This is a genomic window from Flavobacterium saccharophilum, assembly GCF_900142735.1.
Taxonomy (GTDB): Bacteria; Bacteroidota; Bacteroidia; order Flavobacteriales; family Flavobacteriaceae; genus Flavobacterium; species Flavobacterium saccharophilum.
Genome location: NZ_FRBY01000006.1, coordinates 288,358 through 346,028 on the forward strand (window position 1 = coordinate 288,358; position 57,671 = coordinate 346,028).

Consider the following 57,671-nt stretch of genomic DNA (forward strand, 5'->3'; position numbering starts at 1 on the left):
ATCAATAGCTTTAATGACATTATTATAGTTCATTAAAGGCTCTCCCATTCCCATAAAAACAATGTTCGAAAGCGGGTGATTGTGATACAAACGACTTTCTTTATCAATTGCCAAAATCTGATCGTAGATTTCTCCCGGCTCCAGATTACGCATTCTTTTTAATCTTGATGTCGCACAGAAATTACAATCTAAACTACAACCCACCTGACTAGAAACACAGGCTGTTGTTCTGGTATCTGTCGGAATCAAAACTGATTCGACTACCAAACCATCATGTAAACGAACTGCATTTTTTACTGTTCCGTCACTACTGCGCTGCATTGTATCAACCTTGATATGATTGATAACAAAATTATCTTCAAGCATAGAACGTGTTGTTTTGGCAACATTCGTCATATCCTCAAAGCTATGTGCCCCCTTGCTCCACAACCATTCATAGACTTGATTTCCACGAAAAGCTTTGTCATTATTTGCGACAAAAAAATCTCGTAATTGATCTTTTGATAAGGCTCTTATGTCTTTTTTCTCGATTTGCATGGTGCAAATTTAAGGATTTGTTCATTTCTAATGGTATAAACCGCCATACAATCTCAAAAATTGATAAAAAGAGGTATCCTAAAAAAGTAAAAACCACAAACTTTAACACTCAATAATGCAATTAAAACCTATGAAAAAATTACAGAAATCGATGTAGTTATAAATATCATTTTAATAAAATTTTAACAATGATTTTTATCAGTAAATTCTTCGGATATGAGAGATAAATTTGGTTCAAGTTAACAAAGGATGCTATTAGTACTAAGGCAGAATTGGCCCAACAGCCATAAACACTTCAATAAAATATTATCAAAATGAAATCAGGAAAAATAAAATTACTTGCAGTTGTAATTTCCATTTTTGGAATTACATCATTTGTCTCTGCACAAAAGAGTTACACTTTGGATAACAAAACTACATTTTCAGTTATAGGAACTTCCACTTTACATGATTGGGAAATGAAATCCAGCGCAGGAACCGGAACTGCCAATTTTACGATCGTTAATTCAAAACTAACTGAAATTGAATCATTATCCATAACGCTACTGGCAGAAAGCATTAAAAGTGAGAAAAAAAGTATGGACAAAGTTGCTTACGAAACTTTAAAAACAGACAAGCAAAAAAACATTAAATATGTTTTAAAATCTGCCGAAAAAGTAAATGAAACTACTTGGGAACTGACCGGAACCTACACCATTGCCGGAGTTAGTAAAATCTTAAAAACAACTGTTAAAACAGCTATCACTAAAGACGGGGTAAACATGCAGGGATCAAATAAAATCACTTTTAACGATTTTGGAATGAAATCTCCAACTGCTTTGCTTGGAACCATCAAAACTGGTCAGGATCTGACCTTAAAATTTAATTTAAACTTTAATTTATAATCGCCATGAAAAAAATCTATATTCTGTTTATAGCCTTAACAAGTACGTTTGCTGTAAATGCACAAGTCAGTTTTGGACACATTCAAAACCAGATTCCACGAAGTCAAAAAGGAATCAATCAATTTGATGTTAAAAAAGATACTGTCTCTTACAAAGGTTTAAGTGTTGATATGGGAGCTGCATTTGCTCTTCAATTTCAAGCCTTAAACTCATTTAATGATCAAAAAGATTTAGCAACCGCTCCGGGTTACAGATTAAATAATCTCGAAAATAATTTCAATTTACCCAATGCCAATTTCACCATTGGAGCCCAATTATATGATGGTGTGCGTGTAAACTTAGATGTATATCTGGCTTCAAGACATCATAATGAAACCTGGGTAAAAGGTGGCTATTTGCAAATTGACAAACTAGACTTCATTAAAAAAGATTTCTTAGCCGATTTCATGCAATATACTACGATCAAAATTGGTCAGATGGAAAATAATTATGGTGATGCTCATTTTAGGAGATCAGACAATGGAAATGCTTTTATGAATCCATTTGTTGGTAATAATATTATGGACGCATTTATTACCGAAATGGGTGCTGAACTTTACTATAACAGATCTGGGTTTGTCAGCATGATTGGAGTTACAAATTCTAAACTAAATCAAAATGTTGCCGAAATTGTTCCATCTCCGACAACACCTGCAAAACCAGATGCAAACACCACTATTAGTCCTTCTATCCTTGCAAAATTAGGTTGGGACAAACAAATCAATCCCGACTTGAGAATTAGACTTACAGGGTCTTATTATCACACAGCAAATTCTAGTGGAAATTTATATGCTTCAGACAGAGCAGGAAGCCGTTTTTATGGCGTAATGAGTCATGCTGATTATAATGTAATAAATCCTACTACAGGAAATATAATTACAGCTGTCATTAATAACTTTGATCCAACGGCAAATAAAGATACTGGAAGATTTAATCCCGCATACGGAAACTGGGCAACATCTTATATGGTTAATCCATTTATTAAATATAAAGGTCTTGAGTTTTTTGGAACTTTAGAATTTACCTCTGGCGGCGACTTCAAAGGCACTGATGACACCCGTAAAGTAAATCAATATGTTGGAGATTTGGTATATCGTTTTGGAGAAGGAGAACGATTTTATGTGGGTGGGAAATACAATTTAGTTGATGGAAAACTTTCAAATGCAAATGCAGAAGCTATCCAAATAAATAGGTTTGAAGCCGCTGCTGGCTGGTTTATGACAAAAAATGTTTTGGCAAAAATGGAATATGTTGATCAAAATTATAAGAATTTCTCTCAATTTAATGGTGTAACTCCAAATGATCTTTTCGGAGGCAGCTTTAAGGGAATAATGTTCGAAGCGGTTATTTCATTCTGATAAGATGAAAAGTTTGTTTTTAAATTTAATTTTGGGTTTAGTAATTTTCTTTTTCTTAGGAAGTGCTAAACCCACTTTTTTACCAGATGATTCTATCTTAGTAATTAATAAAATCAAAATTGAAATTACAGGAAACTCTACTGTTGGTAAGTATAACTGTTCCAATTTTTTCACTAAAAAAGATACAGTTTACATAAATTCAATCAAAAAAAACATTTTCAATACTGAAATCAAGATGTCGAATTTTGATTGTGGAAATAAAATAATGACAAAGGATCTACAAGGAACAGTAAAAATAAAACAGTTCCCAAATAGTACCGTTTGCATTAAAGATATCAGATCAGTTGGAAAAAATTACAAATGCAACCTAAATTTTTTGATAACCAATAAAACAATCCAATATAAAGATTTTATATTGTATGCTGATGATAATAAAATTCAAGGCTCTCTTAATCTAAAATTTTCTGACATTGAGTTAGAACCTCCAACAAAAATGGCAGGTTTAATTAAAGTTAAAGATGAAATTGTGATCAATTTCAGTTTGTACAAAAACTAAAAAAAAATAGAGTATCTTTCTTCATTAAAGAATATAAAAAACTTTAGAAGCAAACTTTCAAAATCAAAAAAATTGGCACGGGAATTGTCTTGCTCTTGACAGGAAAATAATCTTACAAAGAGCGCCTAATTTTAAAATTTGTACTTTTATTTTTTCAGCTTTATAACCTTTATATTTTATCAACTTTTAAAAAGAATTTAATCATGAAAAAACAAATTTTAAGCCTGGCTGTTGTAGCTTTATTAGCATTCGCTGTTCAATCTTGCGACAAGAAAGAAACTAAACCAGCAGAAGACGAATTAACTCTTGGAAACAAAGTAGATTCTCTTACAACAGATATTGAAGAAGTAAAAGACAGTGCCGTTACTAAAACTGAAAAAGCAGCTGAAGATGTTAAAGATGCTACCCAAAAAGCAGCCGATGATGTTAAAGAAGCCGCTAAAAAAGCTGCTGCAAAAGCAGAAGCTGCTGCAAAAGCTGCAAAAGACGGAACCGTAAAAACAGCTAAAGAAGTAAATGAAGAATTGAAAAAATAGTTTCTCTTTAAATTTGTAAAATTAAAACCATCCTCCTACGGCGGATGGTTTTTTTTATGCAAAAAAGCGAGCCAATTTTTTTTGTATTTTTGCTCTCAAATTTGAAGATACTACAAGATGCATTTTATTTCACAAGACTTAGAAGATTATATCGAACAACATTCTGAAAACGAACCAGAATTATTAGCAAAACTTAATAAAGAAACGTACCAGAAAATTCTTTTACCAAGAATGTTAAGCGGACATTTTCAGGGTCGTGTTTTGAGCATGCTATCTAAATTGATTCGTCCGGTAAATATTCTTGAAATCGGAACTTATACGGGTTATGCGGCTTTGTGTCTTTGTGAAGGAATGCAGGAGAAAGGTCAATTGCATACTATTGATATCAAAGAGGAATTAATTGATTTTCAACGTAAATATTTTGATGCCTCTCCTTGGGGGAAACAAATTTTTCAGCATTTAGGAGAAGCAATTGCTATTATTCCGACTTTGGATGTAAAGTTTGATCTGGTTTTTATTGATGCCGATAAAGAAAACTACCTGAATTATTGGGAAATGATTGTTCCGAAGATGAATAAAGGCGGAATTATTTTATCTGATAATGTTTTGTGGAGTGGAAAAATCCTTGAACCAGTTCATCCGAATGATGTTAGTACGAAAGTACTTTTAGAATATAATTTACTTTTAAAAAATGATCCGCGAGTGGAAACGGTTTTGTTGCCCATTCGTGATGGATTGACTGTTAGTCGCATTCTTTAAAAATAAGGTTCTAAGATACTGAGGCACTAAGGTTCTAAAATTTTTTTTTGAAAATCTGTAATTATATAAAATTTGATTTGAAAATGAATTCTCTAAACGAAATAAACACTGAAGGTTTTACAATTATAAATACTGTTTATACTGAAAGTGAAATCGAAAAATTGATTTCGTTGATTGAGAATAATACAGAAAACAGAGTGGATACAGCTACTTTTAGAAAATCTCAGGATTTATTTGCTATCAGACAATTTCACAAAGAAATACCTGAAACCTTACCTCATATCTTCAATCAAAATTTAAAAAATATTATTGCATCGAATTTTGGAGAAGATTACTTCATAACGAAATCGATCTATTTTGACAAACCGGAAAAATCAAATTGGTTTGTCGCTTATCATCAGGATTTAACAATTTCGGTTGATAAAAAAATTGAAATCGAAAACTTCGAAAATTGGACTATAAAACAAAATCAATTTGCGGTTCAGCCTCCAAAAGAAATTCTGGAAAATAATTTTACTATCAGAATCCATCTTGATAACACAACCAAAGATAACGGCGCTTTAAAAGTGATAAATGATTCACATTCAAAAGGAATTTTCAGAGTTGAAAACCTGGAAATTGAAATCGCAAAAGAAACTATTTGCGAAGTGGAAAAAGGTGGAATTATGATTATGAAACCTTTACTTTTTCACGCTTCGAACAAAACTACTAATAACGAAAGACGAAGAGTTATTCATATTGAATTTAGCAACCAAATTCTTCCAGATGGATTAGAATGGAGCGAGAAAACAATTCTTAAAGTCTAAACTTTCTTTTGAAAATGAGTCCCCTAGCCCGGATGGAAGCGGTATCCTTTTTCTGGCTCCTTTAGCCAGGAAAAGATATAGCGGACAGCCGGAAACAGCTCCTGAAAATTATCCCGGAAAATATTGTGGTTTTAATTTTCGATATACTAAATATATCAAAGATCCGAAAAGTGCTCCGAAGAAATATCCGGTAAGAATATCTACAGGATAATGCAATCCTAAATAAATTCGGCTGTAGGCGAAGATTAATGGCCATAAAAACAAAAATCCCAAATACTTGAATTTACTTCTTAGTACTAAGAATAAAAATGTTGCTACCGCCATGGTATTTGCCGCATGACCAGAGAAAAAACTATAGGAAGTTCTAACCTGCACAATACGAATAAATGACTTTATTTCGGGATTATTACACGGGCGTAAACGCTCGAAAGTGTGTTTGAATAAATTAGTCATCTGATCAGTAAAAGCGATTAATACCGCAATGAAAAGAAGTATATACAAGGTTTGCTTTATACCTACCTTTTTATAAATAAGATAAAACAGGAATAAAAAAAATGGTGTCCAATACAGTTGATTGGTGATAATTAGCCAAAGTTTATCATATGTTTCAGAACCTAATCCATTAAGATACACAAAGAGATTGGTATCTAATTCTTGTATTTTTTCAAGCATATTACATTTGGCGTTTTACAGGTCCGGAGATGGTGTCGATATCTTCTTTTACTTTGTCGATTTCTGTAGCTGTATCACCTAACAGATTACCAGTCAAGTTAGTGGTATCACCTAACAAATTAGTTTTTGCATCGTTAATTTGGGCATTAATATTACCTGTGATATCTGTGAGAGCTCTTGAATCAAGACCGTTAGCCTCTGCTCCTTTTTGAATTTCACTTTTAATATCGTTGGTCGCGTTTTTTAATTGCGCCATAGCTTTTCCCATTGTACGAGCGATTTCAGGCACTTTGTCAGAACCAAAAAGCATAAGTACTATAAACAGTATGAAAACTAATTCTCCTCCTCCTATACCAAACATATCTTATATTTTTATGTGCCACAAAGATATTAAATTTTGTAGCCGACTGTTTTAAAATTTACTTAAAAAAAAAGACTCTTTTCAGAGTCTTTTTAGTTTTGTTCTTAATCAAATTTTGACTTTTCTTCTACTTTTGGCCAAGAGTTGTTGGTTACATCAATGTCAGCTGTCATCAATTTTGGATCTATCTGTATGCTTTTGATTGCTTTTTCAGTTGCGTAAACTTTCTTAGCTGTATCATTGTTTTTTCTCCAGATTTGAGCAGGATACTGGAAGTTTTGTTTTGTACCATCTTCATAAGTAATCTCAACTAAAATTGGCATAATCATTCCGCCTGGCTTGTTAAACTCTACTTCATAGAAATATTTAGGAGATTTTAAACCTGCTTTTTCTTCAGCCGAAAAAGTTTGATTTACATAATCTGCCAATAATTTAACGTCATCTACTTTCAAAGCTTTTTTCTTTGAAGCATTAACTTCTGCATTATCACTTGCAACTAAATAAACGAATGGGCCTTTATCTAATCCAAAACGTCCTTTTCTAACCTTCACATCTTTTAAATCAGCTGTTGGAGTATCAGAAACATAATATTGTTTTACTTCTTTAATTCCGATATCTACAAAATCCGTTGAATAAAACCATCCTCTGAAAAACCAATCTAAATCTACTGCAGAAGCATCTTCCATTGTTCTGAAGAAATCTTCAGGCGTTGGATGTTTGAACTTCCATCTGTTTGAATAAGTTCTGAATGCATAATCAAATAATTCTCTTCCCATAACCACTTCTCTTAAGATATTAAGACCTGTAGCTGGTTTTCCGTAAGCATTATTTCCAAATTGTGCTATTGTTTCAGAGTTAGACATAATTGGCTCTAAAAACTTTTGATCTCCACTCATGTAAGGAACGATATTTTTTGCAGGTCCACGTCTTGATGGGAAATTTGTATCTAATTCCTGTTCTGCCAAATATTCTAAAAATGAATTTAAACCTTCATCCATCCAGGTCCATTGACGTTCATCAGAGTTTACGATCATCGGGAAGAAAGTGTGCCCCACTTCGTGAATTACAACACCAATCATTCCGTTTTTAACTTGTTCGCTAGTAACGCCATTTTCATCAGGACGGCCAAAATTCCAACAAATCATTGGGTATTCCATTCCCTGATCTTCAGCAGAAACTGAAACTGCTTTTGGATAAGGATAATCAAAAGTATGAGAAGAATAACTTTTTAATGTGTGAGCAACTGTCATTGTAGATGTTTCTCCCCAAAGCGGATTTGCTTCTTTAGGATAAACAGACTCTGCCATAACAATTTTACCACCCAATTTTACAGCCATTGCATCGTAAATGAATTTTCTTGAAGAAGCTATACCAAAATCACGTACGTTTTTAGCGCTAAATTTCCATGTTTTTTTCTTTTCAGAGAAACCTTTTTCTGCTGCTTCAGCCTCAGCCTGTGTAACAATTACAACAGGTTTATCGAATGATTTTTGAGCTTGTTCGTAACGTTTTACCTGTTCTGCAGTAAAAACTTCGCTTCTGTTTGTTAGTTCTCCTGTTGCATCAATAACGTGATCTGCAGGAACTGTAATGTTTACATCGAAATTTCCAAAAGGAAGAGCAAACTCTCCACTTCCCCAGAATTGCATATTTTGCCATCCTTCAACATCGTTGTAAACTGCCATTCTTGGGTAGAATTGAGCAATTACATATAATTTATTACCATCTTTTTCGAATAATTCATAACCAGAACGTCCGCCTTCTTTTCTATAATTATTGATGTTATACCACCATTTTATAGCCAAAGCAATTTTTTCACCCGGTTTTAAAGGAGTAGCCAAATTAATACGCATCATCGTTTCGTTGATCGTATATGACATTGGATTTCCTTTTGCATCTTTTACCTGCTCAATGTTGAAACCACGCTCCAAATCTTTTTTCAGATATTTATTAGAAAAACCATCTAATGCTAATACCTGATTGATTTTTTCGCTTTCAGCTAAAGGTGACTGAGTATTGGCTTTAGCTTGATTCTGATCCAACTGAATCCATAAATATTCTAAACTATCCGGAGAATTATTTGAATACGTAATAACCTCAGAACCTGTTAATTTTGAATTTTTATCATCCAATTCGATATCAATCTTATAATCTGCCTGTTGTTGGTAATATGCAGGACCTGGCGCTCCTGAAGCCGTACGAAACATGTTTGGTGTTGCCAGCAAATCATACATTTGACTGAATTTGTTGGTATCGTACTTACCTTGTTGTTTTGGGGCAACTGTGGTATTTTTTTCCTGAGCCATTAATAAGGCCGGAAAAATTAATAATAATGAAAGTTTTTTCATAAAATGTAATAGGTAATTTTATCAGGGTGTGAAAATAACAATTAAAATGATAATTTTACATATTCATTAATACTTTAACACTTCTTTCCTTGAAGATTCCGTAAATAGCACACTCTTTTTAGTGCCAAATGCTGAAATATGTGTAATGTTTTGCTGCTCAGCATTCCAATCTACTAAAATGCTGTTTAAAATCTCAAGTGTCTTAAATTTTTCAACATCCTTAATTCGCGAATAACAAACCAATACATCACCAGCCTCAATTTCTTTTGACAAAAAAGTAATTGGTTTTGACTGACCATTTACTTTTATTATAAAATTTTCCGAAAGATATTTCTTGAATAATTCTAAATCTTCCGGTGTTTCCTTTTCTGTTCCGATGAAGGTTTTTTTATGGTATTTTTTCTCCATTCCGTTATTCAAATCGTCAATAAAAATGCGGGATGTAACCTGAATCATCTTCTTTTCGGCTGCATAATTCACCTGAAAAACACCCATATAAAATTTATGAAAAGCAAATGAGGATAACGATAAAAATAATACCCCAATTAAGGGGTAGAGTACTTTATTTTTCATTTTTGGAAACAGTAATATTCTTAAAATCTTTATTCTTATTAATCATAAAATCGATTAACTGAAACTTATCGTCTGGTTTTAAATATCGCTTTGATTCAGGATCATTGGAGCAGTACATTAAAAACAATTCTATTTCATCATCTTTTAAATTCAATGTTTTGTTAAAAAAATCAGGAGTAAAATTATCTTTTGCATAGGCAGTGAAAGCTATATCGCTTATAACTTCTTCCTGAACGTCATCATTTTTACGCAAAAGCTTCTTAACATCCTTAAATATTCGAACAAAATCAGTTCCGTATTTAATTGTCTGATCAGAGTACATTACGGTATTTTTTGCTGTAGATTGCTGATCATCTTCAAACTGCATATCTACTATCTTCTGAGAACTACCTGCAAGTGTTTTATCTTGTAAATCTTTATGAACCAAAACTTCTTTAAGCTGATTATTTACTAAATCCAAAGGAATTGTAAACAGAATTTGAGCACAATCACTTTCTGTCAAAACAATCTTTTTAGACTGAAATGCCATTCCGGTAAATAGCAAAGTGTCTTTTGGCTTTGCCATAATATCAAACAATCCGCCAGAACCAATAAAAGTTCTAACATTGGCATTTATATTCATTACATATCCACTTTCTATAGCAAGCGATTTATTGGTCACTTGCCCGTGTAATGACTTCCTGGTCGAATTTTGTCCGAATGAGATTTGACAAAACAGGCACAAAACGAGTACTCTTAGGCTATTTTTCATTTTCAAGGATTTTAAGATATTTTCTGGCTAATTCAGTTATTAAAAACATACTCATTGTTTTGTTTTTACTATTCAAAGATACGGCAAATTCAGAATCCTCTACACAATATAATTGAAATCCTTTAATATCTTCCAACGAAATCCTTAATCTTTCTGTATAATAATTGTCATCAAAAAGATATTCCAGTTTTCTGAAAAGCATTTCCTTCTTCTCTACTTTCACTTCTTTTTTCAACATTGAACTGCGTCCTGAAATTCCGTTTAATATCTTATCTATAGAAGTAGATTTGGCAGTGTATAACTTTCTTTCGGCAGGCGTATATGTTTTTTGACCATGCGGCACAATTCCGAGATTTTCAGCCGTAATACCACCGTTGTCATTTACAACAACCTCTTTCAACTCGATTTGTTTTGCGGTCATCTTTATTTGAACTGAAGAAGAAGTCAAATCTTCTACTGTAATTCTACGTTTTAAAGGCTCCAGATTAACAGAAGAAAAGACCAAAACATCCCCTTCTTTCACTACAATAGAAAACATACCATTTTCATCTGTAACTGCAGTAATTTGGGTATTATTATTAATGATATTGACACCTTCAACCGAAGAAGATTCCTCAAATACCTGCCCAAGAATTTCTTTGGCACCCGAAGTTTGTCCAAACGAAATTTGAACAATCATTAAAAATAGAATTACTAAAATATTATTTGTTCTCATTAGCCAATATTTCCTTGTATTTAACTGCCAATTCAGCTAATAAGAATTCTGTCGAAGTTTTATTTTTAGAATTTAAAATGACCGTAAACTTATCATTTTCCACGGCATAATACTCAAATCCCTTCACGTACTCGTTCGGAATTTTCAATCGGTTCACAAAATGATCCAGACTAAACATATTCTCTAAAAGTTTCATGAAAAATTCCTTTTTTTCAACAGCCACTTCTTTCTTCAACATTGCAGAACGTCCAGAAAAAACATTCAATATAGGATCTAAAGAAATGGAACCACCTAATCCGACATGAGCATCTAAGTCTGTAGCAGTCCGTAATTTTCTTTCAGCTTCTGTATATGTTTTTTGATTTGAAGCAACAATTCCTAAATCTCTGGCATTAATATTATCGTAGCGTCTTACAATTACTTCTTGTAATTGATGCATTACCAAACTTAGTTTCACAGTAAAATTAAGATCTGTAAAGTTTGCACTGGTTAATAAAACCCGACTTTCCTTGAACTGAATAGAAGAGAAGACAAGCGTATCACCCGGTTTGGCCATTATCGAAAAAGATCCATCAGCACTAGTTGTCACCATAACCTCAGTTTGCGCATTTACTACATAAACACCTTCTAAATCATTTGTATTCGAAACGATTTTACCATTTACAGTAGCACGATCCTGATCTTGAGACCAGCCAGCCTGACTCAAAACAACAACCAAAACGCATAAAACTTTGTTGATCAAAATGAAAAAATTATAATTACCGTTAAAAATGTAAAAATATCTTAATGTGTTCCAAAATTAGTATTAACGGCTTGGTAAAAATATGTTAATTAAACGCTGTTTTTCTAGCCCCAAAAAGGAGTTTTTAATATCTTTAACCTAAACAATTTGAGTACAAACTTTATGAAAAGCATTATCATTGCCAGCACCTCTACCCTTCACGAAGGCAGTTATTTAGAATATTTATTACATACTTTACAAGTACATTTTAAAAATTGCAAAAGCATCTTATTTATTCCTTTCGCACGTCCCGGCGGAATTTCACATAACGAGTATACTGAAAAAGCAGCACAAGCATTTGCAACGATTAACATTTCAGTAAAAGGAATTCATGAATTTGAAAATCCTGCCGAAGCAATAAAAAATGCAGAAGGAATATTTACTGGCGGAGGAAATACTTTTTTATTGGTCACTCAACTATATAAACACAATATTATGCAGCTTCTTTCTGAAACTGTAAAAAACGGAACACCTTATTTAGGAACCAGTGCAGGAAGTAATATTTGCGGTTTATCAATGCAAACAACTAATGATATGCCCATTGTATATCCACCAAGTTTTCAAACTTTAGGATTAATTCCTTTTAATTTGAATCCACATTATTTAGATCCTGACTTACAATCGAAACATATGGGGGAGACACGCGAAACCAGAATTAAAGAATTTCACGCTTTTAATTCAATTCCAGTCTTAGGCTTGAGAGAAGGAAGCTGGCTTGAAGTAAAAGGCAATAAGATCATTTTGAAAGGAAGTTTAACCGCACGTTTGTTCAAACAAAACCAAAATCCAATAGAATTAGAAACAGAAAGTGATTTGAGCGATTTAAAATAAAAATTCCTAATTTTTAAATTCCAAATGCCAAATATTTACATTCATTTGTTTTAAACTTGGAATTTGCAATTTAAAAGGATCAATACAGATTGTTGTGGAGAAATATTAAAATGCTGATTTTATGTTTTTAAAATCAAATAGAAATGCAGGATCTTTTAGAATCAACGCTAGATGTTTTTGGGAAACATTGAAAATTTCATACATCTTAATTATTTTCTAACACAGAGAACACAAAGATTTTTCGCAGAGTTCACTAATTTTTAAGTTGTATTTACACAATCTAAGTCCGCAAAGCTTTGTGAACTTTGTGTTTTTACTAAATTTAGAATATTTTAAAAAACGCTGTGTTCTCTGTGGTAATTTTTTTTTCTCTCCACAGCTTTTCGTATTGACCCATTTAAAAATATTGGAGTTTACAGAACCATATAAAAGCAAAAATCCCCAAACAAATTGTTTGAGGATTTTGAAGAGCGAAAGACGAGGCTCGAACTCGCGACAACCAGCTTGGAAGGCTGGAGCTCTACCAACTGAGCTACTTTCGCATTAACAGGGTGCAAATATAAATAATTAAATCATTTAAAAAAATAAAAATCAATAATTATTTAACTTTGATAAAAAAACCGAAACACTGAAGTTCCGGTTTTTTAGAGCGAAAGACGAGGCTCGAACTCGCGACAACCAGCTTGGAAGGCTGGAGCTCTACCAACTGAGCTACTTTCGCATTACTGGTGCAAATATAAAAAATAAGTTCAGTTCAAAACAAGCTTTTTTTCAAAAAAAATGAATAAAAAACAACAATTTCCTATAACCTATTTAAAACTAAAAAGTTATACACTAAATTATTTTTCATAAATTATGATTCAAATTAAAGAAATAGCTTCAAAAGAAACTTATAGTGTTCGTCAACCGGTTCTCAGAAAAGAAAAACCTGCAGAAAGTTGTACCTTCGAAGGTGATGATTAAGAACAATACATAATTTTGCCATTTATAAAAGTAAAAAATTAACAAGAATTATTTCATAATTTATTAAGAGCAAGCCTATATTTGCGATGCAAAATCAAACGCAAATCTGAGAAATAGCCATTTTAGAAACACGCCAAAATAAAGATCAGCTTAAATTTTAATACAAGCCCTAGATTAAACCATTTGATATGAAAGATGTTAGCAAACACTATTTGATGTATAAAAAATACAAAATGAGGAATATTTACTTTCTTATCATCTTATCTATTTTTGTTTGTTGCAAAAAAGAGGAACCAAAAGTTATCCCTGTAAAAAAAGCAACGCCACCTCCTGCAATCATACTTACAGATGAAAGAACAGTTTCTATCGATACTACCCTTATTGGAATTTTTAAAAGCAAAACGCTTCAGGAATTTTACAATTCCTCCAATAATAAAACCGTATGGGGAAATCTCAAAAAAAGAACTTATGTTTTGTCGCAAATAAAAAATTGTGAAAAATTAGGTTTGAATCCGGATGATTATAAATCTTCAACGCTTGAAAAATACGAAAAAAGAATCAGCAAACTTAATGATAAGGAACTAGCAACTTATGACATTTTGCTCACTTATAATTTTGAATTGTATCTGAATCATTTACACAAAGGCAAACTAGATCCAAAAAAATTGTATACAGATTGGGATCTCACAGACAAAAACCTGGACGTTAATAGTGTTCTGATAAAAGCATTTAACAAAAACAAATTAGACAGCATTGTTGAAAATATCCAACCAAAATCAGAAACTTACAGAGAGCTTTTAAAAGCACTTGAAATTATTAATACTTATCCGGAGGACGATATCGGAATGATTACAGTTGACTCTTTGACAAAGAAAATATCATTAAATGATACCAATGTTGCTTTAATCAATATCAAAAAAAGACTTTTGTTTTGGGGAGATATGTCTGGGAAAGATAGTATAAGCAGTATCTACAATAAAAAGACGTTTGAATCAATAAAAAGATTTCAGGAGAGACACGGCTTAGCAGCTGATGGTATAATTGGAAAAGGAACAATAAGTGCCCTTAATTATTCGAAAGAAAAAAGAAAGCAACAAATTATTGCTAATTTAGAACGTTGGCGCTGGTATAACAATGATTTTACCGAGAACTATTTCATTATCAATATTCCGAATTACAGTCTGAATGTTGTCGAAAGTCAGGACACGACATTAGTACGTAATATTGTCGTTGGAACAATTAAGAGAAAAACCCCCATTATCACTTCGGTATTAAAAACAGTGGTTTTTAACCCCACGTGGACCGTTCCGCCAACTATTTTAAAAGAAGATGTGGTTCCGGCCATGAAACGCAATCGTAATTACTTAAAAAATAAAAACATTACTATATATGATACTATGGGCCATGAAGTTGATCCGAGTAAGTGGAATGAAAACAAACCTGGTAATTATAAATACGTACAAAGTCCGGGATATAATAATTCGTTAGGATTAATGAAAATACTATTCCCAAATCACCATAGCGTATATCTTCACGATACCAATCATCGTAATATATTTGGAAGAAATAATCGTTCGTTAAGTTCCGGTTGTGTTCGTATTGAAAATCCGTTAGAGCTTGCGGAACATATTTTGAATGATAGTATTTCGACTAATTGGCCGAAAGAAAAGATCGATTCGATTATTGAAACCGAAACCACAATCAACATTAGGATAACAAAAAAGTATGCTTTATATCAATGGTACTGGACGGCCTGGAGCAAAAAAAATCAGCTCATTTTCAGAGCTGATATTTATAATTTAGATTCGGATTTGTATGCTAAGTTAAGAGATTAGCTTTTCTTCCATCGCAAAACCTCTGGAAGGATGGTAGATGTACAAACACGATTTATCTTTAATAATCTGAATTATTTTTCCGGTCAATTCGACTGGTAACGCAGGACAACCCTGGCTTCTGCCTAGTCTTTTATGATTTCTGATAAAAGATTCAGAAACATAATCTGCTCCGTGCACAACAACTCCCCTTTCGCGGGCATTATTGTTATAACCTCTTTCTAAACCATCTAAACGCAATGAAGCCCCGTGTTTTCCCTGATAAATTTCGCCTGTAGCATAAAAACCAAGACTACTTTTAAAAGAGGAATTATTATTTGAAAAAGCCGATGCATATTCTTCACCAGTATTTCTACCGTGAGCAACCAAAGATTGGAACAAAACAGTGTTTGTAGCCAAATCAATTACCCAAAGACGTTTGGTATTTGATGACAAACTGAAATCAATCAATGTCAGGATATCTTTTTGAATAACACCTTTTTCCTTCAACAGATAAAATCCTTTTAAGGCTTCTGAGAAAGTTTTAAGTTCAGGCAACTGATAATTGTTAGGATTCAAAGCGTGATACACACCTTCAATTTTAGCTTCGACTGTAAGTTTTTCAACTCTAGCGATACTTTTAGTTGCTACTTTTTTAGTTTCGGGAGTGCTTTTTGAATCTTTACCAAAAGATAATAACAAAAACACTAGCAGTGGATAAATTTTGTAAATCATTGAATTTCTTTAGGTTAATAACAAATTTGGGTTTAGCAAAAATAGAAAAAATTTAAGGTTGAAAAAACAAAATACTGTAAATCAGGCCCTTTTTGTTTAAAATTTAACAGATCAAAAACAAAAAATTATGATATTGAAGTAAAAATCTTATTTTTGAGCGTTATTTTAACTTTTATTACGTAGCGATATACTTACAATATTAAAAAGATATAATTTTCAGCTTTTAAAGTGTAACATTTAGCAAAATTGAATGTCTATATTATTTCAAGAATCTCTCCCCATCCAAAATGAAAAAAGTAGTTTTCCTTTGTTTTCTCTTCTGTGTATCTTTCGGCTATAGCCAAAAGAAAACCCTGCAAGCACAATCTACCCCGCAGTCTATCACTATTGATGGAAAACTAGACGAGACAGCTTGGGAAAATGTACCAATTGCCTCAGATTTTATCATGTTTGAACCTGATAACGGAAAACCCATTCCTGAAGCCCAAAAAACAGAAATCAAGGTTATCTATAACAATGACGCTATTTACATTGGCGCCATGATGTATGATGCTGAGCCTAATAGAATTTTAAAAGAAATTTCACAACGTGACAATTTTGGAACTGCCGATATTTTTGGCGTTTTCATTAACGGCTTTAATGACGGACAACAAAACTTTGAATTTTTTGTTTCTGCGGCCGATGTCCAGGGCGATTGTATCATGACAGATGCCATTGGAGAAGACTACTCCTGGGATGCTGTCTGGATCAGCAAAGCAAGAATAACTGATAAAGGCTGGATTGTGGAGATTAAAATACCATATGCTGCTTTGCGTTTTTCTGCGGAGAATAAACAAACCTGGGGAATTAATTTTTTCAGGGAAGTAAAAAGAGAACGCAGAAAATATACCTGGTCCTTAATTAATACCAAAATTGGAACATTTACCCAACAAAATGGTGAATTAACCGGAATTGAAAACATTAAACCTCCTACCCGATTATTTTTCATGCCGTACGCATCGTACTATTTAAACGCTTCAGATAGCCAAAAAACGTACGGAACCATAAAAGGCGGAATGGATATTAAATATGGAATTAATGACGCCTTTACTCTTGATGCTATTCTGGTTCCTGACTTTGGTCAAACCAAATACGATGATCAGATTTTGAATTTAAGTCCGTTTGAACAGCAATTCAATGAAAACCGAGCCTTTTTTACCGAAGGAACCGACTTATTTAATAAAGGCAACATCTTTTATTCCAGACGGATTGGAGGCGCACCTTCCATAGATCCTGAATTAAATGATAATGAAGAAATACATGAAACTGTACAGAACGTCAATTTGATCAATGCTTTGAAAGTTTCAGGAAGGACCAAAAACGGTCTGGGAATTGGTATTTTAAATGCAGTTACCGAGAAAACTTTCGCCACAATAAAAGATACTATTTCAGGCGATACCAGAAAAGTCGTGATTGAGCCCCTAACTAATTACAATGTATTGGTTTTAGATCAGCGTTTCCGAAAAAATTCTTCGGTAACTTTTATAAACACAAACGTTACAAGAAACGGGCATTATAGAGACGCTAATGTATCAGGTCTGGCTTGGGATCTGAATACAAAAGCAAACACCTATAATTTATCCGGAAATGTAAAATACAGTACCATCAATCTGGACGAAGATAAAACCGGAGTTTTCTCCACAATTGGTTTTGCCGAAACTACTGGAAAATATCGCTACAGTGTAGGATCTGATTTTGTTACAAAAGGTTATGATCCAAACGATCTCGGAATCAACTTTTACACTAACTATTACAATTTCTATGGAAATGCCAATTATAGAATTCTAAACCCAACGAAGCTTTTTAATAGTTTTAGGATTAACTATAATATGTATACCGAATTCAACAAAGAATCTGGAAAAGTGCAAGACAATAATATTGATGTAAATGTAAACCTGAGTACGGTTAAAAATAATTATTACGGTGGCGGCATTACCGTTTTCCCTTTGGTATCGCATGATTATTATGAACCAAGAGCCGCAAATCGATATGTTCTTATTCCGCGAAGAATGGAGGCTTGGGGAAGCATTTCTACAAATTACAACCATAAATTTGCTATCGACATAAATCCATCAATCTCTATTGCTGACGAGCCGGGACGAATGGCATACGGTTTTGACATTGGACCGAGATATCGCTTTAGTGATAAACTTTTAATGGTTTATTCTTTTAGTTTTTTAAGAAAAAATAACAACAAAGGATACATTGATAGCGTTGATGATGACGACAACGAAAGTACCCCGAAGACTATTGTTTTTGCAAACCGAAATGTAATTACCTACTCCAATACAATTACAGGAAAATACGCCTTAAACAGCACCATGACATTGAATTTAGCACTTCGCCAATATTGGTCGTATGCTGAGAATAATGATATTCTTGAACTTCAGCAAGATGGAACTTTAACACCTTATCCTCAATATACTGATAACAAAAATTCAAGTTTTTATTCCTGGAATGCTGACTTGTCTTATTCATGGTGGTTTGCTCCAGGAAGTCAGGTTTCTGTTTTATACCGTAATAGTGCCGATAATTTTGAACGTATTATTGACAAGGATTACAAAGACAATGTAAATGCCTTACTTAATAATGAAGCCTTAAAACATGTTTTTTCAATAAGTGTTAAATATTTTATTGACTATAACGCTGTCAAAAATAAGCTCAGAAAGAGAGCTTAGCGTGAATTAATTTTAAAAAATAAGTCCTTCTTTAATTAAATTATTATTTTTTCACATACTTCATTTTATTAAACATAAATGTAACATTGCTTTCTTTGCACATTTTAGAAATGGCTTATCTTTGTACAAAACAAAAAGTAATGAACAAAAAAGTTATCCTTATGATTTTAGACGGTTGGGGAAAATCTCCTGACCCTAAAGTATCCGCAATAGACAATGCAAATGTTCCTTTTATAAATAGTCTTTACAAAAATTACCCAAGCGCTCAACTTCGTACCGATGGATTAAACGTAGGTTTACCGGAAGGCCAGATGGGAAATAGCGAAGTGGGACATATGAATCTTGGTGCCGGAAGAATTGTGTATCAGGATTTAGCCAAAATAAACTTAGCAGTAGCACATCAAACTTTAGCCAAAGAACAAGTTTTGGTTGATGCTTTTACATATGCTAAAGAGAACAACAAAAAAGTACACTTTCTAGGATTAGTTTCTGACGGAGGTGTTCACTCTCATACTTCTCATTTACGTGGACTAATCGATGCTTCTCAGGAATATGGTCTGGATCAGGTGTATGTTCACGCGTTTACAGACGGACGTGACGTTGATCCAAAATCTGGAGCAAAATACATCCATGATTTAGAGGAACATATTAAAGATACTCCGGTGAAAATAGCTTCGATCGTTGGTCGTTATTATGCAATGGACCGTGACAAACGTTGGGAACGTGTAAAATTAGCTTACGATTTAGTAGTTAACGGGACCGGAATTCCTTCTAAAAATGCTGTTGCGAGTATTCTTGACAGTTATGCACATGATGTTACTGACGAATTTATTGCACCGATTGTAATGGTTGACGAAGAACAAAAAACGCTAGCAACAATTGTTGAAGGTGATGTTGTAATCTTCTTTAACTTTAGAACCGATAGAGGTCGTGAGCTTACTGAAGCACTTTCGCAACATGATTTCCATGAGCAGAACATGCACAAATTAAACTTGTATTATGTTACTCTTACAAATTACGACGAAACGTACCAAAACGTAAAAGTTGTTTACAATAAAGATAATATTACCGAAACTCTTGGTGAAGTTTTAGAAAAAGCGGGTAAAACACAAATTCGTATTGCTGAAACAGAGAAATATCCACACGTTACCTTTTTCTTTTCTGGCGGAAGAGAAACTCCTTTTGAAGGTGAATCAAGAATTTTGAGAAATTCCCCAAAAGTTGCTACTTACGATTTACAGCCAGAAATGAGCGCCTATGAATTGACTGCCGCTCTTGTTCCTGAATTAAATAAAGGCGAAGTAGATTTCGTTTGTTTAAATTTTGCGAACGGAGACATGGTAGGTCATACCGGAATTATGAGTGCTGCAATCCTTGCCTGCGAAGCTGTTGATGCTTGTGTAAAACAAGTTATTGAAGCGGCTCTTGCCAATGATTACACTACAATTGTAATTGCCGATCACGGAAACTGCGAAACTATGATTAATCCTGACGGAAGCCCAAATACAGCACACACAACGAATCCTGTGCCGATTATTTTAGTTGACAAAGATCTTAAAAACATTCAAAATGGTGTTTTAGGAGATATTGCCCCAACAATTTTAGAATTAATGGGAGTTCCTCAGCCAAATGCAATGACTTGTCATTCCTTATTATAGAAAACCACTTTTTTTAATAAAAAAAGAGACAAGTCTTCGGATTTGTCTCTTTTTGCTTTTAAGACCTTTTATATCACATTATAAAATGATGATACGTCCATTCGACTGCATAAATTACAAGTCCAATTAGACCTCCTACTAAAGTTCCGTTAATCCTGATATATTGAAGATCCTTTCCTATTTCTAGTTCTAATTTTTCTGAAACTTCTTTTCCATCCCAGCTTTTAACGGTTGATGAGATCAAATCACCGATTACTTTTTTGTTGTTAAGAAGTACTGATAATAAATCATTTTTAATGAAATTATTGATTTTGTCAATCATTACATGATCTTCTTTTATTCCGTTTCCGAAGCCCTGTATTAAACTTGAAATATTCTTTTTGATAGAAGATTCATCACCTTTTTCTAAATCATTAGAAATGGATAATTTTATTTCGTCCCAAATTCCGTTGATGTAATCCTGGACTTCTTTTTTGCTGGCAAAACCAAGAATTAAATTATTTATTTTGATTCTCATTTCTTCAGAGTTTTTTACTTTTTCGAGAAAATCAGCGATATAATCGTCTATTTTAATTCTAACAGCACTTTCCGGATTTTTGGCTTCGTCTAAGAATTCAGCCAAACCATTAAAAACGCCTTCTGAAATACTTTTATCAGCTAAACCGAAACTCAAAAAAGGTGTTGATGCTTTTACTTTCTTCCGAATCAAATCTTTATTATTGGCCAATTCAGAACTCATTACTTCCAGAAGATTGGTCAGCAATTGATCTTTTACATTTCCTTTCTGCAAGGGTTCTAACGCCAGCGCGACCCAATCTCCAAAATTAATTGCTTCTAATTTTTCTTTGAACTGAACCTGAATAAAGCGCTTGATATCCTCGTCTTTTATTGTTTTTAAAACTCCTGGGATAATATTCATTGCAACTGCATCAGCAATCTTATTAGCATTCTCTTCTTGCGAAAGCCACTCTGAGGCTTTTGTAGCAAAGTTGAATTCTTCTAACTTTATTTCTAATTTTTCACGATTCAGAAATTCCTCAGAAACAAAATTTCCTAAGTTTTCTCCAATTTCATTTTTCTTAGTCGGAATAATTGCGGTATGCCAAATCGGAATTCCAAGTGGATGACGAAATAAGGCAACAACCGCAAACCAATCAGCAATTCCACCCACCATTGCGGCTTCACTAAAAGCCTGTAACATTGGAATCTTAAAATAAATCGCAATTATAAAAAGGAGCACCGCAACGCCTAAAAGCGACAAAGCATTGGCCTTCATTTTTTTTAAAGCTTTTACTTTAACTATATCCTGATCAGTAGAATTTTCCATAATTATAAACGTTTTCACTACTAATTTACGTTTTTTCTGTCAGATAATAAGCTGAAAAACTTTGAAATCAATAAGAACAAAAAAAGGTTTGCCTCGAATTTTACTAATTTTTTCTTTTCGCAAATTTTAAAAAAAATGAATTCTCAAAATTCAATTTTTATATTAATATTGAATTCGCGCTAATTCGTAAAATTCGTGACGAAAAATTTATATTAAAATTGTACTTTTGCGAACTGAAAATCTGAAAAATATGATTATCCAAAAAAGTAGAGAGGAAATCGAATTAATGCGCGAAAGTGCGTTGATCGTATCTAAAACATTAGGAATGATTGCTTCTGAAATTAAAGAAGGAGTTACCACTTTATATCTTGACAAATTAGCCGAGGAATTTATTCGTGATCATGGCGCAGTTCCAAGTTTTCTGGGATTGTATGATTTTCCGAATTCGCTTTGTATGAGCCCGAATGCTCAGGTTGTACACGGAATTCCAAACAATACACCTTTGAAAAGCGGAGACGTTATTTCAGTAGATTGTGGTGCGTTCAAAAACGGATATCATGGTGATCATGCTTATAGTTTCGAAATTGGAGAAGTTGCTCCTGAAGTTAAAAAACTTTTGCAGGTTACTAAAGAATCCCTTTATGTTGGAATCAGAGAATTTAAAGCTGGGAATCGCGTTGAAGACGTTGGAAATGCGATTCAAAAATATACTGAGGCACACGGTTATGGTGTTGTTCGTGAATTGGTAGGTCACGGTGTAGGACAAAAAATGCACGAAGAACCAGAAATGCCAAACTACGGAAAACGTGGTCGTGGAAAACTTTTTGTTGAAGGAATGGTGGTTGCCATTGAACCAATGATCAATATGGGAACGAGAAACATAAAACAATTAAAAGACGGCTGGACAATCTTAACCGCTGACGGAAAACCAAGCGCACATTTCGAACACGACGTGGCTTTAATTGATGGAAAACCAGAATTATTATCGACTTTTCAATACATCTACAAAGCGCTAGGAATCGAAAGCAACGAAGAAGACGAATTCAGAAAAGTGCCTTTAGTACTATAATTACAACCCGAATCTAGCCCTGTGAAAAAACTATTTAAATTAGTACTTAATACAATACCACGTCCCCTATTAATTCGTTTGAGTTATGTCGCGCGTCCCATTTTGGCTTTATCATTAAAAGGAGATAAATTTACTGATCCTATTGATGGGAAAAGTTTCAGATCATTTTTGCCTTACGGATACGGAAAGCAACGTAATAATGTGCTGTCACCAAGTACCCTTTCATTAGAAAGACACCGTTTACTTTGGTTGTATTTAAACGATCAGACTGATTTTTTTACAGCGCCAAAAAAAGTGCTTCACTTTGCTCCGGAACAAGCTTTTTATAAATTATTCCGCAAGCAAAAAAATCTGGATTATACCACAACCGATTTATTTTCGCCTTTGGCAGATGTAAAAGCAGATATCTGTAATTTACCATTTAAAGATAACGAATATGATGTGATTTTATGTAATCACGTTTTAGAACATATTCCGGATGACACAAAAGCAATGCAGGAATTATTCAGAGTTTTAAAACCAGGCGGAATGGCAGTTTTGCAAATTCCACAGGATTTATCGAGAGAAGTTACTTTTGCTGATGATACAATAACAGATCAAAAAGAACGTGCTAAAATATTTGGACAATACGATCACGTACGCATTTATGGCCGTGATTATTTTGATAAATTAAGAAGCATTGGTTTTATCGTAATCGAAGAAGATTACACCAATAAAATTGCACCAGAATTGGTAGAGAAATATTGTCTGGCAAAAGGAGAAATTATTCCGCTTTGCTTTAAACAGGAAAACTAGTTTTTTCCCACCCTATAAGTTCATTTAAAAAGTTTTCAAAATAGCAATAATTTGAAAACTTTTTAAGTTTTAGATCACTTCCCAAATTACAAAAAACCAAACCCTACTCTTGGAACCAAAATCATTTCAGTTTTGTTTTGACATCAGTTTTGAAAAAAACCTGAATACTTATATCCCAACAGCCTATATCGTTGAGAATACTACTGACATTAAATATTTAGACAAAAAAGCAAGTAAAGATGTTCTTGAAAGTTTTGGAATTGTCTATGAAAATTTAGAGTCCAATACAAAAAAAATACTGACCGCGTGCGAATCTTTAAAGCCTGACTTTATTTTCAAAAAATTCAGCGCCAAAATCAAATCGGCAAAAACAATTGCAGATTTACAAAAAGATTCTAAAATTGATTTCGCGATTCGTCAGCATTTAAAATTTAACCTGGAATCCTTTTACAATCTAATTGTAAAAGAACAATTCCCGTTATCTGCCAATATGAGTGCAGAAAAGGATTTTTATCGTTGGAGAGTTAACACAACTCCGTTAGATTTTGAACCTCAAATTCAATTTGATAAACATGAAGAAGGAATTACTTATACCTTATCTTTAAAAGAAAACGAAATTTCATTTTTACCAATGAATAAAAGTGTCGATATTCTTCTGGACGAACCGGGCTGGTTAGTTATCGATAAAAAATTAGGACAGTTAAAAGACCTTAATTCTAAAAAACTTCAGCCTTTTTTAAAGAAGAAATCAATCGAAATACCTTCAAAACTAGTTGATAATTATTTTAAGAATTTTATTCCTGAAATAGCCAAAAAAATCGACATCGACGCGACTGGTTTTGAAATTGAACTTCGGGACAAAATTGTTTCCTGTACCATTCAGCCTGTTTATGATTTCTTCAAAAACTGTTATTATCTTAATCTTTATTTTGATTATAATGGCTATTCATTTGACGCTAGTAAAACTAAAAAGACCCATTCATTTGTTGATTTTAGCATTATCAATGAGCCAAAAATAATTCAGTTTAAACGAAGTGCTGACGAGGCTTTGTATACAGACAAATTACTTGAACTTGGCTTAATAAAAATTAAAAATGATTTATTTGGATCGAATTCAGAGGCAGAAATTCTTGATCCTTATGCTAATATTCAATTTGTTATTGATCATAAGGAAGAACTTGAAAGTTTAGGTTTTATCATCCAAAATCTGAAATTAGAAAGCAAAGAAATCATTACTGATAGTCATACTGTTTTTGCTTCAAAAGAAGAAACAAAAGAAGATTGGTTTGACATCAAAATAATAATTAGTGTTGGAATTTTTACGATCAATTTCAGCGAAATTATTCCGAATATAAAAAGCAAGGAAAGACTCTTTTTATTGCCTGACGGAAACTACTTTCTGATTCCGCTGGAATGGCTCAGTAAATACAGTTCGCTGGCCAAATTAGCCAAAACAGAAAATGAAAATCTTCTTTTGCGTAAAAGTAATTTTACCGCTTTAGATACGATTTCGGAAATTGAAGATGATGTCATTCAAAAAGCAGAGTATACCACTTCTGACTTATTGAAAGCAACTTTAAGACCGTATCAAATTGAAGGTGTAAAATGGCTTTTGGGTCATTTCAACTCCAATTTAGGTGCTTGTCTTGCTGATGATATGGGACTTGGTAAAACATTACAAACCCTTGCCGTTTTGATTGCTGTACAAGAACAATTAGGTTTTACAACTAAAACCTCAAATTTTGATTTGTTTGCAAACGAAACTACCATTGAAAGAGAACCTTTAAAAACCCTGATTGTTTTACCTTCTTCCTTGGTTTTTAACTGGTATAACGAAGCTTCAAAATTTACACCGCATTTTTCAAAAATGCAATACATTGGTAACGACAGAAAACTGTTAGCAAATAGATTGGCCTCAACAGATTTAATTTTTACGAGTTACAGTATTGTACATCGTGATATTTCAATTTTAGAAAAATATGATTTTCGCTATTTAATTTTAGACGAAAGTCAATACATTAAAAATAAAAATTCTAAGATTTTTAAAGCCATCAATAAAATAAATACAGCTCATAAAATTGCTTTAAGTGGTACTCCTATTGAAAACTCATTGGACGATTTATGGTCGCAAATGCAGTTTATAAATCCTGATATTTTAGGAACTTATAATTTTTTCGCAGAAAATTTTAAAATTCCGATTGAGAAAAAGCAGGACGAGAATAGTTTAGCTGAATTGAAAAATTTGGTTCAGCCTTATATTTTGCGACGAACCAAAGAACAGGTTTTAAAAGATTTACCTAAATTGACAGAGCAGATCTATTATTGCGATATGGATCCTGAACAGGAAAAATTATACGAGCAGGAAAAATCAAAAGCTCGTAATTTTTTATTAAAAACAGACGGAACCAGTCCTGATAAAATTAGTATTATCAACACGCTGATGAAGTTAAGACAACTGAGTAATCATCCAAAAATGGTCGATCAGGATTCGGAAATTGATTCAGGGAAATATATTGCTGTCACTAATTATCTTGAAAATTTAGTTAAAGGAAAACAAAAGACTATTATTTTCAGTTCGTTTGTTACTAATTTGAATTTTTACACAGATTGGTGTAAGGAAAACAAAATACAGTATTGCGAAATTACAGGTGAAACTCCTGCCAGTAAAAGAGAACAACAGGTAAAACAATTTCAGGAAAAAGAAGAACCTTTATTATTTTTTATTTCACTTAAAGCCGGTGGCGTTGGTTTAAATATCACCAAAGCTTCTTATGTTTTGTTTTTAGATCCGTGGTGGAATCCTTTTGCAGAAAAACAAGGAGTTGGACGAGCGCACCGAATTGGACAATTAAACAAAGTAAATGTTATCCGCTTTATTTCGAAAAATACGGTAGAAGAAAAAATAATCAAACTGCAGGAAAATAAAAAACTGTTGTCTGACTCGCTTTTGGAGGAAAGTTATATCAACGATGAAATCGAAGTTAATTTGAAATACATACTTGGTTCATAACAAATCGTTCTTAAAACCAATAAAACGTCTTATTTTTCGTTGTATAAATTGTTATATTTACAATCTTACAAACACGTTGAGTATAATTTAAACACATAGATACCATAGGTTTTATTATGCGTTTAAAAGAATGCAAAAGAGAAATACATTTCTATCACATAACCAACTTTGTGTCTTTTAAATTAGTGAAACGCCTTTTTTGAGATTGCATCTATGTTTCTATGTGTTTAACAAATTATGCGTAACGAGTTCATACAATTTAATAAGATGCCAAAATTTTTGTTTCACAGTCTACTTTTACTTTTCATTTTTACTTCGGCGAAAGCCCAGGAAGTACAAACCGAAGTTACTCCTCCATACAATATCAAAACCGTTTCATTTATTCAGAACGGAAGTAATGTAGTGCCGATTTTCGAATTGGGATCTGTATTTGAATTGCAATTTGATGATTTGTTTGGGAATGAGGCTAATTATTATTTTGATGTAATTCACTGCGACTATAACTGGATTCCGAGCGATATTCCGAAAACGGATTATGTTCGTGGTTTCGACAATCAGCGAATAACGGACTACTCGAATTCTTTCAATACTTTACAGGCTTTTTCGCATTATCGTCTTTCTTTCCCCAACCAGTTTACCACACAATTGCAAATTTCAGGCAATTATGTGTTGAGGGTTTTGAATGAAGACAGAGAAGTTGTTTTCTCCAGAAAATTCATTTTATTCGAAAATCATTCAACAGTTGGAGCTGTAGTAAAACGCAGCCGAAACCTCAGCAATATTGATTACAAACAAAATCTGGAATTTACGGTACTCTCCAATGATATCGTTTTTCAGACCCCTTTGCAAAACGTAAAAGTATTGTTGATGCAAAATGGAGATTTTAATACGACTATTAAAAACATTGCTCCACAATACACGATCGGGAACCAGATGGTTTATAAATACGATAAGGAAACGCAATTTTGGGCAGGAAATGAATTTTTATATTTTGAGAATAAAGACATTCGTGCGGCAAGTAATAATGTTGCAAAAGTAGGTTCAGCAAATGACATATACAGTTCCTTTTTATACACCAATCAGGCAAGAGCAAACCAAATTTATACCTTATATGAAGATGTTGACGGAAATTTTGTTGTAAAAAACATAAATGGTTCCAACCAGGAAATCGAAGCAGATTATGCCTGGGTTTACTTTAGTCTTTCTGCTCCGGCATTTCGCTTAAATAAAGACATTTATATTGTTGGAATGTTCAATAATTACAGCTTATCTCCAGAATATAAAATGGACTACGATGAAAAAAAAGGAGTTTATGAAAAAGCCGTAATGATCAAGCAAGGCTTCACTAATTTTGAGTATCGCGTAGCCGATAAAAAGGGCGTGATTGATTATGAAAATGCGATCGACGGTAATTTCTATCAAACAGAAAACGAGTACACTATATTGGTTTATTACAAACATAGTTCCGACCGATACGAAAGAGTAATCGGAAAAGGAAATGCAAACTCTATAAATATCACCAATTAAAACATTGTTAAAGGATTTCTTTGAACGATTTTTTTTCGTAAGTTTGCATCTATAACACACACATATATACTACGTTAGTATGGTTTCTCAGATTACACGAGGCATAAAAATATCTGTTTTGACTAGTTTTGAAGGTACTTACTTCAAGAACTACAAGATTCACTTTGCCTTTAGTTATGTAGTTACTATTGAAAACCACAGCAAAGATTCGGTACAATTGACTTCTCGTCACTGGGAAATATTTGACTCTCTTAACGATTTAGAAGTTGTTGACGGAGAAGGTGTTATTGGTAAAAAACCAGTTTTAAAACCGGGAGAAAACCACACTTATAGTTCTGGCTGTTTGCTTTCATCTCCATACGGAGCCATGAAAGGTCATTTTAATATGATCAATTTTACTACTACCAAAACATTCAAAGTTATCGTTCCTACTTTTAGAATGTGTGCTCCTTTTGCTTTGAATTAATTCAACGTTTTATTTCTATTACTTCTTCTTTTGTAATCGCGTAGATCTGATCGTTTTCTTCGGGAATCAAATAAAAATTACCTGTAAATTCGCCAAAAGAAGGAAAAATCATTTGATTTGGTTTTCTAAAAAAACACGATAAACTCAAAAACTGTCTGCCCATTCCCTTTAATTTAATTCCGGGATGAATGTGTCCGCAAAAATTAAATAATTGTTCTCTTTCAGACGGATGATGGGTCAGCAAAAAATCATGAATAATCAATTCGGAATATACTTCAATATTCAAATCTAAATAGTATTGTTTCGAAATTATATCGTGATTGCCTTCAATCAAAATAATTTTCTGAGAATGTGTTTTTGTCCAATCAGAGAAAAAATTCCATTCGTTATTGATTTTACTGTGGAATAAATCTCCTAAAAAAATAACAGTCTTAGAGTCAAATAATTCTAAAACGGTATTTAATCTGGTAAAATTTTCTAAGACTGCTTTTTCAGGAATCGCCATTCCGTGCTTTCTAAAATGGCCGATCTTTCCCAAATGCAAATCAGAAATAAAAAGTATTTTTTCTTCTTCCCAAAAAGCGGCGCCAGATTGATGTAAAACAAAATTTTGATTGTGAATAGTAATTTTCATGTTGAATTCTTATTTCATGTAGCTCGCCGTCATCTTCTTAATTCTTACCTGTAAAGTTTCACTGGATAATTTTTCTCTTAAACGATCTGTGATTATCGGAAAACTAAATGGCGTTGGCTTTTTGCATTGCTTCCAAACAATATTCTGCCTGTTAATTCTTTCCATTGCCTGAATCAAGCGTCCTTCTTCTAATTGATGTTCGAATGTTTCTGTGAAAGCCTGCTGCAACAATAAATTATCAGGTTCGTGATCCCTAAAAACTTCAAAAAGTAATTGCGATCCGCTTTGTAAATGTCTGGTTTTTATTGGTTTTCCTGGCATTCCTGTAAAAACCAATCCTGCAATAACAGCAATATCCCTAAATTTTCTGCGTGCCATTTCGGTTGAATTGAGGCTTTTTTGTAAATCATGATGAACATATTCTGTTGTAAACAGATTATTATCAAATACCGCCTCCATATCAATTTCCTGATCGGATAATAGTTCAAATCCGTAGTCGTTATAAGCCAAAGAAAAAGTTATCGGCGAAAGCAAACTAATGCGATACGAAATCAAACTTGCCAATGCTTCATGCACATAACGTCCTTCAAAAGGGTAAAAAATCGCATGAAAACCTTCTCGCGTTTTAAAGGTTTCAATTAGAAATTCATCATCATTGGGAACAATACTTTCTTTTCGTTGTCTTTCAAAAAGTGGTTTCAAAGCTTTTAACTCAGGAGATAAATTTTCTGTATTTGCGGCATACAATTCCTCGCGCAACAATTCACTCATTTGTGCAGATAATGTCATTCTTCCACCCATCCAGCTTACGACACGCGAAGCTTTTTTCGGATCAGCTTTTCGCACTAAAACCTGCATATTCTTCACGCGAAATAATTCCAGCCTTTTTCCGGCAAATGTAAAAACATCTCCGGGTTGCAATTTTGAAGCAAACCATTCTTCAATCGAACCGATATAACCTCCGCTTAAAAACTTAACGTTCAAAGCCGCATCGCCAACAATGGTCCCAATCTGCATTCTGTGATGCATTGCGATTAATCGGCTGTTGATTTTAAAACGCCCATCTTCTTCGATTTCTACTTTTTTATATTCGTCATACGCTTGTAAACTCTGACTTCCGTTGGTAATAAAATTCAAAACCCAATTCCAGTTTTCTTTGGTAATATTCTGAAAGCAGAAAGTTTGTTTAACTTCTTCAAAAATTTCATTGGGAAAAAACCCATCTGAAACCGCTAACGTATTAAGATATTGCACCAAAACATCCCAACTATTCAAATATGGCATCCGATCTTCGACAACGGTTTTGGCAACCGCTTTTTTCAATGCCGAAGCCTCAATTAATTCCATAGCATGTGTGGCTAGAAAATAAATCACACTTTCTTTACCTGGCTGATGACCGCTTCTTCCTGCTCTTTGTAAAAATCGCGCAACACCTTTTGGTCCACCAACCTGAATAATTGTTTCTACCGGCGCAAAATCAACACCAAGATCCAAACTTGATGTACAAACAACCACTTTTAATTCTTCATCTCTAATGGCATTTTCTACCCATAAACGCGTTTCCCTGCTAATGCTTCCATGGTGCATGGCCATATCGCCGGCAAACTCCGGATATTTTTCTAAAAGCGCCTGAAACCACATTTCGCAAGCAGAACGAACATTTGTAAAAATTAAGGTTGTTTTACTTTTTCTGACGATTTTTGCAACCTCATCAATCAAATGCAATCCCATGTGTCCGCGCCAAGGATAACTTTCCATTTTTTCTGGAAGGATTGATTCTATTTTTATTTTTTTATTGATATGTGCTTTAATTAAAACCGAGTTTTCATAAGCTTCTGAATTGACTCCTAACAATACTTGTTGCGCTAATTCGAGATTTCCAATAGTGGCTGAAATTCCCCAAATTTTCATTTTTGGCGCAACTGTTTTTAATCGGGACAAAGCCAATTCCATTTGAACGCCGCGTTTTGTTCCTAATAATTCATGCCATTCATCAACAACAATTGCAGAGCAGTTCGCAAAGGTTTTTGCAAATTCCTTTGATGCTAAAAGAAGCTGTAAACTTTCTGGAGTTGTGATAAGCAGATCGGGCATTTTTTTGCTTTGTTTTGTTCTTTCGCTTTGCGAAGTGTCTCCGGAACGAATTCCAACAGTCAATGGCAAATCTAAATCTATAATAATTCGTTCAGCGGCTTGTTTTATTTCGACAGAAAGCGCTCTCAGAGGCGTAATCCAGATTGCTTTTAATCCGGGTTTATGTTTATTTTTAAAGTCAGGATTTGTTTTGATGTAATCGAGAACAATAGGAAACCACAAGGCATAGGTTTTCCCGCTTCCGGTTGGTGCGTTTAATAAACCATTTTTGCCTTGCAGAAAAGCTGTCCAGCTCTGGGTTTGAAACGGAAAAGATTTCCATCCCTGATCCCGAAACCAGTTTTCTGCAATTGTGTATAGTTCTTCTCTGTTCATTTATAATGGTTTGACTATGGTATAAGTATTTAAACACATAGAAACATAGCTTTCGAAATCGTATAAAGGCGTTTCACTTGTATTAAAACACATAGCTATGTGTGGAAACTTGTTTCTTTTGTATCCCTTTTACAGACATTTAACCTATGTTTCTATGTGTTTATTTTTTTAATTATTAAATCTTACGAAATCATACTTTTTAAATCTTCAATCGAATTGGCATCTTCAATTTTTTTGTCTTGTCGCCATCTCAAAATTCTAGGAAATCTAGTGGCAACACCACTTTTATGTCTTTTGGAAAGTGCAATTCCTTCAAAACCAATTTCGAAAACTAATTTTGGCGTAACGCTTCGAACGGGACCAAATCTTTCTAATGTATTTTTTTTGATAAAATCATCCACTCGTCTAAACTCAGCATCGGTTAAACCGGAATAGGCTTTTGCAAAAGTGACCAGTTCTTTTTCGTCTTTCTCATTCGTTTGCCAAAGCGCAAAAGTATAATCGGTAAAGAGATTCGATCTTCTACCGTGGCCGCGCATGGCGTAAGTCAAAACGGCATCGATCACCAATGGCTCAATTTTCCATTTCCACCAATCGCCTTTTTTTCTTCCTACTTGATAGGTTGAATCGTTGCGTTTTATCATTAAACCCTCACTTTTCATTTCGCGGGCACGCATTCTTTCGGCCGTCACGTCTTCCCAGGAATGGAGCAAAACTCTTTCTGATAATTGAAAACTTTTGGTTTTATCTTTTATCGAATCATATAATTGCTCTAATAATAATCTGCGTTCTGAATATGGTAAATTCCGAATATCCTGACCATCCCATTCTAAAATATCATAAGCTTTTAGAATGACCGGAACTTTTTCAAGCAAAGAAGCTGATATTGCTTTACGCCCAATTCGGGTTTGCAAATCATTAAAAGTCCCTATTTCTCCTTCGGGATAAGCTAAAATTTCGGCATCAATTACAGTTCCGTTTGGAATCAATCCCACAAAAGATTGAAACTCGGGATATTTATCGGTTACCAACTCCTCTCCTCTTGACCAAACATAAATTTCGCTTTCGCGGATGATCGTTTGTGAACGGATTCCATCCCATTTATGTTCGATGGACCAATCTTCACGATTTCCGAGATTTTCAACTTCTCCTTCAATTGGATACGCCAAATAAAACGGATAAGGTTTTGATAAATAATCGCTGCTTTGTTCGTCCAAAATCAATTCCTGAAAAGTAATCGTATTCGGGTCCCAATTTCCCATTAATTTATACGCCAAAGCATCTTCATCAACATCTTCTGCTTTAGAAAGTGCCCTTGTCATTAATTTTTGGCTTACGCCGATTCTTAAACTTCCGGTAATTAATTTGGTAAAAACAAAGCGTTCGTAATAATTTAAAGCCAGCCAATTTTCATGTAAATATTCTTTTTTTTCTATATCTGATTTCTTTTTTAAAGCGATGATTTCCTGAAGATATTCAGTTAAACTTTTATCCGACTGTTCTTTTGTAGTGGGAATAATCAAAGCAATTGTTTCTGCTAAATCTCCCACAATATGATAACTTTCTTCAAAAAGCCATAGTGGAATATTAGCCAATTCATTTGCCCAAATTCGCAATAAAGTTGTATTGACCGGTCTCGGTGGACGACGGTGCGACAGTATAGCAATCGTCCATACTTTATCTTCCGGCGATGCATTTTTAAAATACGTCGTCAAAGCATCAACTTTTACATTCGTTTTATTTGAACTGTCTAGCGTTTTTATAAGTTGGGCAAAGTTTTTCATTCTAGGATTTCTTTCTCAGTTTCAACTTCCTTTTCCATTTCTGCTGTCTCGCCTTCATATTGTGTTTTCTCCGTTCTGGCATCGTAACCCAATTCTCTTAAATATTTAGAGAAAATATCGGTATAACCGTGCGTGCAAATTATTTTTTCTGCGCCAGTTGCTTTTATACTATCCAATAATGAAAACCAATCACAATGGTCGCTCAAAACAAAACCTTTGTCAATAGCGCGTCTGCGTCTGGCTCCGCGAAACGCCATCCACCCACTAGCTGACCCGGTCACAAATGGAGTCATTTTCCTAATCCAGATACTTCCATGCGCACTTGGCGGTGCGAGAACAATATTACCTAACAAATCTTCTTTTTTGGTTTCACGCGTCACTAATGTTGTGGGTGGAAAATCAACCATCGGACGCAAAACATTAGTCATATTTTCGATCGCGCCATGCGTATAAATTGTTCCGATATCGGTATCCAGATATTTTAAAAGTCTTTGTGCTTTACCGAGAGAATATCCAAAAAGAATAGAAGTTTTTCCCTCTGCTTTATTTTCTGCCCACCAATTATTGATTTCTGTAATTACTTCAGCTTGTGGCGTCCAGTTAAAAGCCGGTAAACCAAAAGTACATTCGGTTATAAAAGTGTCACATTTTACAACTTCATACGGAACAGAAATTCCGTCGTCTTCGGTTTTGTAATCGCCTGTAAAAACCCAAACTTCTCCTTTATGTTCCACTCTAATTTGAGAACTCCCAATAATATGTCCGGCAGGATGCAACGAAAATTTCACATTGTTGATAACAAAGGTTTCTCCCCATTCTTTTCCTGTGACATTTATTTCGCCTAAACGATGTCGGATTATCGGAATATTGGTGTGATGTGTAATGTAATTTTGATTTCCCCAACGCGAATGATCAGCATGTCCGTGTGTAATAATGGCATTTTTTACCGGCCTCCATGGATCAAGATAAACATCGGCTTGTTGGCAGTAAATTCCGTTATCGTTAAAAGCTAAGAGTGGGATTTTCATATGGTTACCATTTTTGTTGTTTATAAACCATTTTGGCACATTCTATCAAATTTAACTATTTACCAATCAAGCTGTTTTACAGTTTGGCGGGATTAGTTTATTAAATTACAACTTTTTAATATTGTATTGTGATATAATCAAATTATCATTTGTACTTTTGTAAAAAATTAGACATTTCGTAATTTTAAAATAATTTATCCCATGTTAAAAGGATTCTTTCATGTACCAAAAGCGGTAAACGAACCTGTAAAAGGTTACGCGCCAAACTCGCCAGAAAAAGCGGCTGTACAAGCAGCTTACACTACAATGTGGAACTCAAAAATTGATGTTCCTTTATACATTGGAAGTGAAGAAATCAAAACTGGAAATACAAAAACAATTTCAGCTCCACACGATCACAAACATATCGTAGGAACTTATCATTTAGCTGAAAAACAACATATCGAAAAAGCGATTGCAAATGCTCTTGAATCAAGAACTGCATGGGCAAACATGGCGTGGGAACAACGTGCTGCTATTTTCTTAAAAGCTGCTGAACTTATTGCAGGTCCATACAGAGCGCGTATTAACGCTGCAACTATGATTGGACAATCTAAAAATATTCACCAGGCAGAAATTGATGCTTCTTGTGAATTAATTGACTTTTTACGTTACAACGTAGAATTCATGACTCAAATTTACGGAGATCAGCCAAAATCTGATTCTACTACATGGAATCGCTTAGAATACAGACCTCTTGAAGGTTTTGTTTACGCGATTACTCCTTTCAACTTTACTGCTATCGCGGCAAACCTTCCTGCAAGTGCTGCTATGATGGGTAACGTTGTAATCTGGAAGCCAAGTGATAGCCAGGTTTTCTCTACAAAAATTATCATCGAAGTTTTCAAAGAAGCTGGTGTTCCTGATGGCGTTATCAACGTTGTTTTTGGAGATGCTTTAATGATTACGGATACTGTTTTGGCAAGCCGCTATTTCGCCGGAGTTCACTTTACAGGATCAACTCACGTATTTAAAGATATCTGGGCTAAAATTGGTGCCAATATCAACAACTATAAAACTTATCCAAGAATCGTTGGAGAAACTGGTGGTAAAGATTTTATCATTGCACATCCAAGCGCTAATGTAAAACAAGTTGCAACAGGAATTTCTCGTGGTGCATTTGAATTTCAAGGACAAAAATGTTCTGCAGCTTCAAGAGCCTATATTCCACAAAGTTTATGGCCAGCTGTAAAAGAACAATTAATTGCTGATGTAAAATCTATGAAAATGGGTTCTCCGGAAGATTTTGGAAACTTTATTACAGCAGTTATCCACGAAGGTTCTTTTGATAAATTAGCTAGTTATATCGACCAGGCTAAAAAAGATGCTGACGCAGAAATTATTGTTGGTGGAAATTATGATAAATCTGTAGGTTACTTTATTGAGCCAACGGTTATTGTAACTACAAATCCAAAATATACTACAATGGAAACCGAATTATTCGGACCAGTAATTACGATCTACGTTTACGAAGATGCAAAATGGGAAGAGACTTTAGAATTAGTGGATACTACTTCTGAGTACGCTTTAACAGGAGCTGTTTTCAGTCAAGATCGTTATGCTATTGAAGTAGCTACTACGAAATTGCAAAATGCTGCTGGTAACTTCTATATCAATGATAAACCAACAGGAGCTGTTGTAGGAATGCAACCTTTTGGTGGAGCAAGAGCTTCAGGAACTAACGACAAAGCAGGTTCTGCATTGAACTTATTGCGTTGGGCTTCTCCAAGAACAATCAAAGAAACTTTTGTTACTCCGGAAGATTATAGATATCCTTTCTTAGGATAGTCTTAAAGTTAGAAAGTCGAAAGTCTTAAAGTCAATATAAAGCCGAATCTAAATTTAGATTCGGCTTTTTTATTTATAATTATTGCTTTTATTTAGTTTCTTCAAGATATAAATTTGTAATTTTTTCTAAATAATCTTCTGAGCGAAAACCTTTCGAATTAGTCAAAATAATTGCTGTAACATCATCTTTATGATAAATAATTAACCCTGATTTTACATCAGCTTGCGCAGGAATGATTTCACATGAATCCTTTTGAGGTACCATTAATTTTATCAATTTACTAATTAATACACTATTACTTTCTTCTTTTTGAAACGAGCTTAGGTCGATATTACGAAGAAACGAATTCCTATTTTTATTCGGAATTCGTTTATCATGAACTTGAGAAGTTTCGGCTTTGCCGACAGCTAAAGGCGATTCTATAAATCTTGAAGGTTCTTCATACACAATATCTTGTTTCCTTTTTTGCGAAAATAGATTGATCGTGTTCATTAAAATCAGAATGACGATTACATTTTTAATTGTTGTTTTCATTTCAGTTATGTTAGTTTATTACAAGAGAATTTTACCTTAATGCATTAATTAGAAATGCAACGAATACAAGGATAAGTTTGACCATAAAATATTTTTAAGCGAATGTAATTCCAGAATGATTTCACAATTATGCTCGCCTACAGAAAGTCTGTTTCAGCATTCAAACAATAAAAAGGATCTCAAAAATAAATTCGTACGCTGAAACGCTGTTTTTAATAGCGAAAGCTCATTATTCATAGCTACAAACAAAGCTTACTTCTATATTTTATTATCTTGCTACCAATTACAATACTTTATGAATTTATTGAAAAACATTGACCTCAAAAGAGTCTTATTACATTTTACCTATTGGCTTTCTTTTTTGTTATTATACGTCTCCGAAAAATCTGACGACACCCCTTATTACGATTATACTTTTATTTATACGTTTAAAATCCTAGCTGAAGCCACTGTCGGCTACGCATTAATTTATTGGATTATTCCACAAACCCTTAATAAAAAAAGATACTTGCTTTTTATAATTTCCAGCGTAGGATGGCTTTACTTTGTCTTTGCTTTATTAATGACGTTAAAATATTATTATCTCGAACCTAAATTTCCTGGTTTCTTTGATGATTGGCTTGGACATAAAATGACTGTTCCCGAAAGGTTGACTTCGGGTAAACTGATTTTAAGAGAATTCTCTTTTATTACTTATCCGATTATTATCTTGGGCTTTATAAGTTTTAATCGCAAACAGCAGCGTCTTTTAAAATTGGAAGAAGAAAAAAAATCAATGGAATTGAAGGTTTTAAAAAACCAGTTGAATCCACACTTTCTATTTAATACTTTAAATAATCTATATACGCTGACATTAAAAAAAGATGATAAAGCACCTGAGGTAATTGCGAAATTATCTGAGATACTTGATTTTGTTCTGTATCGATGCAACGAAGATTATGTTTCGATTGAAAAAGAAATCGCCTTAATCGAAAATTATATTACGCTGGAAAAACTCCGCTACAGCGAAAACAGATTAGATATTTTATTCACCAAAAACATTCAGGAAAATGCCAAAATTTCTCCTTTAATTATTCTGACATTCATAGAAAATGCTTTTAAACACGGCGTGATTAACGAAACTGAAAAAGCAATAATTCGCCTGAATTTGGAAAGCAACAAGCAGCAAATCATTTTTAGTATTGAGAATACAAAACCTAAAAATGAACTTTCAAGAATTTCGGACAAATCAAAAATTGGATTAATAAATGTTCAAAAGCAGCTGGATTTATTGTATCCCAAAAAACATCAATTAGAAATTGAAGAAACGCAAACTAATTATACCGTGAAACTTTATCTTACTCTTTAATCGAAAAACTATCTCGCTAATCTTATGAAAAAACAATTATTTAATCTCTTTTTACTTTGTTCATTTATCACAGCAAACAGTCAATCTAAAACCATCGATACTTTGGTTGATGTTGGCAATCATAAATTGCACTTCAAGATTGTAAAAGGTACAGGAATGCCGATACTTTTTGATTCCGGAGCAGGAAATGGCGGATCTGTTTGGAATTCTATTTTAGATAAAACCTCCGAGATTACAAATGCTACTTTAATTACCTACGCCCGTGCAGGTATTGGAAAAAGTACCATTGATACCTTGCAGACTGATGAATCTAAACATGGTATTATAAGCAGTATTGAAGATTTAGAAATCGGTTTAAAAAAGTTGGGATATGATAAAGATATCTTATTGGTTTCACATTCTTACGGAGGCTTCCTTTCAACACTTTATGCTTCAAGACATCCTAAATTGGTAAAAGGAATTGTTCTAATTGACGTGAATCATAATTATTATGAAGATGGTATTATCGAAAAAGAAGTCGCGACACAAGACCAATTGATTGCGCAATGGAAGATAAGCAACAAGGGCACTTATTTCATGGCAAAAACAATTATTGAGACTGTCAAAATCATGAGTAAAATTTCAATTCCACAGAGTATTCCGGTTGTTGATTTTGTAAACGGTATTCCGTACCTGAAAGTACCTGAGGAAATTGAACGCTGGAAAGAATGTCATAGAAAATTTGTAGCAAACAATCCGAATGTGATTGGCATTACCGCACATGATTGCGGTCATGGCATCTGGATGGGAAATCCACCTTTAGTAATTAATTCAATTGCAAAATTGTATGCCAACAGCTCTAAACAAAAAGCAGAAATTCTGGATCGTGCTTTACAATATTCTATAACGGCTTGTAATGAAGAAAAAGCGGCCGTTTTAGCTTTTAACAATTCTGAAGATGATTTGAATACTTGGGGTTATGAATTATTAAGAAAGAATGAGAACCAAAAAGCAGCTGAAATTTTTAAATTAAATCTGGCTTTAAATCCGTCAAGTGCAAATGCTTACGACAGCTACGGCGAAGCTTTGTTAAAAACAGATAAAAAAGAAGAAGCTATTAAAATGTATAAAAAATCTATTGAACTAAATCCTGAGAATAAAAATGGAAAAGAAGTTTTAGAAAGAATTGCAAAAGACGACACAAAACCTTTAAATTAGATTTTTAAACTATTGATTCTTGTTGAATGAAATACAAATGCATTATTGTTGACGACGAACCTTTGGCAAGAGAATTAATTACTTCACATTTAAGCCATTTCGAAAATTTTGATTTAATCGACTGTTTTGATAATGCGCTTAAAGCTTATACTTTTCTGGAAACGAATACTGTCGATTTAATTTTTCTGGATATTGAAATGCCTTTATTGAAGGGAAATGATTTTTTGAAAAAACTAAAAAATCCGCCTAAAGTAATTTTCACAACGGCTTATAGAGAATATGCAATCGAAGGATATGAACTCAATGTAATTGATTACCTTCTGAAGCCTATTACTTTTGATCGCTTTTTTGTTTCAGTTGAAAAATTCAAGCAAATGCAGCTTCCAAAAAAAGAAATTGCTTCAACAACTGAAGATCACATTTTTGTGACAAGCGGCAGTAAAAACATTAAGATTATTTTTGACGAGATTTTGTACATCGAAAGTTTGAAAGATTATATTACAATTCATCTGGAAAACAGCAAATCCCATCATATAAAACAGAATATTTCGATTTTTGAAAAATTATTAAACTCCAATTTTATTCGCATTCATCGCTCTTTTATTATTCAGACTAAAAAACTAACGGCGTATTCTAAAAATGATGTAGAAATAAATGATGTAGAAATTCCAATTGGAAATAGTTATAAAGAAAACTGGCTGGATTATTTAAATACAGCTGTTTTAAAATAAAAAGTAAAAGCCGAATCCACATTTAGATTCGGCTTTTACTTTTTTATATTTTCTACTTTAGAGAAAAATTACTTCTCCAGTGTGAAGATCATAATAACCTCCAATAATTTTAATTTCACCCTTATCTTCCATTTCTTTTAAAATCGGACTTTGCGCTCTTATTGTTTCAATAGTTTGAAGGACATTATTTTTGGCAACATATTCTACAAATTCGGAATTCTTAGATTTTTTTTCTCCTTTAAAATCTTGCGACTTTGCAATAGCAGGTTTTATTTTAGCAAGCATTGCTGTTATATTTCCCATCTTAACATCATCAATTGCCGATTTTATTGCACCACAGGATTCATGACCTAAAACCAAAACAAGCTTAGCGCCCGAAACTTTACAACCATACTCAGCACTTCCTAACAAATCTTCATTTACGAAATTTCCCGCTACACGTCCAACGAAAAGATCTCCAATTCCTTTGTCAAAAACATCTCCAACAGGAACACGGCTATCCAGACACGAAATAATAACAGCCTTTGGATATTGGCCTTGTGATGCGTCACGAACTAAGGCAGAATGATCTCTTAAAGTCAAATCATTTTTCATATAGCGCTTATTACCATCCTTCAGACTCTGAATAACATAATCTGGTGTTAGCGCTTTTTGCTCTTCGGCCGTCAAAACTCTTTCCTTTAAAGGAACAAGCTTAGAAACCGCTTCTTTTGTATCGTTTTTTTCTATTTCTTTTGATACCTTATTTTGGCAAAACGCATTCGAAACAGCTAGTACAGTCATAAAAGCAATTTTGCAAAACGTATTTTTCATATTTTAAAATTTTAGATTGGAACTAATAGTATTTAAAATTAAACAAATAAATCTGCATCAAAAACATTCTAAAAACAAAAAATCCGAATCTTAATGAAAGATCCGGATTTTCTATTTTCAACAAGTCCCAACAACCTGAAACCTGAAACAAAAAAACTTTTTTCTAAGGCTGAAACTTCAAAGGTAAATGCACGACTTTTTTGGTTTCAAAAAACTCATCTTCAAAAATATCAGCCAAATCATATAGAGTTGCTTTAGGAAAAGCAGCCAATTCTTCTGTTAAATCTCCACCTTTAAGATAAAGGATTCCATTTTTTAAAGTGTGTTTGTGCTGTTTTTTGATTTTATCTTTTATCCACGAAACAAAATCCGGCATGTTAGTCACGGCACGGCTCACGATAAAATCGAAATCCCCTTTTACCAATTCGGCACGTTTTTGTTCTGCTTTTACATTTTTTAATTCTAATGCATCAACAACACCCTGAACCACTTTTATTTTCTTTGCAATAACATCAATTAGATAAAAACGTGTTTCCGGAAAAAGAATCGCTAACGGAATTCCAGGAAAACCTCCGCCTGTTCCAACATCCAAAACAGTTGCGCCGGGTTCGAACTTCATGATTTTTGCGATTCCAAGCGAATGCAAAATGTGTTTTGTATATAAGGCATCAATGTCTTTTCTAGAAATTACATTGATTTTTTCATTCCAATCGTGGTATAAAAAGTCTAATTTTTGAAATTGTTCGATCTGAAGTTCGGTCAAATCCGGAAAATATTTCAATATCTCATCCATTGCTCTAAATTTTTAACAAAAGTACTACTTTACGATTGAAATATTTAACTCAATTTTGCAAATTGAGAATTTATAATAATTACCTTTGAAACCTATTTAAAATAATTATGAATAACACTGCACCTACATTTGCAAGGCAAGACAATCTGAAATTTTTCAGAACACTTAACTCTCGGGTAAACAATTACTTCAAAGAGAATAATATTCAGAAAACTGGAAATTGGAAGTTACATTTAAAAGCGGTTATTCTATTCGCTGTTTTTTTAACACCCTACTTTTTAATCCTTACGCTTGATATGCCGTTTTGGGTAATGTTGCTTTTGTCAATCGTTATCGGAATTGGAATGGCAGGAGTTGGAATGAACGTAATGCACGATGGAAATCACGGTTCATTTTCAACTAAAAACTGGATCAACAAATTTATGGGGGGAACTATTTATGTTCTCGCAGGAAACGTTTACAACTGGCAGGTACAACATAATGTATTACACCATACTTATACTAATATTCCCGGACACGATGAAGATTTAGATGCCGGAAGAATTATCCGTTTTACAAAAGATGCAAAATGGCATAGCTTTCACCGTTTTCAACATTATTATTCTGTTTTCTTATACGGGTTATTGACTTTCAATTGGGCGATTACAACCGATTTTAAGCAAATGAGAAGTTACTTAAAAAGAAAATTATCTTACGGAGAACCAAAAAGCCCAAAAATTCTTTGGACAACTTTAATTATCACTAAAGTAATTTATGTTTCTATCTGGATTGTTCTTCCAATGGTTATCGGAATTACATGGTGGAAAGTTCTAATTGGTTTCTTCATCATGCATTACACCGCAGGATTAATTTTAAGCGTTGTATTTCAATTAGCACACGTTGTAGAAGAAACTACAAATCCATCTCCAAACGAATTAGGCGAAATGGACAATACCTGGGCCATTCACCAATTGTTTACCACTACTAATTTTGCGCCTAAAAATGCAATCGTAAACTGGTATACTGGCGGATTGAACCACCAAATCGAACACCATATTTTTCCAAATATCAGTCATATTCATTATGGTAAAATCGCAAAAATTGTAAAAGAAACTGCAAAAGAATGCAACTTACCTTATTACGAATACAGAACTATGACAGATGCCGTAATTGCTCACTTTAAGCATTTGCGTGATCTTGGAATGAAACCTGAACTAGCATAAAAAATCTATTAATAATTAACCTTCCTTAATTAAAGTTGAAATTAAGGACATTCAAAATTTTCATAATGAATCATATTCTTTCGGACAGAATCAACAACTTAGCGACCTCACAAACTTTAGCAATGGCCGCTTTAGCACGCGAATTAAAAGCACAAGGAAAAGACATTATCAGTTTAAGTTTAGGTGAACCAGATTTCAATACACCAGACTTTATTAAAGAAGCTGTTAAGAAAGCAGTTGACGAAAATTATAGCACATATTCTCCAGTAGAAGGTTATTTAGAATTGAGAGAAGCAATCTCAAGAAAATTTAAAAGAGACAACGGATTAGAGTACAAACCAACTCAAATCGTAGTTTCTACAGGAGCAAAACAATCTTTATACAACATTGCGCAAGTAATGTTAAACGATGGTGACGAGGTTATCTTACCAGCACCGTACTGGGTATCTTATTTCGAAATTGTAAAACTTTCAGGCGGAGTTCCGGTTGAAGTTCCAACTTCTGTAGATACTGATTTCAAAATCACTCCAGAACAATTAGAAGCTGCAATCACACCAAAAACAAAAATGATGTGGTTCAGTTCGCCTTGTAATCCTTCAGGGTCTGTTTACAGCAGAGAAGAGTTAACAGCGCTTGCAAAAGTTTTAGAAAAATACCCAAATATCTATGTAGTGGCTGATGAGATTTATGAGCACATCAATTTCTCAGGCACTTTCTGCAGTATCGGTTCAATCCCTGGAATGTTAGAAAAAACAATCACGGTTAACGGAGTTGCAAAAGCATTCGCCATGACAGGATACAGAATTGGTTACATCGGAGCACCGGAATTCATTGCAAAAGCATGTACAAAAATTCAGGGACAAGTAACTTCAGGAGCAAACTCTGTAGCGCAACGTGCTACAATTACAGCTGTAGATGCTGATCCAAGCGTATTAAACCACATGGTTCAAGCTTTCCACACTCGTAGAGATTTAGTAGTTGGATTATTAAAAGAAATTCCTGGTGTAAAAATCAACGTTCCTGAAGGAGCATTTTACGTATTCCCAGACGTTTCTTCTTTCTTCGGAAAAACATTAAGAGGAACTGAAATTAAAGATGCAAACGACGTTTCAATGTATCTTTTAGCTGAGGCTAACGTAGCAACTGTAACAGGTGACGCTTTCGGAAACCCAAATTGTATTCGTTTTTCTTACGCGACAAGCGATGATATTTTAAAAGAAGCATTACGCAGAATCAAAGAAGCTTTGACGCTATAAAAATATAAATAAGTTTATTAAAACGGCTTAAGGTTCAAAGTTTCATCACTTTATACTTTAAGCTGTTTTTTTATGGGGTTGCCTCCGGCCGGGCTATCCGCTTCAATCTTTTGTTCCATTCCATTACACAAAAGGATTTCCACTTCTATCCCTAACCCAAAACGGTCAACGAGAAGTTTCATTTCAAAATAATGTTTCAAGCGCTGTCTAACACAAATTTCTCTTACAAAATTCCCATTCCACAATCTTATAAAATGACACTATAATTCTATAAGACATACGGCAATTAAAATCCCAACTTTGTATTATACATTAATTTAAAAATTAAAAGTTATGATACATACAGAAGAAACCACAACAGAAGCAGTTAATACTTTAGAAGGATTAATTTCTATTTTGGAAGACGGGAAACTAGGATATACCAATGCAGCAGAACACGTAGAAGATCTGATTATCAAAGCTGATTTTTTAGAGTACGCCCGCGAAAGAGCTTTATTCATAGTTGAATTACAAGATCAAATCAATAAACTGGGAAAATCTACAGATACTTCAGGCGGAGGTCCGTTAGGAGCTTTGCACCGTACCTGGATTGACATCAAATCATCTTTTACTGGTGGAGATACAGAAGCAATTATTAATGCTTGTATTACCGGAGAAGAAGCTGCTGTTGAAAAATACAAAATGGCACTTGAGAAAAACCAATTGGACGGAAGTCAAATTGCAATTATTTCAAAACAATTAAACAGCATCCAAAGTACATTGGATAAAATTAAAACGAAAAGATCGTCATAATAATTGATGCTATTTTTTTTGAGACGAAAGCTACTTGGTTGTAAAACTGGGTAGTTTTTTTTTATATCAAAATTTAAAAATAAATCTTACATTCGTCACAACCATTTCTAAACCAAAACTAAATTCATGACATTACCTTTACGCAGTATCTTTATTAGCATCGTTCTTATATTTTTATTTCTAACTCTTACAAAAGCCCAAGCAACAGACAAAGCTATAAAAGCCTCAATAGGTTTTGCGAGCAGCGGCTCTTATTACATTGAAAACTACGGCGCTCAAGAGGAAGTAGATGTTATGGGAGGTGGACTTTATCTACAAGGAGAATATATTTTTGGAATAACTTCATGGTTTAGTGCAAGGCCTTATGTTGGCGGCATTTTTACATCGGTAGATAAAAATCCAGACTTACAAAACCAGCCTCAATACAGAGTAACAACAAATGCTTTTTTAGTTGGAGGAAAAGTTCGTTTTTTCGCTCCAATTCCTTGGGTTGCACCTTTTGTTGAAGGTGGTATTGGCGCCTCAATAGGTAAGTTTGAAACTTTAACCCCTGGTGTTAATTTCGACAAGAGCGATGTATTACTTCATATTCCATTTAGTCTAGGATTGGCTATTGGCCGAAAACACAGTTTCGAAATCGGCATTTCCGGCTACTTCCATCCAGCAGCTAAACAATCAAATGGAGTATTTGCTGTAGGATATACTTTCCCTTTAGATTAAAAAATACAATCTTAACCATCATCATTCCATATTAGTTAACTATTTCTAAAAAAATCCCTTCAGCATTAGTAAACTCAAAATATTTATAAGAACTTTGCAGACTTTTTTGCGTGAATACCACAAAAGCCTAAAGTACTAGAAATGAAGAAGAAGATTGAAATATTAGCTCCAGCAAAAGATTTAATTGGTGGAATGGCTGCCATAAATAGTGGAGCCGATGCCGTTTATATTGGTGCGCCACAATTTGGTGCCCGCTCGAATGCCAACAACTCTATTGAAGATGTTGCCGCTTTAGTGCAATACGCGCATTTATTTAACGCTCAGGTTTTTGTCGTTATGAATACCATTTTATACGATAACGAACTGGAAACGTGTCGCTCAATGATTTGGGAATTGTACGATATTGGTGTCGATGCTTTGATTATTCAGGATATGGCGATTATGGAAATGGACTTGCCTCCTATCGTACTTCACGCCAGCACACAAGCCAATAACCGTGACGCTGATAAAATTAAATTCTTAAAAGATGCCGGGATCAAACGTGTGGTTTTAGCCCGCGAATTAAACCTGCATCAAATTAAAACAATATACGACGAAGCTGATGTTGAGTTAGAGTTTTTCGTAACCGGAGCTTTATGTGTTTCCTTCAGCGGAAACTGTTATATGAGTGTGGCCAACGGAGAACGCAGCGCCAACCGTGGTTCTTGTGCTCAAAACTGTCGTTTACCTTATAACTTAATCGACGGAAACGGAGAAACTTTAATCAAAAACAGTCACTTACTTTCTATTAAAGATTTAGATATTTCAGAACAGATTCCGAATTTGATCGAAGCTGGAATTGTTTCCTTTAAAATCGAAGGACGATTAAAAGACGTGGTTTATGTAAAAAACAACGTATCGTATTTACGTCAAAAATTAGACAGCTATTTAGAAGGCGAAGGAAGCGACAAATACATGAAAGCTTCATCAGGAACTTGTACTTATACTTTTGATTCCTCTTTGAGCAGAACTTTCAACCGTGGTTATACCGATTATTTTGTAAACGAAAGGCACAGCTCTATTGGTTCTTGGGAAAGTCCAAAATCAAAAGGTCAATATATTGGTAAATTAATCAGAACTGTTGGAAACGCTTACGAAATCGAAAACGGTGAATTCCTAAACAACGGTGACGGACTTTGTTTCATCAACGAAAACAACGAAGCGGACGGAATTTACGTAAACAAAGCAGAAAACGGCAAAATATATCCGAACGTTCTAAAAGAAATAAAAGACGGTACTTTCATCTACAGAAATAATGACGCTGCTTTCATTAAAATTGTAGAAAGAGAAGATAGTGCCGTTCGAAAATTAAGCACTACTTTATTGCTTACAGAAAATGAAACTGGTTTCGAATTAATCGCTACCGATGAAGACGGAAATGTAAGCATCGTTAATTTAGAACACGCAAAAGAGCAGACTAAAACCGGAGAATCAATCGAAGAAAACATCAAAACACAATTAGCAAAAACAGGCTTCACACCTTATACAGCTAATGAAATAAATATAATGTTCTCTCAAAACTGGTTCCTTCCTATTTCAAAAATCAACGAAATGAGAAGAACGGTTTACGATCAATTGACCGAAATACGTTTGAAAAATTACAAACGCGAAGAACACCAAATAGTAAAAACGTCACATCCGTATCCTGAAACCAAATTAGATTTCATGTACAATGTTTCGAACAAAACGGCTCGTAAATTCTACGAACGTCATGGTGTGACCGAAATAGAAAAAGCATTCGAATTACAATGGGATCCAGGAAAATCTCGTGTAATGACAACCAAATATTGCATCAAATACGAATTAAAAAAATGTCCTATACACCAAAAAGACATTGTTGGTGTCAAGGTAAAAGAGCCTTTGGTCTTAAAACAAGGCGAATTAGAATATAAACTAAAATTCAACTGTAAGCCTTGTGAAATGGAAATTTGGGAAAAAGATGCCGAATTTGAAATTGAGGAAGATCATTTTCACTAGATAGTTTAACCGCAAGGTTCGCAAAGGGATTACGCAAGGTTCGCAAAGGTTTTATAATCTTTGCGAACCTTTTTTTCTTCTATTTTCCCAATTTTTGTCATTTCGACGAAGGAGAAATCCCCGCAAGTAACTCCGTTCCAATAAGCCAATCTTTGTCGAGCTCCTCGCGGGGATTTCTCCTTCGTCGAAATGACAAACTGTATGGTTACTGAATATTAAAATCTGCCGAATCTGCAAAATCTGCGAGAAATTCTTTGAGAACTTTTTTAATTTAAAAATAAAAACTTAGCGCCCTTCGCGTAAACTCTTAGCGTACTTTGCGGTTAAAAACATTTTTCCCTACTTTTACTATTCCAAAATTTCAAACTTCCTCTATGAAAATACTACTCCTCGGTTCAGGTGAATTAGGCAAAGAATTTGTCATTGCCGCACAACGAATCGGACAAACTATAATTGCTGTTGATAGTTACGAAAATGCTCCGGCAATGCAGGTTGCTCACGGATTTGAGGTAATAAACATGCTTGATGGCGAAGCACTGGACCGAATCGTAGCCAAACACAAACCTGACTTTATAGTTCCCGAAATAGAAGCCATTCGTACAGAACGATTTTACGATTACGAAAAACAAGGAATAACCGTTGTTCCTTCAGCGAAAGCGGCCAACTTTACTATGAATCGTAAAGCCATTCGTGATTTAGCAGCAAAAGAATTAGGATTAAAAACGGCCAAATATCAATATGCCACATCAGCAGAAGAACTGCAAAAAGCCGTTCAGGAAGTTGGAATTCCGTGTGTGGTAAAACCATTAATGTCTTCTTCCGGAAAAGGACAATCGACTATAAAAACTCAAAGCGATATCGAAAAAGCATGGCAATATGCTGTTGCGGGTTCGCGTGGAGATGTTATCGAAGTTATTGTAGAGGCTTTTGTTGATTTTAATTCAGAGATTACACTTTTGACTATTACGCAGAATAATAATCCAACCTTATTTTGTGCGCCAATCGGACACAGACAAGAACGCGGCGATTATCAGGAAAGCTGGCAGCCGGCTTTAGTTTCAGAAAAAGATTTGTACGAAGCGCAGGATATGGCCGAAAAAATCACAGAAGCTCTTGGTGGCGCAGGGCTTTTTGGTGTTGAATTTTTCTTAACCAACGAAGGCGTTTATTTCTCTGAACTTTCTCCCCGCCCACACGATACCGGAATGGTAACTTTGGCCGGAACACAAAATTTCAACGAATTCGAATTGCATTTGCGTGCTATTTTAAGTCTTCCAATTTTCGAAATTACTTTGGAAAAAGCCGGAGCAAGCGCTGTAATTTTAGCTTCAGAAGACTCAGCGAATCCAACTTTTACCGGAATTGAAAAAGTAGCCGCATTGCCAAAAACTGATTTCAGGATTTTTGGAAAACCAACTTCAAGGCCATATCGCCGAATGGGAGTTGTTTTAAGTCATGATTCATTAGCAACACCAATCGAAGAAATAGTAGAACGTGCCAAAAACACTTCTAAATTAATAACTGTAAATTCTTAAAAATGAAAAAAGCACTCTTTATACTATTCCTATTTATTGCAATCGCAGCTCAGGCACAGGATAAAAAAGCAACTGAAAAACCCCAAATTGTTGAAACAGCTTGTGGCGAATGTCAATTTGGAATGAAAGGAAATGGCTGTGATTTAGCAGTTCGCATTGATGGAAAAGCCTATTTTGTTGACGGAACCACAATTGACGAACATGGAGACGCCCATGCAAAAGATGGTTTTTGCAATGCGATTCGTAAAGCATCCGTTACCGGGAAAGTAGAAAATAATCGTTTTAAAGCGACTTCATTCACTCTAGTAAAAGAAAAATAATGGAGTTAATTCTTGAAAATATTGCCAAACACGTTTCGCTGACACCTGAAGAACAGGCTCATTTTTTATCTAAATTAGAGACCAACACTTACAAAACCAAAACCATTTTATTAAATGCCGGCGAAGTATGCAAACATTCTTATTTTGTAAACTCCGGAATTTTAAGAAGCTTCAATATCAACGATAATATTGTCGAGCATGTTTTATCCTTTGCTTGTCAGGGCTGGTGGATGAGTGATATGTACAGTTTCTTTTCGCAAAAACCGGGACAACTTTTTATCGAAGTTTTAGAAGATGCCGAAGTAGTTTCGCTTTCAAAAGAAAATCAGGAACAATTGTATCACGATATTCCAAAATTAGAGCGTTTCTTCAGAATTTTAATTGAAAATTCCTTAGTTGCCAATCAGCAGAGATTAATGGATAATTTGAGTTTAACGGCCGAAGAACGTTTTGAGAAATTCACGACCAAATACGGAACACTAGTTCATAAAGTTCCTCAAAAACAAATCGCTTCTTTCATTGGTGTTACACCAGAATTTTTCAGCAAAATGAAAGCCAGGCTTTTAAAGAAATAAAAATAATTTTACCATTAAGATATTAAGAAAATTAAGTATAGCCCTCTAAATATCTACATGAGAATTTTTGCAATCAATTAATTACGAACTTTTTTCAAAAAGTGAAACTATTTATAAAATCATTAAACTTTTAAGTTTAATTAAGAGCAAAGCTTAATTTTCTCACTTAAGACAAAGACTTAATTCTCTTAATATCTTAATGGTAAAAACATAAAAAACCAGTTCAATGAACTGGTTTTTATTTTGAATTAAAATTGCTCAACCTCCGTAGAATGTTTCATCGCTGTAGTTGAAGACCTTCCTATTGTTACTGTATTTTGAACGGCATCAAAATAAGAAGTCCCTACAAAAGCCTGGTGTTTTACCGCTCTGAATCCGTTTTTCTGTAGTGCAAATTCTCTTTCCTGCAATTCAGAATAACCTGCCATACCGCGTTCTTTGTACGCTTTAGACAACTCAAACATACTCGTATTCAAAGCATGGAAACCTGCTAAAGTGATGAACTGGAATTTATATCCCATTGCAGCCAAATCTTCTCTAAACGTTTCCATTTCAGCAACTGATAATTTAGCTGCCCAATTGAAAGAAGGAGAACAATTATATGCCAGCATTTTATCCGGAAATTCTTTTCGCATGGCATCGGCGAATTTTTTAGCATAAACCAAATCCGGATTACTAGTTTCCATCCAAATTAAATCCGCATAAGGTGCGTAACTCAAACCTCTTGCAATTCCCTGATCGATACCGCTGTTTACATAGAAAAAACCTTCGTTCGTTTTTTCGCCTGTAATAAATTTATGATCTCTTGGGTCAGCATCGCTGGTTAATAAATTAGCCGCATCCGCATCTGTTCTTGCAACGATTAAAGTCGAAACTCCCATAACATCTGCAGCCAAACGAGCCGCAATTAGTTTATTAATTGCTTCTTGAGTTGGTACCAAAACTTTTCCGCCTAAATGCCCGCATTTTTTAGCAGAACTCAATTGATCTTCAAAGTGTACTCCAGAAGCTCCGGCTTCAATCATAGATTTCATTAGTTCAAAAGCATTTAGGTTTCCCCCAAAACCAGCTTCGGCATCAGCCACAATCGGAACTAAATAATCTTTTTTATCTTCCACTTCATTTACTACCTGAATCTGATCAGCTCTCAATAAAGCACTATTAATCTTTTTTACCACCATTGGCACACTATTTACCGGATAAAGCGATTGGTCTGGATACATTTCTCCTGCCAAATTTGCATCGGCCGCAACTTGCCAGCCACTTAAATAAATCGCTTCTAAACCAGCATCGACTTCCTGAATCGCCTGATTTCCTGTCAATGCGCCCAAACCAGCAACATAATCCTGACTTTTTAACTTTTTCCATAATTTTTGCGCTCCCATTTTTGCAATAGAGTGCTCAATTTGATAAGAACCCTGAAGCGTCACTACTTCTGTAGCCGTGTAAGGACGTTCAACGCCTTTCCATCTTGGGTTCGTGATCCAATCGTTAATCAATTCCTGAATTCTGTCTTCTGTTGTTTTCATAAATAATATAGTTAAGTTGGTTAGTAAAGCGTTTTCTTTTGTTTGAGTTTAAATTTTAAACACATAGAAACATAGCTTTTCTTTGTGGTTAAAGGCGTTTCACTTGTTTAAAAACGCATAGCTATGTGTGAAAATCTAGATTTTTTAAAACATCCTTTTTTTAATTTTAAACCTATGTTTTCTATGTGTTTAAAAAACTCAGTTTATAGATATTTATAACAAGGAATCGTCAAAAAGTCTACGAAATCAGTGTTTACCACTAATCTTTCCAACACTTTTTCGGCTAAAGGAAATTGACGTTTTTCGTAATTTTCTTCTCCTAATTCCACTTTGATCTTTTGATATTCGTCTAAAGCCAGTTCATGATAATAGGCCAAATCTAATTTTCGGTCATTATCCAAAGTCACTTTATTCTGAAGCCATTGCCACAATTGTGATCTCGAAATTTCAGCCGTTGCTGCATCTTCCATCAAATTATGCAAGGCCGCGGCACCTTGACCGTTCAGCCATGAGGCCAAATACAAAACTCCTACATTGATATTTTTTCGAACACCATTTTGTGTTATGATTCCGATTGGTGGTTCAAGCAAATCTTCTTCCGTTATTTTGCGATGTTCTCTTTTAATATGAATTTGATTTGGAGTTGGCATTCCGGCATCAAAAACAGCTTTTGCCAACGAAACCAAATCCGGATGCGCTACCCAGGTTCCGTCGTGACCGTTACGAACTTCACGTTCTTTATCGGTTTTTACTTTTGCGAAAGCCAGAGCATTTGCTTCTTCATTATTTTTGATTGGAATTTGCGCCGCCATTCCGCCAATTGCGTGAATTCCTCTTTTATGACATCTCTGAATTACCAAATTCGAATAGGCATTCATAAAAGGCGAAGTCATGTTTACCTGATCACGATCCGGAACAATGAACTTTGGATTCTTGCCGAATTTCTTGATGTAAGAAAAAATATAATCCCAACGCCCGCAATTCAGACCAACGATATGCTCTTTCAATTCGTAGATAATTTCATCCAACTGAAAACTTGCCGTTATCGTTTCAATTAAAACCGTCACTTTTATAGTTCCTCTTTTCAATTTTAGATAATTCTCCGTAAAATCAAGTACGGTATTCCACCAGCGCGCTTCCAGATAATGTTCCAATTTTGGAATGTAGAAATACGGTCCTGAATTGTTTTCTAAAAGTTTATTATGATTATGAAACACGTACAATCCAAAATCTACCAAAGACCCTGAAACTTCTTTTCCATCAATTAAAAGATGTTTTTCAGGTAAATGCAACCCTCTTGGGCGAACAATCAGCGTTGCTATTTTTTCGTTTAACTGATACGATTTGTTTTTAACCGAATCTGCATAAGAAATCGTTTTGTTTACAGCATCAATTAAGTTCATTTGTCCTTCCATCAAATTTTGCCAGGTCGGAGAAGTACTGTCTTCAAAATCGGCCATAAAAGTTTTGGCTCCCGAATTCAATGCGTTGATAATCATTTTACGATCAACTGGTCCGGTAATTTCCACTCTTCGATCCAATAAATCCTTCGGAGTTTCTCCAGCTACCCAATTGCTTTCTCTGACGGTTTTGGTTTCTGAAGGAAAAGAAGGCATAATACCCAAATTCAAAGCGACTTGTTTTTGGTCACGCTGTAACAACAACAATTTACGTTGCGCTTCGAATTTTCGATGCAATTCTGTTATAAAAACAATTGCTTCTTCTGTCCAAATAGTTGGATAAGAAAGGCTCTTTTCGGCTAAAAATTCCATTGCCGTCTCGGTAATCTCTAATTGGTTTTTCATAGCTGTGGTTTTTATTTTCTCTTAGAATAAATCTTTTCGTTACATCAATTTATATCCATTTTCAGAATATTTAAATCATAACGTTTTGATATCTAATAATTTCTACACCACAATATTAGAAAAAAGTTTTTTACAAAACAAGCGAACGTTCGCTAAATATTAAAAATAATTTTTTGGCGATTATTTTTTAAATGGTTATATTTGATTCATGGATATCGAAAAAGACTATATAAAGCTGATATTTGGGCTAAAACTGAAGCAGGTTCGAACTCAAAAAAACCTCTCCCTTTTTGGCTTAGCCAAATTGACAAATCTTTCAAAATCGTACTTAAACGAAATTGAAAAGGGAAAAAAATATCCAAAAACTGATAAAATTTTGCTTTTGTGTTCCCATTTGGATGTTCCGTACGACCAAATGGTGTCTTTGAAACTCGATAACAACCTCGCTCCGATTGGCGAAATCTTAAAATCAGGAATTTTAAAAGAGATTCCACTTGAGCTTTTTGGAATCCAGGAGGCAGATTTAATCGACATAATTGCCAATGCTCCAGCCAAAGTCAATGCCTTTATCAGTACCATTATTGAAATTGCCCAACATTATAATTTAAGTAGAGAAAGTTTCTTTTTGGCCGCATTGCGTTCTTATCAGGAAGCGCACAGTAATTATTTTGAAGATTTAGAAGAGAAAGTAATTGCCTTTTCAAAATCCTTTCAGATCAATTTAGATTCAAAAATCACAATTGAAGAATTAGAAGCCATTCTAAAAGAAGAATACGATTATACGATAACAGAAATTGCTTTTACAGATCAGGAAGCTTTGGGCGATTTGCGCTCGATTTATGTTCCGAAAAGCAAAACCTTATTACTTTCAACAGAAATTGACGATCCGCAAAGATCCTTTATTTTAGCTAAAGAAATTGCTTATAATTATCTTAAGATATCCGATCGTTTACTGACTTTTAGCTGGATAAAATTTGATAATTTCGATCAGGTTTTGCATAATTTTTACGCTTCTTATTTTGCCGGAGCTTTATTATTACCAAGACAATTGGTTGTTGGTAAAATAAACGACTTCTTAAATAATGAAAAACCAAATCCGGAAGAATTTGTTACTTTGATCGAAAGTTTCGAAGTTTCTCCAGAATCTTTTTACCAGAGATTAACCAATTTACTACCGAAAGATTTTCATCTGAAGAACCTATTCTTTTTAAGAATGTCCCATAGAATTGGTTCTGATGTTTATCAGATTAAAAAAGAATTACACATTACCAATCAGCAAGAACCACATGCCAACGAAACCAACGAGCATTATTGCAGAAGATGGGTTTCAGTCAAAACCATAGACGAGGCCATCAAACAAAATAAACCTCATTTTTTTGATGCCCAAATTTCGAGCTATACGCATAGCAACAATGAATATTTGGTTTTTTCATCAGCCACAAAAGATCCTTTTTTACATGATACTATCCGAAGTATTTCTGTTGGAATTTTGATAAATCCCGCAATGAAAAAGAAATTCAAATTCATAGAAGGAAAACCGCTTGTAAAAAGAATTGTCGGTGTTACGTGTGAGACTTGTGATGTAAAAAATTGTTTGGAAAGAGCCGCACCTCCAATTGAGCTGGAAAAGAAAAAACGTCATGAGAATACTGATGCGGTTGTACAGCAGTTTATAAATCAATTTAGTTAGAATGTTATGAAATATCTTATTTTAATAATAACGCTGATTTCTATAAATTTAAATCAGGAAACAGACAAACTTAATGGCCGTTATAATTATTTAATAGAAGAAGACAATTCGTATATCCAAAAAGATAAAATCACTTTTAAGGATAGTGTTTTTGTGTTTGATAGCAAGTATATGCCAAAAGGAAAAATTTCTTATGGGAATGTAATTCTACTGGAAAATTTTATGAATACCGATTTAATCATAAGTATCTCCAAAGATCAAATTAAAAATGATACTATTCCATTTTACATGCATGATAAGCAAAGTTCGGCTGCAAATTACCTTGATGAAGTGGTTGGAAAAGGGAAATTGATTAAGATTAAATAATAGCTATTCCCAATCTTGTCATCTCGACAAAGGAGAGATCACACAAGCAGCTCGCCAAAGATTGTCGATTATAGGAACGGAATTTCTAGTGTGATCCTTCGTTCCTCAGGATGAAAAGATTGCGAAAAACCTCTGTACCTTTGCCACTTTGCTCCTCCTTATAAAAATAAAACTTCTAATTTAGCCCCGATAGAAGTGGAAATCCTTTTGTGCCGGGGTTCGGCGCAAAAGATTGAAACAAATAGCGGGACTAGACGTCTTTTGAAAAACAAAATTTCTGCTTCAAAAAAAAACCTTATAAAACATACAATCCAACATAAAAGCTTAAGTGAGGCGATATTTTTTTATTTCCTTAAATTAACATTTCGCTCCGCTGGAGCTTTGATGCTTCGCTTCAATCATTTTCTATAAATATATCGTCCCGCTGGGACTTTCTTTGATTTCTATCATGTTTTCGATCAAAACAAAAACCTTAGCAACTCAGTTCCTAAGAACCTTAGAACCTTCAAAAATCTTTTCTTAATCTACATTAAGCAGATTGCAGATTGCAGATTTTTTACTCAATACAGCCAAATCTCCAGCGGAGCATCATGTTTATAGCTAATTCATAAATTCAGTAATAAAAGCTCCATCGGAGCGATATTTTTCTATTTTCCTATTATAAACATCTCGCTCCGCTGGAGCTTTGATGCTTCGCTTCAATCATTTTCTATAAATATATCGTCCCGCTGGGACTTTCTTTTATTTCTATCATGTTTTCGATCAAAACAAAAACCTTAGCATCTTAGTTCCTTAGAACCTCAGAACCTTTCAAAAAACCTTTCTTAATCTACATTAAGTTCTTTTCCTCTATGTTGATCGTAAATTTGTACTATAAAAATAACAAAACAACAGATCATGGAAAATATAGTATTGCACAAAGCAGAAACAAGAGGAAATGCAAATCACGGATGGCTTAACGCTTATCATAGTTTTAGTTTTGCTAGCTGGTACAATCCGGATAGAATTCAGTTTGGTGCGCTTCGTGTTTTGAATGACGACACGATTGCAGGCGGAATGGGTTTTGGAACACATCCTCATGATAATATGGAAATTATTACCATTCCGTTAGAAGGCGATTTAGCACACAAAGACAGCATGGGAAATACGGAGATTATCAAGAATGGCGATATTCAGGTAATGAGTGCCGGAACCGGAGTACAACACAGTGAGTTTAACCCAAATGCAGATCAGCAAACAAAATTGTTGCAAATCTGGTTGTTTCCAAACAAAAGAAATGTAGCGCCTCGATACCAACAAATCACTTTGGATGTTGCAGACAGACACAATAAATTAGCACAAATTTTGTCTCCAAATGCAGATGACGAAGGTGTTTGGATCCATCAGGATGCCTGGTTTAATATGGGGAATTTTGATGCCGGAATTGCGACCGAATATAAAATTAAAAAAGAAGGAAACGGAGTTTACGCTTTCATTTTAAAAGGAAACGTAACGATCAATGGTCAGGAATTAAACACTCGTGATGCTGTTGGAATTTCAGGAACTGATATTTTAACTATAAAAGCAAATACGGATGCAGAATTCTTATTGATGGACATTCCGATGAACTATTAATTCACACAACACAACTAATACTTTTTTTTTAAGAAACGGTAATCAATCTGAAATTCAGATTATTATCGTTTCTTTTTTTTGTAATTTAAGTAAACAAATCCAACAGTTCTTATAAGCATGTACTTAGTTTTTGCCACAGATTAAAAGATTAAAATGATTTTTAGTTTCGAATTATTAATCAGTGGAAATACTTTAATCTGTGGTAAAAAAAATATTCAAAAAATCATCACATTTTCATTTCTTAATCTAGGTTAAGTGCGTTACGCTCACTACCACCGTAACTTTGTCCTATCAAAATGAAATTAATTATTTAAAAAATAAAAATTATGGCAACTACAAAATGGTCAATTGACCCAACACATTCAGAAATTGGTTTTAAAGTTAAACACATGATGTTTACAAATGTTTCAGGTAAATTTGGGACTTACGACGCAACAATTACTACAGAAGGTAATAATTTTGAAAACGCAGCAATCGAGTTTTCTGGCGATATCGCTTCTATCGATA

At 34.0% G+C, this 57,671-nt stretch carries 51 protein-coding genes and 2 tRNA genes (2 of these 53 only partly in view); 31 read left to right on the forward strand and 22 right to left on the reverse strand.

Annotation, left to right across the window (positions count from 1 at the left end; genetic code table 11):
- On the reverse strand, positions 1-537 hold the 5' portion of the coding sequence (gene rlmN / locus BUA98_RS19755; protein WP_072975309.1) for a dual-specificity RNA methyltransferase RlmN. The gene continues 507 nt to the left of window position 1, outside the view; the window shows 537 of its 1,044 coding nt (coding positions 1-537); its start codon is at positions 535-537; its stop codon lies beyond the left edge, outside the window.
- Positions 538-851: 314 nt separating this feature from the next.
- Between rlmN and BUA98_RS19760 the strand changes: the two genes are divergently transcribed.
- The 6 genes from BUA98_RS19760 to BUA98_RS19785 all read left to right on the forward strand — a co-directional run bounded on the left by BUA98_RS19760 (position 852) and on the right by BUA98_RS19785 (position 5,475).
- The gene (locus BUA98_RS19760) at positions 852-1,421 is read left to right on the forward strand and encodes a YceI family protein (protein ID WP_244279234.1); all 570 of its coding nucleotides are present in this window, start codon (positions 852-854) and stop codon (positions 1,419-1,421) included.
- A gap of 5 nt (positions 1,422-1,426) precedes the next feature.
- Positions 1,427-2,818: a hypothetical protein gene (locus BUA98_RS19765; protein WP_072975313.1), complete on the forward strand. Its 1,392-nt coding sequence runs from the start codon at positions 1,427-1,429 to the stop codon at positions 2,816-2,818.
- A gap of 31 nt (positions 2,819-2,849) precedes the next feature.
- On the forward strand, positions 2,850-3,374 hold the full coding sequence (locus tag BUA98_RS19770; RefSeq protein WP_244279235.1) for a hypothetical protein: 525 nt from the start codon (positions 2,850-2,852) through the stop codon (positions 3,372-3,374).
- 203 nt (positions 3,375-3,577) lie between these two features.
- Positions 3,578-3,910, forward strand: coding sequence for a hypothetical protein (locus BUA98_RS19775; RefSeq protein WP_072975316.1), 333 nt, complete (start codon positions 3,578-3,580; stop codon positions 3,908-3,910).
- 117 nt (positions 3,911-4,027) lie between these two features.
- A complete protein-coding gene (locus tag BUA98_RS19780) occupies positions 4,028-4,669 on the forward strand; it encodes an O-methyltransferase (RefSeq protein WP_072975317.1) in 642 nt (213 codons plus the stop codon).
- Positions 4,670-4,752: 83 nt separating this feature from the next.
- Positions 4,753-5,475, forward strand: a complete 723-nt coding sequence (locus BUA98_RS19785; protein WP_072975319.1) for a phytanoyl-CoA dioxygenase family protein — start codon at positions 4,753-4,755, stop codon at positions 5,473-5,475.
- A gap of 108 nt (positions 5,476-5,583) precedes the next feature.
- On the opposite strand, the gene BUA98_RS19790 is transcribed toward BUA98_RS19785, so the two are convergent.
- The 7 genes from BUA98_RS19790 to BUA98_RS19820 form a co-directional block, all read right to left on the reverse strand.
- A complete protein-coding gene (locus tag BUA98_RS19790) occupies positions 5,584-6,147 on the reverse strand; it encodes a phosphatase PAP2 family protein (protein WP_072975320.1) in 564 nt (187 codons plus the stop codon).
- A 1-nt stretch (position 6,148) separates the two neighbouring features.
- A complete protein-coding gene (locus tag BUA98_RS19795; RefSeq protein ID WP_072975322.1) occupies positions 6,149-6,508 on the reverse strand; it encodes a Sec-independent protein translocase subunit TatA/TatB in 360 nt (119 codons plus the stop codon).
- A 104-nt stretch (positions 6,509-6,612) separates the two neighbouring features.
- Positions 6,613-8,856, reverse strand: a complete 2,244-nt coding sequence (locus tag BUA98_RS19800) for a M1 family metallopeptidase (RefSeq protein ID WP_072975323.1) — start codon at positions 8,854-8,856, stop codon at positions 6,613-6,615.
- Positions 8,857-8,922: 66 nt separating this feature from the next.
- Positions 8,923-9,429: a DUF6702 family protein gene (locus BUA98_RS19805; protein WP_072975325.1), complete on the reverse strand. Its 507-nt coding sequence runs from the start codon at positions 9,427-9,429 to the stop codon at positions 8,923-8,925.
- Positions 9,419-10,180 carry a BamP family beta-barrel-assembly machinery protein gene (locus BUA98_RS19810; protein WP_072975326.1) on the reverse strand — a complete coding sequence of 254 codons (762 nt, stop codon included), beginning with the start codon at positions 10,178-10,180 and terminating at the stop codon, positions 9,419-9,421. The genes BUA98_RS19805 and BUA98_RS19810 overlap by 11 nt, the downstream gene beginning before the upstream one ends.
- Positions 10,170-10,895, reverse strand: coding sequence for a carboxypeptidase-like regulatory domain-containing protein (locus BUA98_RS19815; RefSeq protein ID WP_072975328.1), 726 nt, complete (start codon positions 10,893-10,895; stop codon positions 10,170-10,172). The genes BUA98_RS19810 and BUA98_RS19815 overlap by 11 nt, the downstream gene beginning before the upstream one ends.
- Positions 10,882-11,637, reverse strand: a complete 756-nt coding sequence (locus tag BUA98_RS19820; protein ID WP_072975330.1) for a carboxypeptidase-like regulatory domain-containing protein — start codon at positions 11,635-11,637, stop codon at positions 10,882-10,884. Before BUA98_RS19820 ends, BUA98_RS19815 begins: the two co-directional genes overlap by 14 nt.
- Before the next feature lie 162 nt (positions 11,638-11,799).
- Here BUA98_RS19820 and pepE point away from each other — a divergent pair, with 162 nt between their 5' ends.
- Positions 11,800-12,507 (forward strand): dipeptidase PepE, encoded by a 708-nt coding sequence (gene pepE / locus BUA98_RS19825; RefSeq protein WP_086065461.1) that lies wholly within the window; start codon positions 11,800-11,802, stop codon positions 12,505-12,507.
- 469 nt (positions 12,508-12,976) lie between these two features.
- Here the strand turns inward: pepE and BUA98_RS19830 are convergent.
- Both BUA98_RS19830 and BUA98_RS19835 read right to left on the reverse strand, forming a co-directional pair.
- Positions 12,977-13,049, reverse strand: a tRNA-Gly gene (locus BUA98_RS19830).
- Between the two features lie 106 nt (positions 13,050-13,155).
- Positions 13,156-13,228, reverse strand: a tRNA-Gly gene (locus BUA98_RS19835).
- Between the two features lie 475 nt (positions 13,229-13,703).
- On the opposite strand from BUA98_RS19835, the gene BUA98_RS19840 reads away from it, so the two are divergent.
- Positions 13,704-15,305, forward strand: a complete 1,602-nt coding sequence (locus BUA98_RS19840; protein ID WP_072975565.1) for a L,D-transpeptidase family protein — start codon at positions 13,704-13,706, stop codon at positions 15,303-15,305.
- On the opposite strand, the gene BUA98_RS19845 is transcribed toward BUA98_RS19840, so the two are convergent.
- A complete protein-coding gene (locus tag BUA98_RS19845) occupies positions 15,294-16,016 on the reverse strand; it encodes a murein L,D-transpeptidase catalytic domain family protein (protein ID WP_072975333.1) in 723 nt (240 codons plus the stop codon). The genes BUA98_RS19840 and BUA98_RS19845 overlap by 12 nt on opposite strands.
- 287 nt (positions 16,017-16,303) lie before the next feature.
- Here BUA98_RS19845 and BUA98_RS19850 point away from each other — a divergent pair, with 287 nt between their 5' ends.
- Entirely contained in the window at positions 16,304-18,733 is a 2,430-nt protein-coding gene (locus BUA98_RS19850; protein ID WP_072975334.1) for a DUF5916 domain-containing protein, read from the forward strand.
- A gap of 140 nt (positions 18,734-18,873) precedes the next feature.
- On the forward strand, positions 18,874-20,391 hold the full coding sequence (gene gpmI, locus BUA98_RS19855; protein WP_072975567.1) for a 2,3-bisphosphoglycerate-independent phosphoglycerate mutase: 1,518 nt from the start codon (positions 18,874-18,876) through the stop codon (positions 20,389-20,391).
- Between the two features lie 73 nt (positions 20,392-20,464).
- On the opposite strand, the gene BUA98_RS19860 is transcribed toward gpmI, so the two are convergent.
- Positions 20,465-21,718, reverse strand: coding sequence for a DUF445 domain-containing protein (locus BUA98_RS19860; protein ID WP_072975335.1), 1,254 nt, complete (start codon positions 21,716-21,718; stop codon positions 20,465-20,467).
- Between the two features lie 250 nt (positions 21,719-21,968).
- Between BUA98_RS19860 and map the strand changes: the two genes are divergently transcribed.
- The 5 genes from map (at position 21,969) to apaG (ending at position 28,585) form a co-directional block, all read left to right on the forward strand.
- Positions 21,969-22,787, forward strand: coding sequence for a type I methionyl aminopeptidase (gene map / locus BUA98_RS19865; protein WP_072975336.1), 819 nt, complete (start codon positions 21,969-21,971; stop codon positions 22,785-22,787).
- 21 nt (positions 22,788-22,808) lie between these two features.
- Positions 22,809-23,582 (forward strand): class I SAM-dependent methyltransferase, encoded by a 774-nt coding sequence (locus BUA98_RS19870; RefSeq protein WP_072975337.1) that lies wholly within the window; start codon positions 22,809-22,811, stop codon positions 23,580-23,582.
- A gap of 109 nt (positions 23,583-23,691) precedes the next feature.
- Positions 23,692-26,592: a DEAD/DEAH box helicase gene (locus tag BUA98_RS19875; protein ID WP_072975339.1), complete on the forward strand. Its 2,901-nt coding sequence runs from the start codon at positions 23,692-23,694 to the stop codon at positions 26,590-26,592.
- Positions 26,593-26,859: 267 nt separating this feature from the next.
- Positions 26,860-28,119, forward strand: a complete 1,260-nt coding sequence (locus BUA98_RS19880; RefSeq protein ID WP_072975569.1) for a type IX secretion system plug protein — start codon at positions 26,860-26,862, stop codon at positions 28,117-28,119.
- Positions 28,120-28,198: 79 nt separating this feature from the next.
- Positions 28,199-28,585 (forward strand): Co2+/Mg2+ efflux protein ApaG, encoded by a 387-nt coding sequence (gene apaG / locus BUA98_RS19885; RefSeq protein WP_008467225.1) that lies wholly within the window; start codon positions 28,199-28,201, stop codon positions 28,583-28,585.
- 1 nt (position 28,586) lies between these two features.
- On the opposite strand, the gene pdeM is transcribed toward apaG, so the two are convergent.
- The 4 genes from pdeM to BUA98_RS19905 form a co-directional block, all read right to left on the reverse strand.
- Positions 28,587-29,219: a ligase-associated DNA damage response endonuclease PdeM gene (pdeM, locus tag BUA98_RS19890; RefSeq protein ID WP_072975340.1), complete on the reverse strand. Its 633-nt coding sequence runs from the start codon at positions 29,217-29,219 to the stop codon at positions 28,587-28,589.
- A gap of 9 nt (positions 29,220-29,228) precedes the next feature.
- Positions 29,229-31,688, reverse strand: coding sequence for a ligase-associated DNA damage response DEXH box helicase (locus BUA98_RS19895; RefSeq protein WP_072975342.1), 2,460 nt, complete (start codon positions 31,686-31,688; stop codon positions 29,229-29,231).
- Between the two features lie 182 nt (positions 31,689-31,870).
- Entirely contained in the window at positions 31,871-33,472 is a 1,602-nt protein-coding gene (locus tag BUA98_RS19900) for an ATP-dependent DNA ligase (RefSeq protein ID WP_072975344.1), read from the reverse strand.
- A complete protein-coding gene (locus BUA98_RS19905; RefSeq protein ID WP_072975346.1) occupies positions 33,469-34,500 on the reverse strand; it encodes a ligase-associated DNA damage response exonuclease in 1,032 nt (343 codons plus the stop codon). Before BUA98_RS19905 ends, BUA98_RS19900 begins: the two co-directional genes overlap by 4 nt.
- 201 nt (positions 34,501-34,701) lie before the next feature.
- Here BUA98_RS19905 and pruA point away from each other — a divergent pair, with 201 nt between their 5' ends.
- On the forward strand, positions 34,702-36,327 hold the full coding sequence (gene pruA / locus BUA98_RS19910; RefSeq protein ID WP_072975348.1) for an L-glutamate gamma-semialdehyde dehydrogenase: 1,626 nt from the start codon (positions 34,702-34,704) through the stop codon (positions 36,325-36,327).
- An 88-nt stretch (positions 36,328-36,415) separates the two neighbouring features.
- Here pruA and BUA98_RS19915 read toward each other — a convergent pair whose 3' ends face one another.
- Positions 36,416-36,862, reverse strand: coding sequence for a hypothetical protein (locus BUA98_RS19915; RefSeq protein ID WP_072975349.1), 447 nt, complete (start codon positions 36,860-36,862; stop codon positions 36,416-36,418).
- Positions 36,863-37,157: 295 nt separating this feature from the next.
- Here BUA98_RS19915 and BUA98_RS19920 point away from each other — a divergent pair, with 295 nt between their 5' ends.
- Genes BUA98_RS19920 through BUA98_RS19930 form a run of 3 tightly spaced genes read left to right on the forward strand, consistent with a single transcriptional unit; the run spans position 37,158 to position 40,138 of the window.
- The gene (locus BUA98_RS19920; protein ID WP_072975351.1) at positions 37,158-38,210 is read left to right on the forward strand and encodes a sensor histidine kinase; all 1,053 of its coding nucleotides are present in this window, start codon (positions 37,158-37,160) and stop codon (positions 38,208-38,210) included.
- Between the two features lie 24 nt (positions 38,211-38,234).
- Positions 38,235-39,407, forward strand: a complete 1,173-nt coding sequence (locus BUA98_RS19925; protein ID WP_072975353.1) for an alpha/beta fold hydrolase — start codon at positions 38,235-38,237, stop codon at positions 39,405-39,407.
- Positions 39,408-39,433: 26 nt separating this feature from the next.
- Positions 39,434-40,138: a LytR/AlgR family response regulator transcription factor gene (locus tag BUA98_RS19930; protein WP_072975355.1), complete on the forward strand. Its 705-nt coding sequence runs from the start codon at positions 39,434-39,436 to the stop codon at positions 40,136-40,138.
- A 57-nt stretch (positions 40,139-40,195) separates the two neighbouring features.
- On the opposite strand, the gene BUA98_RS19935 is transcribed toward BUA98_RS19930, so the two are convergent.
- Together BUA98_RS19935 and rsmG are read right to left on the reverse strand one after the other, a co-directional pair.
- On the reverse strand, positions 40,196-40,951 hold the full coding sequence (locus BUA98_RS19935; protein WP_072975357.1) for a carbonic anhydrase family protein: 756 nt from the start codon (positions 40,949-40,951) through the stop codon (positions 40,196-40,198).
- Between the two features lie 163 nt (positions 40,952-41,114).
- The gene (rsmG, locus tag BUA98_RS19940; RefSeq protein ID WP_072975359.1) at positions 41,115-41,744 is read right to left on the reverse strand and encodes a 16S rRNA (guanine(527)-N(7))-methyltransferase RsmG; all 630 of its coding nucleotides are present in this window, start codon (positions 41,742-41,744) and stop codon (positions 41,115-41,117) included.
- A gap of 107 nt (positions 41,745-41,851) precedes the next feature.
- Here rsmG and BUA98_RS19945 point away from each other — a divergent pair, with 107 nt between their 5' ends.
- Positions 41,852-42,946 (forward strand): fatty acid desaturase family protein, encoded by a 1,095-nt coding sequence (locus BUA98_RS19945; RefSeq protein ID WP_072975360.1) that lies wholly within the window; start codon positions 41,852-41,854, stop codon positions 42,944-42,946.
- A 65-nt stretch (positions 42,947-43,011) separates the two neighbouring features.
- Complete coding sequence (locus tag BUA98_RS19950; RefSeq protein WP_072975362.1) at positions 43,012-44,202, forward strand: pyridoxal phosphate-dependent aminotransferase; 1,191 nt, start codon at positions 43,012-43,014, stop codon at positions 44,200-44,202.
- A 50-nt stretch (positions 44,203-44,252) separates the two neighbouring features.
- Here the strand turns inward: BUA98_RS19950 and BUA98_RS22610 are convergent, their stop codons facing one another.
- Positions 44,253-44,384, reverse strand: coding sequence for a hypothetical protein (locus tag BUA98_RS22610; protein ID WP_262987441.1), 132 nt, complete (start codon positions 44,382-44,384; stop codon positions 44,253-44,255).
- A gap of 151 nt (positions 44,385-44,535) precedes the next feature.
- On the opposite strand from BUA98_RS22610, the gene BUA98_RS19955 reads away from it, so the two are divergent.
- The 6 genes from BUA98_RS19955 to BUA98_RS19980 all read left to right on the forward strand — a co-directional run bounded on the left by BUA98_RS19955 (position 44,536) and on the right by BUA98_RS19980 (position 50,160).
- On the forward strand, positions 44,536-44,994 hold the full coding sequence (locus BUA98_RS19955; protein WP_072975363.1) for a ferritin-like domain-containing protein: 459 nt from the start codon (positions 44,536-44,538) through the stop codon (positions 44,992-44,994).
- Between the two features lie 126 nt (positions 44,995-45,120).
- Positions 45,121-45,714: a hypothetical protein gene (locus BUA98_RS19960; protein ID WP_072975365.1), complete on the forward strand. Its 594-nt coding sequence runs from the start codon at positions 45,121-45,123 to the stop codon at positions 45,712-45,714.
- A 141-nt stretch (positions 45,715-45,855) separates the two neighbouring features.
- Positions 45,856-47,730 carry a peptidase U32 family protein gene (locus tag BUA98_RS19965; protein WP_072975366.1) on the forward strand — a complete coding sequence of 625 codons (1,875 nt, stop codon included), beginning with the start codon at positions 45,856-45,858 and terminating at the stop codon, positions 47,728-47,730.
- A gap of 374 nt (positions 47,731-48,104) precedes the next feature.
- A complete protein-coding gene (gene purT, locus BUA98_RS19970) occupies positions 48,105-49,265 on the forward strand; it encodes a formate-dependent phosphoribosylglycinamide formyltransferase (RefSeq protein ID WP_072975367.1) in 1,161 nt (386 codons plus the stop codon).
- A 2-nt stretch (positions 49,266-49,267) separates the two neighbouring features.
- Positions 49,268-49,585, forward strand: a complete 318-nt coding sequence (locus BUA98_RS19975; RefSeq protein ID WP_086065463.1) for a DUF6370 family protein — start codon at positions 49,268-49,270, stop codon at positions 49,583-49,585.
- Positions 49,585-50,160, forward strand: coding sequence for a Crp/Fnr family transcriptional regulator (locus BUA98_RS19980; protein ID WP_072975369.1), 576 nt, complete (start codon positions 49,585-49,587; stop codon positions 50,158-50,160). Before BUA98_RS19975 ends, BUA98_RS19980 begins: the two co-directional genes overlap by 1 nt.
- 248 nt (positions 50,161-50,408) lie before the next feature.
- Here BUA98_RS19980 and aceA read toward each other — a convergent pair whose 3' ends face one another.
- Complete coding sequence (gene aceA, locus BUA98_RS19985) at positions 50,409-51,689, reverse strand: isocitrate lyase (protein ID WP_072975370.1); 1,281 nt, start codon at positions 51,687-51,689, stop codon at positions 50,409-50,411.
- Between the two features lie 203 nt (positions 51,690-51,892).
- A complete protein-coding gene (gene aceB, locus BUA98_RS19990; protein WP_072975372.1) occupies positions 51,893-53,494 on the reverse strand; it encodes a malate synthase A in 1,602 nt (533 codons plus the stop codon).
- 208 nt (positions 53,495-53,702) lie between these two features.
- On the opposite strand from aceB, the gene BUA98_RS19995 reads away from it, so the two are divergent.
- The 4 genes from BUA98_RS19995 to BUA98_RS20010 all read left to right on the forward strand — a co-directional run.
- Positions 53,703-55,184, forward strand: a complete 1,482-nt coding sequence (locus BUA98_RS19995; RefSeq protein ID WP_072975374.1) for a helix-turn-helix domain-containing protein — start codon at positions 53,703-53,705, stop codon at positions 55,182-55,184.
- Positions 55,185-55,190: 6 nt separating this feature from the next.
- On the forward strand, positions 55,191-55,550 hold the full coding sequence (locus BUA98_RS20000) for a hypothetical protein (protein ID WP_072975375.1): 360 nt from the start codon (positions 55,191-55,193) through the stop codon (positions 55,548-55,550).
- A gap of 897 nt (positions 55,551-56,447) precedes the next feature.
- Positions 56,448-57,164 carry a pirin family protein gene (locus BUA98_RS20005; RefSeq protein ID WP_026985603.1) on the forward strand — a complete coding sequence of 239 codons (717 nt, stop codon included), beginning with the start codon at positions 56,448-56,450 and terminating at the stop codon, positions 57,162-57,164.
- Positions 57,165-57,490: 326 nt separating this feature from the next.
- On the forward strand, positions 57,491-57,671 hold the beginning of the coding sequence (locus tag BUA98_RS20010; protein ID WP_072975377.1) for a YceI family protein. It continues 353 nt past the right edge of the window; the window shows 181 of its 534 coding nt (coding positions 1-181); the start codon lies at positions 57,491-57,493; its stop codon lies off the right edge, out of view.

What these genes read in the sequence shown, in the direction of transcription:
- gpmI (WP_072975567.1), top strand. Translation starts at nt 18,874, where the DNA reads ATGAACAAAAAAGTTATCCTTATGATTTTAGACGGTTGGGGAAAATCT.
- BUA98_RS19925 (WP_072975353.1), top strand. Translation starts at nt 38,235, where the DNA reads ATGAAAAAACAATTATTTAATCTCTTTTTACTTTGTTCATTTATCACA.
- BUA98_RS19965 (WP_072975366.1), top strand. Translation starts at nt 45,856, where the DNA reads ATGAAGAAGAAGATTGAAATATTAGCTCCAGCAAAAGATTTAATTGGT.
- BUA98_RS19845 (WP_072975333.1), bottom strand. Translation starts at nt 16,016, where the DNA reads ATGATTTACAAAATTTATCCACTGCTAGTGTTTTTGTTATTATCTTTT.
- BUA98_RS19950 (WP_072975362.1), top strand. Translation starts at nt 43,012, where the DNA reads ATGAATCATATTCTTTCGGACAGAATCAACAACTTAGCGACCTCACAA.
- BUA98_RS20005 (WP_026985603.1), top strand. Translation starts at nt 56,448, where the DNA reads ATGGAAAATATAGTATTGCACAAAGCAGAAACAAGAGGAAATGCAAAT.
- BUA98_RS19805 (WP_072975325.1), bottom strand. Translation starts at nt 9,429, where the DNA reads ATGAAAAATAAAGTACTCTACCCCTTAATTGGGGTATTATTTTTATCG.
- BUA98_RS19780 (WP_072975317.1), top strand. Translation starts at nt 4,028, where the DNA reads ATGCATTTTATTTCACAAGACTTAGAAGATTATATCGAACAACATTCT.
- BUA98_RS19935 (WP_072975357.1), bottom strand. Translation starts at nt 40,951, where the DNA reads ATGAAAAATACGTTTTGCAAAATTGCTTTTATGACTGTACTAGCTGTT.
- BUA98_RS19905 (WP_072975346.1), bottom strand. Translation starts at nt 34,500, where the DNA reads ATGAAAATCCCACTCTTAGCTTTTAACGATAACGGAATTTACTGCCAA.
- BUA98_RS20000 (WP_072975375.1), top strand. Translation starts at nt 55,191, where the DNA reads ATGAAATATCTTATTTTAATAATAACGCTGATTTCTATAAATTTAAAT.
- BUA98_RS19810 (WP_072975326.1), bottom strand. Translation starts at nt 10,180, where the DNA reads ATGAAAAATAGCCTAAGAGTACTCGTTTTGTGCCTGTTTTGTCAAATC.
- aceA (WP_072975370.1), bottom strand. Translation starts at nt 51,689, where the DNA reads ATGAAAACAACAGAAGACAGAATTCAGGAATTGATTAACGATTGGATC.
- BUA98_RS19800 (WP_072975323.1), bottom strand. Translation starts at nt 8,856, where the DNA reads ATGAAAAAACTTTCATTATTATTAATTTTTCCGGCCTTATTAATGGCT.
- BUA98_RS19945 (WP_072975360.1), top strand. Translation starts at nt 41,852, where the DNA reads ATGAATAACACTGCACCTACATTTGCAAGGCAAGACAATCTGAAATTT.
- BUA98_RS19920 (WP_072975351.1), top strand. Translation starts at nt 37,158, where the DNA reads ATGAATTTATTGAAAAACATTGACCTCAAAAGAGTCTTATTACATTTT.
- purT (WP_072975367.1), top strand. Translation starts at nt 48,105, where the DNA reads ATGAAAATACTACTCCTCGGTTCAGGTGAATTAGGCAAAGAATTTGTC.
- BUA98_RS19760 (WP_244279234.1), top strand. Translation starts at nt 852, where the DNA reads ATGAAATCAGGAAAAATAAAATTACTTGCAGTTGTAATTTCCATTTTT.
- BUA98_RS19900 (WP_072975344.1), bottom strand. Translation starts at nt 33,472, where the DNA reads ATGAAAAACTTTGCCCAACTTATAAAAACGCTAGACAGTTCAAATAAA.
- aceB (WP_072975372.1), bottom strand. Translation starts at nt 53,494, where the DNA reads ATGAAAAACCAATTAGAGATTACCGAGACGGCAATGGAATTTTTAGCC.
- map (WP_072975336.1), top strand. Translation starts at nt 21,969, where the DNA reads ATGATTATCCAAAAAAGTAGAGAGGAAATCGAATTAATGCGCGAAAGT.
- BUA98_RS19960 (WP_072975365.1), top strand. Translation starts at nt 45,121, where the DNA reads ATGACATTACCTTTACGCAGTATCTTTATTAGCATCGTTCTTATATTT.
- BUA98_RS19895 (WP_072975342.1), bottom strand. Translation starts at nt 31,688, where the DNA reads ATGAACAGAGAAGAACTATACACAATTGCAGAAAACTGGTTTCGGGAT.
- BUA98_RS19930 (WP_072975355.1), top strand. Translation starts at nt 39,434, where the DNA reads ATGAAATACAAATGCATTATTGTTGACGACGAACCTTTGGCAAGAGAA.
- BUA98_RS22610 (WP_262987441.1), bottom strand. Translation starts at nt 44,384, where the DNA reads ATGAAACTTCTCGTTGACCGTTTTGGGTTAGGGATAGAAGTGGAAATC.
- pruA (WP_072975348.1), top strand. Translation starts at nt 34,702, where the DNA reads ATGTTAAAAGGATTCTTTCATGTACCAAAAGCGGTAAACGAACCTGTA.
- BUA98_RS19775 (WP_072975316.1), top strand. Translation starts at nt 3,578, where the DNA reads ATGAAAAAACAAATTTTAAGCCTGGCTGTTGTAGCTTTATTAGCATTC.
- BUA98_RS19980 (WP_072975369.1), top strand. Translation starts at nt 49,585, where the DNA reads ATGGAGTTAATTCTTGAAAATATTGCCAAACACGTTTCGCTGACACCT.
- BUA98_RS19975 (WP_086065463.1), top strand. Translation starts at nt 49,268, where the DNA reads ATGAAAAAAGCACTCTTTATACTATTCCTATTTATTGCAATCGCAGCT.
- BUA98_RS19850 (WP_072975334.1), top strand. Translation starts at nt 16,304, where the DNA reads ATGAAAAAAGTAGTTTTCCTTTGTTTTCTCTTCTGTGTATCTTTCGGC.
- BUA98_RS19860 (WP_072975335.1), bottom strand. Translation starts at nt 21,718, where the DNA reads ATGGAAAATTCTACTGATCAGGATATAGTTAAAGTAAAAGCTTTAAAA.
- pdeM (WP_072975340.1), bottom strand. Translation starts at nt 29,219, where the DNA reads ATGAAAATTACTATTCACAATCAAAATTTTGTTTTACATCAATCTGGC.
- BUA98_RS19765 (WP_072975313.1), top strand. Translation starts at nt 1,427, where the DNA reads ATGAAAAAAATCTATATTCTGTTTATAGCCTTAACAAGTACGTTTGCT.
- BUA98_RS19915 (WP_072975349.1), bottom strand. Translation starts at nt 36,862, where the DNA reads ATGAAAACAACAATTAAAAATGTAATCGTCATTCTGATTTTAATGAAC.
- BUA98_RS19795 (WP_072975322.1), bottom strand. Translation starts at nt 6,508, where the DNA reads ATGTTTGGTATAGGAGGAGGAGAATTAGTTTTCATACTGTTTATAGTA.
- BUA98_RS19880 (WP_072975569.1), top strand. Translation starts at nt 26,860, where the DNA reads ATGCCAAAATTTTTGTTTCACAGTCTACTTTTACTTTTCATTTTTACT.
- rsmG (WP_072975359.1), bottom strand. Translation starts at nt 41,744, where the DNA reads ATGGATGAGATATTGAAATATTTTCCGGATTTGACCGAACTTCAGATC.
- apaG (WP_008467225.1), top strand. Translation starts at nt 28,199, where the DNA reads ATGGTTTCTCAGATTACACGAGGCATAAAAATATCTGTTTTGACTAGT.
- pepE (WP_086065461.1), top strand. Translation starts at nt 11,800, where the DNA reads ATGAAAAGCATTATCATTGCCAGCACCTCTACCCTTCACGAAGGCAGT.
- BUA98_RS19790 (WP_072975320.1), bottom strand. Translation starts at nt 6,147, where the DNA reads ATGCTTGAAAAAATACAAGAATTAGATACCAATCTCTTTGTGTATCTT.
- BUA98_RS19840 (WP_072975565.1), top strand. Translation starts at nt 13,704, where the DNA reads ATGAGGAATATTTACTTTCTTATCATCTTATCTATTTTTGTTTGTTGC.
- BUA98_RS19815 (WP_072975328.1), bottom strand. Translation starts at nt 10,895, where the DNA reads ATGAGAACAAATAATATTTTAGTAATTCTATTTTTAATGATTGTTCAA.
- BUA98_RS19785 (WP_072975319.1), top strand. Translation starts at nt 4,753, where the DNA reads ATGAATTCTCTAAACGAAATAAACACTGAAGGTTTTACAATTATAAAT.
- BUA98_RS19995 (WP_072975374.1), top strand. Translation starts at nt 53,703, where the DNA reads ATGGATATCGAAAAAGACTATATAAAGCTGATATTTGGGCTAAAACTG.
- BUA98_RS19955 (WP_072975363.1), top strand. Translation starts at nt 44,536, where the DNA reads ATGATACATACAGAAGAAACCACAACAGAAGCAGTTAATACTTTAGAA.